This is a genomic window from Anaerocolumna sp. MB42-C2 (assembly GCF_030913705.1).
GTDB lineage: Bacteria > Bacillota > Clostridia > Lachnospirales > Lachnospiraceae > Anaerocolumna.
Window position 1 is genome coordinate 2364528 of sequence record NZ_CP133190.1, and the last position, 57671, is coordinate 2422198.

Here is a 57671-nt window from a genome sequence, read left to right on the forward strand (position 1 = left end):
TCAGCATTACCTTTTCATGCCGTACATACCGGTTAACCTTTTACGGAACCTATCATGACACCTTTTACATAATACTTCTGCAAAAACGGATATACTATGACAATAGGCATTGTAAGTATCATTACAAAGGCCATCTGCAGGGACTGGCTTGTATAACTGGTCATGGTACTAAGACTTGTTTCCTGACCCAACTTAATAGTGGAGGCGGTAGAGGCCTCACTTAAAAGCCTTTGCAGCAGGGTTGCAGCAGGGTACAAAGCAGTCTTGCTCTGGTAATAAGCACCGGTAAACCAATCATTCCAATGGCCGACACCGATAAATAATGCCAGTGTAGCCAAAACCGGTTTTGCCAGCGGGACATAAATTCCAAACAGAATCCTGGTTTCTCCTGCGCCATCTATCTGGGCGGATTCCCTCAAATCATAGGGAATCGTATCAAAATAGGTTCTAAGGAGCAGGAAATTAAAAAAATTGTAAACCACCGGAATTACATAAAGCATAAAACTTTTTGTCAGCCCCAGGTCACGCAGCAGCATATAGTAGGGAATCATTCCGCCGCCGAATATAGTTGTAAAGTAAAAGAAAAAGGTTAAGAATGTCTTACCCGGCAAAGTTTTAATACTTAATCCATAAGCAAGCAGAGCAGTAAAAAAAAGGCCGATCAGAACACCGATCAAAGTCCTGGATACCGATATGGTTAAGGAATCAAAAATACGGGAATCCTTGAAAGCATGGGTAAAATTTTCTAATGTAAACTCCCTGGGCCAGAAATAAACGCCTCCTCTGACAAAATCCCTTCCGGTATTCAGAGACGCCACCAGTACATACCAGAATGGATATAGGGTTATAAATCCAAACAATGCTAAAAATATGTAATTAAAAAATACAAATAATTTTCGTGATCTTGACTCTTTTATTTTCATGTTAAATACCTCCATGCCGCACGCAGCAGCTTAATTTATGAGAACAAATACTCTCATACCTTAGCAACTAATATTTACCAAATACCTACGTCCATAAACTTTTTGGATACTGTATTGGTAAGAGCCATCAGAGCAAAAGCAAAAACTGATTTAAACAAACCGATTGCTGTCGCGTATTCAAATCGCCCGTAATTCAAACCTGTTTTTAAAACAAAGGTATCCAGAATTTCTGAAATCTGGTTATTAGCCGGCTGCTGTAATAACAGGATCTGATCAAAATTGGCATTTAAAATACCCCCTACGGCAAAAATAAGCATGATACCAATCGTTCCCTTTATGGAGGGAAGTGTGATATGCCAGGTACATTTTAAATGTCCGGCCCCGTCAACGGTAGCCGCCTCATAAAGCTCCTGGCTTACACCGGAAAGTGCCGACAGATAGATAATAGATCCCCATCCGGCGTTTTTCCAGATATCCGAAAGAATTACCATAGGATAGAAATAAGCTTTCTCCCCCATGAAAAAAACAGAACCAAGTCCCATGTTTTGTCTGAAATTATTTATAATACCTCCGTACGGAGTAAAAATAACGGTCATCAGACTGACAACAACTACCCATGATACGAAATTAGGAAGATAGCTCATGGTCTGCACAACTCTTTTGAACTTTTTTGACTTTACTTCATTTAATAATAAGGCAAGTATTATCGGTGCGGGAAAACCGAAAATAATTTTCAAACCGCTGATGATAACGGTATTTTTCATAACAATCCAGAAATCAGGCGATTTCATAAATTCTTCGAAGTTTTTAAAACCCACCCAGGGACTTCCTAAAATCCCCAGATTATAATTATAAGATTTAAAAGCCAAAAGAGCCCCATACATGGGATAATAGCTGAATACCAACAGCCAGATTACACATGGTAAGATAAACAGATATATTATTTTGTGCCTTTTTATCTGTAACCACAATTTCTGAAGTCTGGTCTGTTTGGCTGTCATAACTGTCATGGTATTTTTCACAAGAATTTCTCTCCTTTCATACTGCAAAAAATCAGGTAATAACGAAACTCACATATTATCTCTATATGCCATGCGAATCATACAATTTTAGAGCTGAATCTTGCCCCAAAGCCAAGTGAAACTATAAATTTGTTTGAATTGTATAGAATATTTAAATAGCAATCTTGTTACGTAATCACCTAAGTAAGACATTAAAACCATATTTTTGTTCCTTAACTGTATTAAGTTTACTACTCTTATGTTTTCATTGATATCAACTATTTTCAGATTTTCTATGCACTATTTTAATTTTTATAGTTACAATGCATAAAAAAACCTCAAATGATATACCATTTGAGGTTTTTCTCTACAATGTTTTAAGAATTTATCAAAAATCATTCGTCATTTTCACGAAACTCATTAGGAGTACTCCCTGTATACTTTTTAAAGGTCCGCATGAAATAACTTAAATTATTAAATCCGCAGTTTTCCGATATATCAAGAATGTTCAGCTTTGTTTCCTTTAAAAGTTTCTTCGCGTAATCCATTCTCAGGTTAATAATCTGCTTTGAAATGGTTACACCGAACTCTTTCTTATAGGAAGTCGAGAGATACCCTAAGGATATACAGAATTGCTTGGATAAAAAATTGGTGCATATTTCACTATTGGTGAAATTATTTTCCACATAACTTTTTACTACCAGCAAGACCGAACTTGCATCGGCTGTTACGGCCATCCATTGACCGAGAGCAGTAGTAATGGTTCTGCAAAGATTCTCAATCATCTCTTCACGGCTGGCAAACTTATCAATAATACTGCCTGATAAAGTTTCGGTGCCAAGCATAGATACCACACTCCCGCCCGCTTTTTTTATAGAAGTACGTGCCAGGATGCACATTAACTCAACATACAGCATTCGGACATGGAGGGCTGCACCGGGCTGCTCTGATGAAAAAATGCGGCGTACTGCATCCAGTGTTTGATTTAAATCTCCCGCCGCCAAAAAGTTCTGATACAGCTTTATTTGTTCCTCAGGCAGCTGTACCGCGACATATTTTTTCCATACTTCCCAAAAATAGATATCTCCCTTAGGATTACTCCCGGGTGATAACCTAAGATCCAATGCTTGTCTGGTCTGGTTTATCAGGCTCCCTGATATTGTCTCATCCAAGCCGGATATTCCCATATGTACGGTTCCATCTTTTACCTTACATTGTATTTTACGATAAATTTCGCCGAATTTTCCGGCAAGTTTATTTGAAGCTTTCTTAATATCGGAATCAGCGGATGCGGCAAGTAACGTAATCTGATGCTTATGCATAATATGACTAAATATAAGAAATTCTTCTCCCCCAATTTCCCTGACAACATCCTGAACCATTTGACGAAACCGGTCAATATTTCGATTATCCATTTCCGAACACTCCATATCGCTTTGGTTTTGGTTTAACTGCAGAATGCCAATCTGATAATAAGCTGTTTTTTGCGGAAATAATAATGCCGCCGGGAAATTAAGTTTCGTTTCCATCCCGTTTAAAAACGCAAAAAGCTGCTCTTTCTGTATAACATCCAATTTTTCATCAATAGTTTTATCGAATTGCATGGGAAGTAAAAGTATATTCCGCTGATTGATTACTTTTGAAACAGCAGTGGAAAGTGCCGCATTCAACTCCTCCTGCCTTACCGGCTTTAACAGATAATCCACCACATTAAGAGCAATGGCTTCTTTTGCCAGAGAAAATTCAGAATATCCGGATATCAGTATTGATACTATATTAAGAGAGCTGGTTCTGGCTGCCCTCACCAAATCGATACCGCTCATTTCTCCCATCATAATATCTGTTAGAAGAATGTCCGGTTTGTATTCCTTTATCATATTCAGAGCATCTTCGGCCGAGGCAGCCTCCATTACCCATTTATAATTAAATCCACTGCGGCTGACTTTATATAAAATGTCCCCCCTGGCAAGTTTTTCATCATCTGCAATTAAAATACTAATCAATCCATCCTACCTCCTGATTAATTTATCTCTAAAGATTAAGGTGTCAAAAGGTCAAGTTTGTATTATGAATGATTACCAGCATATATATTCATAAAATGCAGGTTGAGGGACCTTATGACACTCGAATCCTATTAAGTAATTTGAAAAAGATATAATATCTTTCTACCGTAGGGCTATATTTAAGCCTTAAATAGTTTCCAATTACCAAACCTCATCCTTTTATGCCAGGTAAATGCACCAGTACACTTACCCCCATACCTTCTCCTTTACTGATAACCTCAAGACCATATTCTTTCCCGTAGCGCAATCTGATACGGCGGTGTACATTAAGAATTCCAATACTGCCGTTTGCCCATACGGAAGCTGTCATCTGGGATTCCGATTCCATTATTTGTTCTTTAATTTCCATTAATTTGTCCATAGTGATACCTTTTCCATTATCATTGATATCAATTGTAATATCATCTTCCGATTTTTGGGCCGATACATGAAGCCGCCTGTCTCCTTTTCCTTCCGTCATTTGATTTTTAAAACCATGTTTAAAAGCATTTTCAATTAATGGCTGCAAAATAAGTTTAGGCACCTGATAGTCAAGCAGACTTTCATCGATATCTATACTATAGGTAAAAGCATTTTGGTACCTTATACTCTGGATATATAGATAGTCCGATATGTTTTTAAGTTCATCACGCAAGGTCACATGCTGCCTGGATACATCCGACGAATAACGAAACATTGCGGAAAGTGATGATATCATCTCTGCCGTACTATCTGCCCCCTCGATTCCCGCCATTGCTGAAATAGTATTTAAGGTGTTATATAAAAAATGCGGATTGATGCAGGCCATTAAAGCCTCCTGATGTGCGGCCATCACCTGCATTTTAGCTGTATACTCGTCCTGTATCAAGCTTTGAATCCGTCCTTGCATCCGCAAAAGATGGTTATCTATCTTCGCAATTTCATCCTTTCCACCGATAGGCTCAGGCAGCTGTATGTTTTTTTCATCGAACATGTCCATTCTGACAAGTAAGGTTTTTAATCTTCTGTTATAAATAAAATTGGATAAAATAAGCAGCAGCATCATGCCTAAGGTAAGTACGGAAGTGGCATAGATAAAACTGATTCCACCATTTCCTTTCATTTGTTTCGGATTAAACAAGATTACAGCCGTTACATCAATCATATCAACCTGTCTGGTTAAAGCTGTAAACTCCATGGATTCTCCTTTGCTGTTAATAAGAGAAACTTTTTCCGGCAGGGTCATTCCATTTCGTGTGTTTCCGTAAGCATCTTGGATTTGCCTGTAATAGTTATCCTTTTCATCTACCTCTGTTAAATAATCATAAATAATATTTCCTGTTTTGTTATCAAACATATAAACCCCGGTTTCCGCTCCATCTGACGGCAGAAAGAGGTTTGCCGTATCTACGGTAATGGTCTGGCAGCAGTACCCCTGCCCCCCTGCACCAGTATTGGAATTAAAATTATTAATGATTCCGGCCAGCGTCAGATGATTGGAACGGGTTACATTAGAATAACTGAACCACCATTGCGGACTGCTCTGCATCAGTTTATTAAACCAGGATTCATATTGTACTTTTTTAATATTCCAGAAATAATAACCGTCGGCCGGTAAATAGGTATATAATCTATGACTGAGTACATCCTTAGACTGATAGAGAAAAAATGTCATCTCACTGATACTTTGACCCAATTTATTGCTAAGAGTTACCATCTCCGTACGGCTTACATTATTTCTGAAAATATTATCCCTGAGATCGTTGCTCATGGAAACCACACCCATAGCCGTGATATAATTGGATAATTTATCACTTATGGAAGAAACATAAACATCCGCAGACTGATGGTACATTTCATTAAACTCCTGATTGACCTTGATGACATAATTATGTACGATATAACCCAAACTTAGCGTAGCACTGAAAACAATCATCACGGTAAGCAAAAGCATAGAACGCATAAATGTAAATAAAAAAATTTTTTGCACCAAGTGTTTTCCGATTTTTTTCAAATAATTTCTACATTTTTTTATCATAGCTTATCCTTCCCACTAAACTAATTGAATAGTATATTTTATAAATAAAAGATTCCTACATAAAAGTAAAGTGACTGATTGAATGATGTCTCAGGCTTTATTAAAACAAGCTTTATTCGAAAATATCTGCCGAAGAAGTTGAATTAATTATTTAAACTGTTATTATTTTGTATTTAATCGTTTATTCACCTCAGTATAAATAATAACATTTTATAACATATGTTTCCATAGGTTTTATTCCAAATCAGCCGTAAAATATTAAAGCTAAATTTTATTAAGGTTTTATACATTAAAATAGGCTGTGCAAATTTGCAACAGCCTATTTCAATATTTTGGGAGTTTATAATAAAACTATTAATTATCTTGTTTTCATAGTTTTCCTTAGTTCAGTTAACCATTCTGCTGACATGGAAAAATTTATATGATTTGTTTGTTCCAGTGTTTCAACCAATTCAGCCGGAAAATTCTGTCCTCCGAAACCAGCCCCGCATATCCCGCATCCCATAGCGCCAAGGGTATCGGTATCTCCTCCTATGTTTGCACAGTACCGGGCACATTTTATAGGATCACCTTTCGCCAGATAAACCAATGTCAAAGCTGCAGGAACGCTTTCTGTTATAGGAAGTCCGGTTCCAATTACATCATATATTTCATCCAGAATCTTATCTGAAGATTGCTTTTCCCGTTCCATGGAATCGACAATTCTTTTGCCCATTAGAATCCTCTTCCTAATTGAAGCACTTGCCACATCATATCCGTACTTTATACCAATTTCAGCTGCCTCACATGCTGTTTCTAACAGTTTTTCCATAGAACTGCCACCTGAAACCATATAGGAACCGGCAGCTGCTATTGCACTGGCACCACTTATAGCTGCCGATGTATTATGGGTCGGCAGGCATAGTTTATAAACTTCCTTAACCATTTCTTCCATATTCTTAACGGAATACACAAAGCCAATGGGTAGGATTTTCATGGCAGCTCCGTTAGTTATGCCGGTTTTCCCTGTTTCTTCAATCGGAGTACCCTCTTCCAACAGCTTAATTGCTTTTGAAGTACTGGGCCCTATTACAGCAATACTTTTATCAGAGGTTTTTGACCAGTGCTTTAACTTCTTAATATATAAATATGGATCTGCCTTACCTCTGTTTTCATATAACATCTCAGTTACAAAAATAGTATTCATGGTATCATCGGTTACTTCGCCGGCCTTAAGCCCTTTTGATATAGCATTCTCATCCGGACCGGGTTTAAAAGAATGAATTTCACCAAAGTAATCTTTAATCCTTTTTCTGGACCACATTTCAGAGGGCATGCCAAACGCATCACCCAATGCAATTCCAATCATTCCTCCAAGAATTCTATCATAGATCATATCCATATTGTGCTGTACTCCTTAATTTTAATTACTTTGATCTGAGATCAGTCAATCTAGCTTTACAAAATTTTTTATCTGTTCAACAGTCGGGCTATATCTGGCGCCTATTCCGGTACAGGTATAAGCCGCGCAATCCGTTGCTAATTTCATGGAGTTTTCTACGGAATCTTTCTTTAGAAAGTAACTATATAAAAAAGATCCCAGATAGGAATCTCCTGCACCGGTTGTATCTACGCAATTAATTTTTCTGCAGGGAATCTCATATCTATTATCTTCTTTATCATATGCAACCGAACCTTTACTTCCTAAAGTAAATAATAATACACCACTGCAATATTTCCTTAATCTCTTTCTGCACTCTTCTAAATCCGTAGTATCCGTTAATGCATATAACCCCTCCTGACATGGAGCAAATACATCTGTATATGGTAATACATTGAAAATATCTTCTTTTGATATACCAAAACCTTTCATTGTATCCAGTCCAGTCTGCATGTTAAAAGCCGTTTTTCTCCCCGATTCTTTAGCAGTTTTCAGTCCTTTTACTGCCGGTTCAAAAGGAAGTAAATCCGTATAAAATACTGCTGCAGTTTGAATGGCCTCCGTATTTACTTCATCCACGCCTAAGGTATGGAATACATCCCCTAAGTTAAGTAAAATAAATTTCTTTCCGGCACGGTCAATTACTATTTCCGTATGCAAAGTTGTGCCGCCTTTTTTGATAACCATGAAACTGGTATCAACACCCTCCTGCTTCAGGTTCACAATAATTTCTTCTCCTATTTTGTCATCCGATACTTTGCCGACATATCCGCATTTTGCCCCGAGTCTGGCCATTTGAACGATTACATTGGTTCCACTTCCGCCCGGCGCATAGGCAGTATTTTCAACAACGCAGAAAGAATCTTCTCCCGGCAGTTTATCTACTTTCCGAAGTATATCCATAGCTAACGTTCCCAAACCAATAACATCCATACTTTACTCCTTTCAGGGACTGTTTCATAAGCCCCATAATCAATGTATCCTAATAACTTACTAAAATCTTTGAACAGCCTTACGATACTTGAAATTTATGAATACACCTTAATTTTCTGATAACTGCAATGGCTTCCATTCATTACGGAAACTCCAATGAAACCTTCCAGATAAGGATAATCTTTATCCGTATATTCCAAGGTTAAGGTGTCATTTATCACAGCTTTTATATGATTGCCGGAAACACTTACTAAAACCTTGTACTCCTCTCCTAAGTTCCAATAAAAATTGCTTTCAGTCAACGTTATATAGCCATTATCATTTTTTAATAAGGCTGCTTTATGGTCCGGTAATAACGCAATAGCGTAAGAACGAATTGCACCCTGTACACGGAAGTTCATGCCATGATGTTCTCCCAGCAGCGGCGTAAAGTAATATTCAGCCTGGTAATCTTTCCAGTTATAACCTCCGGTATAAGCTTCTGCAAAATCGGAACAGGTAAGGTGCAGACTTTTGTTCTGCAAGTACATCAGTCCTTTTAATCTGGTCATCTGACTGATTTCACGATGCAAACCGTTCCACTTTTCTTCCTCTTCTTTTGAGAAATCCAAAATATAGTCAGCTGCGCCGTCAGCATAGAGGTCATCAATAAACACTGCCAATTCTGTTCTTTCTCCATTGCAGCCGCAAAGGCTAAACTCAAAACCTATTTCATCAATCAGTCCGCCGTGGCTTTTTGGAATTTGAAACACTAATTCTTCCCATTCACCTTTTTTCAGTGAAACCGGCTCACCGGTTAATATCTCATTGCTTCTTTTTTCTCTGGCATATAAACGAACCTTACATTCATTTCCATAAGCAGGCAGATACGCACTTCCATGAATGGTCTGTCCCGGATAAACTAAGGGTGAAAAGCATGGGTCATACCGGCTGTCATGAAAATCTTCCGGCACATAATATACTTTTTTGTAAACATAGATTTTATCACCGGGAACTGCCGGTTTCGCCATGATTTTTAAAGAATGATTTCCGGTATACGCAGTTTCCATACTGTTTTTTAATTCATATTCTAAAGTCTGGTTATCATTTTTACTATCCTTAACCGTGCGGACCCTTATGGCATGGGTAGAACCGGGATACTCAAAATGACAGGAATCCAGACGTTTTTCAAATAACGTTTTAAAAGGTTCCGGAATTTCCTCACCGGTAATTTCATATGCAAGTTTTGCTATATAAGAAGCTCCGAAAGGTATATCCATAATATTTAAGGAACCAACAACACTGGAACATGCCACAAAATCATTAATAGGTTTTCTCCAGTTTTCATAATCAATCCCTGTAAGGCCGCATCTGACACCCATTATAGTTGCTACATTTCCTACATTACAGTCCGTATCCCAGCCGCACATATTGGTAATTGTAATTGTTTTAGAAAAATCTCCCTCTCCATATAATAAACCAAGAATCATAACTGCTATATTGGGGATTATGTGACAGTTACCCGGGTATTTATCGTAGCCAAAATGATCAAAAATGTATCTAAAACAAATCCTCCAGTTTTCAGGGTTATTTTCATGATATTGAATCACCGCTTTCACAACTCTTGTATATTCACAATCTTCCGGTATATAAGTTAACCCTTTTTCTATTATTTTTCTGATATCCTGTTCCACAAAAGCATAACTGATGCAGGCAGCTATAAAAATCCCTCCGTACACACCATTACCGTCGTGGGTAACACTGGCTGCTTCTTTCGCATATTTTGCCGCCAGATCCGGATTACCGGCAGTAACCAGACCCCAGGTATCTATAAATATCTGTCCGCCGATTTGTTCCGCTATGGCAGCTCCATTTTGTTCTATACTTCCGCTTCTTGGTGCTTTTATTCCACTCCTGAGATTTAAATATGCCGTATGTTCCGTTGATACGCCATAACCGCCCCACCAGAAAAAGCCATGTTCGTAAGGTGCGTAATTTAAAAGTGCCTCCGCTACGTCCTGTGCTTTTAATTCCGATTTATCTTTTCTGTTTTCCATTGCTTTTAAGAAAAACAAAGGTCCGTTGCTGTCATCATCTGCCGCAAATTCATGGTAATCAACAGGATAATGAACTAATTCTTCATAGATGTTTTTAATTTTTTCGTAAGTCCATCCCTCAATTGGTGCACCTAAACGGATTCCAATTATTTTAGCAAGCCATCCGGCGTAAATTTTCTCAATATATGCTTCTTTCATGTCAGTTCTCCTTTACACTAAATATAATCTCTTTCCGGTCATACCTTAATTTAAATATCGGTTCTTTCCTTTTATCCTTTTACACTTCCGCTCGTCATTCCCTCAATAAATTTATTACTGAATATAAAGTAAAGTAATATAACCGGCATTATTGAAATCACACTCGCAGTATAAATTCTGGCCATATTGGAAGAATATTCTCCGGTAAACTTAATAAATCTTGTAGCCACGGTTTTTAATTCATCCGTTATAATAAAGGTATTTGACCATAGATACTCATTCCAGGTATTTACGAATACCAGCAATGCTACCGTTAAAAACATAGGTTTGGCAATCGGGAATGTGATTTTAAGCAAACTGCTTAATTCACTGCATCCGTCAATTTTAGCCGCTTCTTCCAGTTCTCTCGGGATTCCGCCAAGAAAAGTGCGAAGTAAAAGCATATTAAACGGAATCTGCATCGCAGTATATACAATAACCAGACTAAATCTAGTATCTAATAGTCCCAGCTTATTCATACAGAAATAATCAGGAACTATGTATAAAAAACCAGGCAGGGAAATTGCTACAAAGAAATATGCCGTGAAAAAACCTCTTAGTTTAAAATGCAGTTTACTTAAAGAATAAGCACCCAGGCCAACTACAGTCAAAACAATAATAATAGTACATCCCCCTATCAGGAAACTATTAAAATAAGCCCTTGCATATCCACCGATTTCCCATGCATCCTTATAGTTATTAAACACCCATTTTGGCGGTAAACCAATCGGCATGGTTTTTACATCAGCATCCGTTTTAAAGGAGTTAATCAGAACCTGAAGCAAAGGATATGCGGAAAAGACAAGCATCAGTGTGAGAAAAATATACTTGAGACCCTCCATTATATTCTGTTTAATTTTCTTCTTACTCTTCATCTTCCATGCCCCCTTTTTTGCTTATATACCTCTGAACAAAATAGAAAATAAGACAAATACCGCTTTGTACAACACACAGAGCATTTGCATATCCTGCCCTATATTTGGTAAATGCATTCTTATAAATCCAGGTGGCTAAAATCTCTGTGGAATTAGCCGGTCCGCCATTGGTCATAACATATACATAATCAAAGGTTAAAAATGACCACATAACAGTCATAATTAAAACAAACGCTATGGTTGCCTTAATTCCGGGAATGGATACATGCAGTAATTCCTGGAAGCGGTTTGCTCCGTCAACTCTGGCAGCTTCATACAACACAGGATCCACCTGCTGTAATGCCCCCAGGAAAAGAACCATAACAAATCCCCACCAGTGCCAGTTGTCTACAAAAGCTACGGAGTATAGTGCTATTTTGGGATTGCCCAGCCATAAGGTATCGGCTAATGAAGTTAACCCTGCTTTATCCAAAAATAAATTGATGCCGTAATAGGGATTCATATATGCTGTGAATATTTTACCGGCAACCGCTGCGGAAATAACATATGGGATAAAATATACCACCCGATAAAACATCTGTCCTTTTTTGATTCTGCTCACTATAATAGAAACAATAAAACCGATTATGATAGGGACTGTTATAAATATTACCAGCCACTTTAAATTATTTATAATAGCTATCTTAACAACAGTATCCTCTGTAAAAATTTCAGTGAAATTATCCAGTCCAATAAAAGTAGCATTGCCGATACCGTTCCAATCAAATAATGACATGGCTAAAGTACTTAAAGATGGCAGTGATACAATACAAAAATGTATAATAAAAGCCGGTAAGATAAATAAATAAGGTACATAACTCTTCTTTCTCATAGTTCTTTATCACTTTCCCCTTCTAAAGTAGTAATACAAAAATCTGCTCCGGGTTGTCATCTAACGTTAACAAACGAGACTGCTGTAAAATTTTCTGAATATAGACCTACAAGACATATTCCTTATACAGGTTTAATATCATAAAGATTTTGCAACAGTCCCATTCGTTTGTAATTATTTAATTACTTCACAGCATTAGGGCACCGTCGGTGCAGTTCCATCTGCTACTGCTGCATCTACAAATTCCTGCACTTTAGTCATATAATCTTCTACTGACAGGCTTCCAAGGAAGAGTGCATCTGTATTTTCATTCATATATGCCCGCGCATCTGCAGGGAAAAATGTCCAGGAACAATAACCAACATTACCAGCTGCCATTGCTTCTTCCATGGTTACATAAATATTATATAATCTTTCATCCATGCCCTTGCCTTCACATTGCTTAATAGAAAATTCCTTTACGGGATAAGGACAATAACTTGCTTCAACAACCCCTTTTTCCATACGATCCATATCAGTAAATAAATAATTAAGTATTTCCGCACATACGTCCGGGTTCTTAGAATTTGTATTAATTGCATATCCGCCTGAGCTGGCGATTGGTAATACCGGTCCCACTCCCTCTTTCATCTCAAAAGGTGTTGCACAGCTCCAATTACAATCAGGATAAGAAGAAATTAAGCTGGAAGCTGCCCATGTTCCATTAATCATCATAGCAGCTTTTCCCTGGGCAAATAATGCTATCATATCATCACCTGTAATAGATTGGGATGCTTTATCTCCTATGTAACCTTTCTGCCACCAGTCTGCCATTAACTGAATACCTCCCGCAACTGATTCATCCGTCATTGGCGTTTTACCCTCCAGTGCACTCTTTAATACTTCAGGTCCCGAAAATCCGCTCATAAACGTGGAATACAGCCAGTCAACAGCACCTACATAATTGGAATTACCAAAAGAAAACGGGATAACATCATTTTTTACCATATCTTCCATAAGTGGTTCCGCTTCTGATATAGTAGTAGGAATTTTCCATCCATGTTCATTAAATACATCATTGTTATAATAAATTACCATACTCTCATACCCTGTTGGTAATGAATACAGCTTTTTATCATAGAAACTGCTGTTATATGCCCAGTCATAGAACATATTGTTCCAACCGTATTTCGATGCATAATCATCCAAAGCTACAATTCTGTCTGCTCTTGCAAATTCAACAACGTCTGATAATCCATCCAGATCCAGAATGTCAGGACCACCACCGCCGGCTACCTGTACCTGTAAGCTTTGTCTGTCATTAAATACTTCAACAGATATGTCATAGTCTGGAAATGCAGCCTGGATCGGTTTCGTATAATATTCATCACGAAGCTGCGTACCAGCCTCATCAGCTGGATAACATGATATTACAATTTTAGGCTTTTCACCTGATTTTGCATTATCTGACTTAGCCTCACCTGAAGCTTTTTCCCCACCGTTATTTCCAGTTTGTGCTGTTTCCGATTTACCTCCTCCGCAGCCAACTAATGACAAAACCAGCGCTGCTGATAATAATACAGAAAACCATTTTTTCATCTTTTTCATTTCTTAATTCTCCTTTTTATTTTTTATGAAGATTATGAACTAAAATAAATTGGCACAATTTAGTTCATAATCGATGGAACAAAATAATTATACTTTATAAGGTTTTAATAATCTCATTCACTTCAGCTCTGTCCGGCAGGGAACTTTGCGCACCCTTTCTGGTTACCACTATAGAAGAAGATATATTTGCAAAAATAATTGCTTCTTCCTCACTTTTGTTTTCTGACAGCCCAACTGTGAGTGCGGCATTAAAGCAATCTCCGGCAGCAGTTGTATCCACACTTTCTACTTTTCTTGCAGGATAAATTTTTTCCGTTTTTTCATTTACCAGTAAAACTCCCTGCTCGCCTAATGTTACCAGAACATTTTTAACACCTCTTTTTAGAAGTTTTCGTGAAGCTTTTATGTAGTCATCCAGGTTCCTGCATTCATAATTTGCTAATTTCATTAGTTCTGATTCATTTGGTGTAATATATTCCAGCATTTTTAATATATCATCCGGTAGTTCTTCCGGAGCCGGTGCAGGATTTAAAATTATTTTTTTATTCAACCGGTTCGCTCTTTTAATACTGTACAGTACAGATTCATATGGTATCTCCATTTGGAGGATTACAAAATCACACCAATGAAATAAATCATCATTCTCTTTTAAATAATCTATATCACATTCACCGTTAGCACCGGAAATTATAACAATGCTGTTATCACCCATCTCATTGACATAAATAATTGCTGTTCCTGTAGGATTTTTTTTTGATACTTTTAACTTTGATACATTTACGCCTGCTTCTTCTAAATTGGATATTTGTATCTTACCGAATTCATCATTACCGACACATCCCAGCATAGATACATCTCCTAATAGTTTCCCCGCTGCACATGCCTGATTGGCACCTTTACCGCCCGGAATATAAGTAAGGGAGTATCCCGAAACCGTTTCCCCAATCCCCGGCATAGTTTTCAATGAAACCATTATATCCATATTAAGGCTTCCAATTACTAGTATTTTCTCTTTCATCCTTAACCTCTCGCCGTTTGTTTTATACATTATGTATATGAAATCATTTTCGTAAACTATTTTCATATACATATTAACTCACTCCTTTGATTTTGTCAATCTGATTTAAAATTTTTTTTGCATTTCTGATTTGCTTAGCTTACTCTTTTTCACTATTGACTTTTAAAGGGCGATATATGATAATGTTTATGATTCTATGGGAGTATTGGAGGGTTGATATGACGATCAAAGAAATAGCGAAATTAGCCGGTGTTTCCGTTTCCACCGTTTCTAAAATCGTAAACGGAAAAGATGAAAATATTAATATTGATACAAGAAACCGGGTATTAAAGATAGTAAAAGAATATAATTATTCACCCTATTCCTTTGTAAAAAATATCAGTCTTGCTAAAACATTTAATATTGCAGTGGTATTAAAAGCGTCTTCAGCTAATTTCCCATTGATTAACGGCATTTTAGACACAGCAAAATCTTTAAATTATCAGGTAACACTTGTTTATAATAACTCCTCAGAAGATGAACTGATGTCCATTACCGCACTTTGTAAAAACAGAGCTGACGGATTAATCTGGGAACAATTTGATAGTAACTCAGAAATGAGCCGGAAACAGTTAGACGATAACAATACTCCTTATATTTGTATTAACAGCGAAACAGATTCTTCAATTACCAACATCAATTTTACAAAGTTAGGTGAATTAGCTACCGGTAGTCTAATCCAGAAAAAACATCAGAAAATAGCTTACATTACCAATAATAAATTCAAACAAGATAATGAATTTTTTGAAGGCTTTAAACAGTGTTTATTTCAGAATACGATTTCTTATTCAGACTCCATGTATATAAATCATCTGGATTCTCAATTAATAGACACTTTACTGATAAATGATTTTACTGCAGCCATTTGTTCAAGCCGTGAAGTTGCCCTTACAATTTATGAGCAATTAGACCGATTACACCGAAAGATACCTCGTGATTTTTCTTTGGTTTGTTTGCAGGGAGATCTTACAGCGGAGTATGCTTATCCCAAAATATCTCATTTAGAAATACCTTATTACACCTATGGACAGTTCCTTTGTAATTATTTAATCGAGGATTTGGAAAAACTGTCTCATAAGGAAGTTTCTTTTGATTTACCTGATACTGTAATTAATGATTTGAGTATTGATATCCCAAGAACGATACGTTCCAAGCATATTGTTGTTGTAGGCAGTATTCATATGGATATAAATTTAAATGTAAAGGAGGCCCCTCAGGCAGGTAAGAGTATTGAGGCAGTTCACTGTGCATTTAATCCCGGCGGAAAAGGTGCTAATCAAGCCGTAGGTGTATCTAAGTTGGGAAAAGATGTATTTTTAATCGGAAAAGTTGGGAATGACTACGAAGGTACAATTATTTTAGATTTTCTAAATAAAAATGATGTTAATATTCATGGAATAACCCGGGATAAATACGTGGATACCGGCAAAGCATTTATTCACATACTGGAAGATGGTGAAAGCAGCATTACCTTTTACCCTGCGGCAAATAACCAACTGACACCGGAAGATATTGACAGAAATTTATGCTCATTTAAAAATGCCCGTTTTTGCCTTCTGCAGACAGAAATACCACTAAAAACTTTCGAACGTGCGGCTGAAATTGCTAAAGCAAATAATGTACAGATAATCTTAAAACCATCCGCTGTTCCCAATATAAGCGACCGTTTATTAGCAATGCTGGATTATTTTATACCAAATGAGAAAGAAATTAATTATCTATGCCCAAAATTATCTACACCCGAAGAGCAAACTGCTTATTTTATTGAAAAAGGGGTTAAAAATGTTATATTGACCGCCGGCCATAATGGCTGTTATTTAAGAACCAGAGATATCTTCAGGCATTTTCCCGCTCTTGCCTTTACTCCCGTTGATACGACCGGAGCTGCCGATGCATTTATTGCTGCGCTTTCCGTTTATTTATCGGAAGATCATCCTATAACAGAAGCGATTCAATATGCTACCTGTGCAGCCGGTTTCTGTATAACAAGGGAAGGGGTTACATCTGCTATGATTGACCGGATTTCACTTGAGACGTATATGAGTAAACAACGAAGCTTAATGTAGGGAAATACTTATATTTTTACAAAATGATTTATATAAATATTGCAAACCATTAAAACCTTTATCGATTATAGTAAAATATATTCTATAAAGGTTTTATTATGTATATAGATTAAATTACTCCATTCTAATACCGCACAAAAAAGGGACCTAATGCAATAATCTTTGTGTTAAAAACAGATTTTGCATCAGCCCCCTGCATTCAATTATAAATAGATTCCATTTTTATTTTGTTGCTTTCAGTGTTTGCTCAATTACATTTTTCATCATATCTTTTGTCATCATTCCCGGCACATAACCATATATATTTCCCTCTTTATCAATCATATATGTTGTGGGAAATGCTGAAATATAGTAATCTTGCAGGATTTCCCCCGTTTCATCATATAACGACGGAAATGTATAGCCGTTTTTCTCCATAAAATCGGCAATCTTATCTTTTTCTTCATCCTGATTATTAGGATATTGATCATTTTTAGGATTGGTAACCCCTAAAAAAATCACATCCCCTTCATTGTTACCATACTCTTTATAAAGTTCTTCTATATGAGGTATTTCTTCCTTACAGGGCGGACACCAGGTGGCCCAGAAATTTAAAAATACAACTTTGCCCTTATAATCGGATAACGTATGATCTTTCCCATATTGGTCTGTTAAAGTAAAATCAAAGGCCGGAATCGTAGTATCATTTTCCTTATTCTCCTTTTCCGAATCTGAATTATCACCGGATTCCGTAGTGCCGGTATTATCCTCTGTACTGTTGGTAAGATCTGATTTATCTTCATCCGTTGTGTTATCTGCAGTCTCCGGTTTTCCTGCCTTGTCTGGTATGCTGTCGGAAGATTCTGATTCATCTTGTGCAGCCTCTTTTAATCTGCTCTGCTGGCTGCTGCTGATGGAATTCAAGTAGCCGGAGATTCCATTCATCCATCCGGTAAAAGTCATAATACCCATAATAAGTAACAGCACTCCGCCTGCTTTAATTGTGTATCTTAAGAATTTTTGTTTTGACTTTAAAAATTCCAATACCTGAGTTGTAAATAAACCAAGCAGCAAAAACGGTAATACAAACCCTATTGCATAAATAAGTACCAGGAGGTTCCCGGCAACTGCTGTTTTAGCCCCGGATGCCATAATTAATACGGAAGACAGAATCGGCCCAATACAAGGCGTCCAGGCAAAGCTGAATGTAAAACCTAATAAAAGAGCAACCACTGGATTCACTTTTTTATCCGTTAAATTCAGATTGATTTTTTTCTCTTTCTGCATGAAAGAAAATTCTAATATTCCGAGCTGATATAAACCTAATGCTATAATAAGAATCCCGCCGAGTCTTGTAAATAACAGTTTATTATTATTAAAAAATCTTCCTAATGCGGTAAATGACAAACCCAGGATGAAAAAAGCAAAAGATATCCCAAGAATAAAAAATAAAGTATGAAGAAATACTTTTTTTCTCTCGTACTGTATGACTCCCTCCTCTGTTACTTTTTTCGCATTACCTGCCAGAAAACTCATATAAACAGGTATTAACGGAATAACACAGGGAGAGAAGAAAGAAAGCAGTCCTTCCAAAAATACCAACGCAAAGCTGATATGTTCTGTTGTTATAATTCCAGTAATCATTAATTTCCTCCTTATTGGTTCTTTTATCACACTATTGATAAATGGACAGCAAGCTTAAAACTGTAATCTATTACAACATATTCTTATTATAACAGGAATATCACATAACTAAAAACTGATTTTATCATAACCAATTGCTTTTTTAGGACAGACATTGCTACATTTGCCGCATTGTATACAGTCCGGATGACTTAGAATATTACCTTTGTAATCATAAGGAACGATACCTAATGGGCATTTCTTTTCACACAATTTACAGGAAACGCAGTCAGATGTAACCTGCAGAACTTTTTTACTTTTTCTGAATCCGGCAACTAAGGAAGCAAGCGTACCCATAGGGCAAAAATGGCACCAGGTACGGTGGTTATATAACAGGGAAAGCATTACACCTGCTATCGTGGTAATTACGATTAACCGGTAGAAGACCATTCCGATACCATAAGGATTCCCCCAGTTATTTTTAATTCCCAATACAAACATTGTCATCATAAATACAACCATAAAAGCCCTGAAAAAGACAGATTTAAGAAACTCCGGCACTTTTTTGTTCCTGCTGATTTTTATCACCACATTATCATAGAAATTTCCTCTGGGACATAGATTTCCGCACCAGAACCTTCCTTTGAAAAAGGAAACCGCAATTGGTGCAGCCATACAGATTACCGCCGCTAAAGCAAATCTTAGATCAAATAAGCTTAAAAAGATAAAAGCTAACAGTAGTAAAAAAGAATACTTTTTCCAAATGATTAATAAATTTTTCAATATAAACTCTCCTAACTGATTTTTAACCCTTCCTGTTAACTTGAAAGGTTACTTATTATACGTTTTATTATACTGATTTATTTATTATAAACTGTGACTTCATCACAGGAAAAAGAGGCACTTTTTATAGTATTTCACTTAAAAGTGCCCCTTAAACCGTTATGATCTTCTCTAAAATTAAGAATAGGTATCTCCATAAGAATTAGTATATATATAAAAATATATAAGTGAAACAATATAATTACATTAAGTAATACTTTTGATATTTTATCCATCAAATATACATCTTTTGGATTAGGAACTAAATATCTGATCTCAAGTAACCGGCTTTTCATCAGCTGAGACTGTTCTGTCCAATAATCAAAATCCGACCATTTAGAGGGAATCAGTTTATCCGGTATGAAAAAGGGATTACCGGTAATCCGATAAAGAATAAAACCAAAACCAATCAGTATAATCAGCAGAATCCCGATGTAAAGAAAGAATAAACCTGCTTTTTGTTTCTTACTAATCTGATAAATAACATTATAAATCTTGCAGCAGATACAAAAGAAAAAAATCCAAAGAGGTAAATTTATTAAGGAATAAATGATTCTCCCATAAAAATATCCGTCTATAATGGTAGCATTATCCGCCATTTGGTTTGCTAATAAAAATTCTTCCGCAAATGTCTCTCCCATTTGTTTATCCTTATAACCTAACTCCAGATTGGGGTATTCTTTTATATTACCTGATCCCTGTATCAGAAGAACCGGATACTCTGCTCTGACTACACCTCGTACTATATAATCCTTTTTATTGTATGTTACCGTATTGCCGACTGCGAACTCTGTACCGAATAAAAGATAAGATGTTTTTGTATCTATAAGACATCCCTTCTTATCCTGCCTGTATACGTAATTACCGCTTGCTAATGTCATGGGAACCGTGAAAGCCATATTACCGGATGTCATAACAACCGATACCTTCTGAGTCCGATATAAATCTTTGTTTTTAATTTCTGCTTCCTTTATAAAAAGCCAGGCGGTTACCTCTGGAATGTCAGAGTTACCCTTAAGTTTTTCATTTTTAAGTGCCTTATTTATTGTCCGATCACTGACTCCCCCTGTACTGAACCTGATACTTACTGCAGAGTATTCTTTTCTTATAAAGGAAGCTTCTTTCATTTTTGAGGCTGTAAACCAAACTGTTATTACACATAAAATAATAAGCAGTACACTGTATTTATTCCATTTCATAAACCCTTACCCGATCTCCTTCTGAAATGTTTTTATTACTGCCTGTAATAATCTGATCCTCTTCTGTAAGAGAAGCCTCAATGGCCGCGGTTTTGGCATCCTGTGATGTCACGGTCACTTCTAATCGAAACGCCGTATCTTCTTTACCAAGCACCCCGTCTTTTTCTTTCACAAGAAGAATATAAGTGCCTTTAGAATCCTCACGGAGTCCCTGAATCGGAATACATCTCGGATAAGTTTCAGATTCCTTATTTATCTCGTAATCCAGGCTTCCTCCCACACTATAATCCCCGTCCGGTAAAAGCGCCGAAAATTTAACCATTCCGTCTTGATCCGGTAACCCGATATTCTCTATCTGGGAAGTTATCTTATCATTTTCCATACCGGTATCTATTTCCAGTTCATCTCCCACAGTGAACCGCTTCATATCCTCCTTGTCGGCATTCATAGAAAGCTCATAACCACCGGTTGCCAGAATAAGTTTTTCCTGGCCTGTTAAGACACTTCCCTGTTCCAAATCATTTTTCGTTACCACACCTGAGCTCGGTGCTCTCACTTTTCCTTTATTTGATATAATCGCCTGCAGTTCTTCTATTTCATTTTGTTTTTCCTTCAAATCTAATTGCAGCATTTTTTGATCTACCTCAACGGACTTTTGCTGAATCAGTTTATTTTCCTCTGCCAACTGCTCATTTTCTTTTGCCTCTGTTAATGAAAGTTTCGCAGTAACAAGCGCCCTTTTCCCGTCGGTTACTGCCTTTTTTCCATCTTTTAATTCTTCTTTATAATCATAGGTTCCGTTATCTATTTCCGTTAAAATATCATTTAGTTCTTCTTTTTTCTGAAAAGCATCCATTAATTTTGTATCCCATTGTTCCCTTATCCGGGATTCATCTTCTTTCGCCCTGTCCAGATTTGTTTCGGCTGCACTGATTTTCTCCTCGTCAGCTTCCAGTGAATCATAAATAAATTGATATAATACAGCATAGGTTTTACCCACATTATTTCTGTTATCTTCCTCTAAATCTTCTCTGTAGTTATTGATAGCATCACCCAGTTCATTATCTTTCTCTGATAATCGATTCAGTGAAGCTTTTGCATCTTCGATTACTCTGTTTGCATTTTTTATTTCTTCTTTTTTGGATATTAACTGCTCTTCATAAGCCTTTTTAACCGCTTCTTCCTCAGAATCCTTGTCGTCTTCATTGATGGCTTTATTCCATTTCTTTTTAATATCTTTCAGATCTTCCTTGGCTCTCTCTAATTTTTTATCTGCATCACTTTTTTCTGCCAGATGCTCTTGATATTTTCCTTTGTAATAATAATCATAGATTTCATCCGAGACAGTTTCTATATTGTTTTCGTTCTTATTAAGTACGGCTTCTTTATATTCCTCCAGCTTTTCCATTAATATTTGCTGCGGTTTCTGTAATTCCGACAGTTCCCTTCTGGCATCTAAGGTCGCTCTCCCGGCTTTCTTTTCGTCTTCTTCCTTTGATGAGATTAGTTCTTCCAAAGCTCTGGAAGCTTCTTTTAATTCCTTTTCTTTTTCTTTCTTAACATTCTTTTTCAAATCAGTTACGGCACTTTTAGCTGCCTCTAGATCCTCTTTGGCATTTTTGTATGCCAGTTCCGCTTTCTGTACCTCATCCGGATTCTCCTCAGTCCCACCGGTTAGGTCTGTTTTGTCATATTGCAGCTGCAGTTTTTTCAATTCCTTTTCCAATGCAGCCTTTTTCTTTAACAAACTCTTTAAATCATATTGGAAGAGTAAATCTCCCTTTTCCACCTGCTTCCCTTTCTCTATGGAAACCTTGCCGATTTTTAACCCGTCAGATAATGAGATATATTTTTGCGCATTTTCTTTTATTGTTCCAGTTCCTGAAATTTCAAATGTCAACTCGCCTTCTTTCGCCGCAGCTACTTCAACTTTAGCAACCATCACGGAGGCTGCTGCTCTGGATACAACGGTAAAAAAAGCCATTAGTATAAAAAAACCAAGTAATAGTCTCCTTAATTTATTTTCCATGATAATCCTTTTACCTTTCTTATTCTTTTAAACCGGAGGCTGCTATCCCCTGTTCCAAATACTTCTGTCCGTACAAGAATAATAACAATGCCGGAAACATCATAAAAACTGATGCAACAAACGCTGCCCCTGCATTCTCCGAAGAAATCTCTGGTAAATAAAGCGGTAAGGGCCAAAGTTCCTTTCTTCTGATCAGGAATGTAAGGGGCTGCTCAATCGCATTCCAATATTCCAAAAAACCTAATGTTATAATGGAGAGAATACCGGGGGAACCAATGGGAACCCCTATCCGCGTAAATATAATAAATTCACTGGCACCGTCAAGCTTTGCTGCTTCAATGAGCGACATAGGTATTTCTTTAAAAAACTTCACCAAAATAAAAACCGGAAACGTAGAAAAGATATTAGGAAGAATTAAGGCCAGATGAGTGTCCACAAGCCCCAACCGGTATAACACCAGATAGCTGGATACCATTGTAACCTGAAAGGGCAGAACCATAAGAATAATATAAATTAAAAATATAAGCTTTTTACCCTTAAACTCAAATCTGGCAAAAGCCCAGGCAGCAGGCACTGCAATTCCCAATTGCCCCAGGAGTACCGGTATCACCTGAATACAGGAGTTCCAGAACATAACAAAAAATTTAGGTGAATCCAGTAATAATTCCACGTAATGCTTAAGCGTGGGATACCTGGGAAACAATGTCCAGGAAGCGAAACCCTCTCTTTGACTTAATACGGATCCTATATCGCTATATAATTCATCCCCTCCCATAAAGGACCCGGTAATTAACATCCACAAGGGTATCCATATAAACAGAGTAAGAATAAATAACAGGCCGGTTTTAACAATCAATTTAATTTTTATATTCATAATCATGCCTTTTTTTCTTGTATTTTCTTTCGACTTATTCATCTCACTCCTCATTCCTATCCAGCTTCTTAAATACTAAAATAATTGCAATAAATAAAATTACACACATCACTGCTGCAGCGCTCATTTTCTGAATATCCAGGGAAACAAACCAATTGCCGAACAAATGCTGCAGCATATAGATGCTTTCCTGGGGATAATCTCCCGAAATCAAATACGCCTCCCGGAATACCTTAAAGGAATTGACAAAGGAAAGAATACCAATTACATATACAGACGCCCGTAGCTTTGGTAATGTAATATAACGAAATTTATCCCAATACCCTGCACCATCCACACCGGCAGCTTCATATAAAACATTTGGAATTCCGTTTAAACCGGTCAGCCACAAAATCATATTGTATCCTGTATTTTTCCACAGATAAGTAAATATCAGTACCCAAAAGGCCTTATCCGTATTCATAAAATCCATCTTATCATTTCCCACATGTATAAGTAATACATTAAGCAGACCATTTTCGTGAAAATACAACCTCCAGAGTAATACCACGGAAGCCACCGGTATTGCCATAGGAAATAAAAACGCAGTCTTAAAGAAGCTTTCAAATTTTCTCTGATTATATAGAAGCAGAGATAAAATCAAAGAGATCAGCATCAGTAACGGAATGCAGGTAATTAAAAAGCGTCCCGTATTTCTTACTGCCTGTAAAAAGGCTGCATTATGGATAACCAGCTTATAGTTATCCATTCCTACAAACCTGCCGCTCATAGCTTCATAAAAGGATCGTCTTATAACATCTGCAAAGGGAAGTAATACGAATACGGTTACCCCTATTAAACTTGGAAGCAGGAAGAGCCAGGCCTTTCCTGCTTCTCTTTGTTTATGATATGTCTTTTTTCTTCTTTTTTTATTTAGGTTTACTGTTTTTCGCGTACATCTATGTTTAAATGAGATACTTTTTATAATCCTGCCCATATTTTACCTATTCTGCCAGGTAAGTATTTACCTTTGCTTTTACCGCTGCCGTTGCCTGATTTTCATCTATATCTCCCTTAAGAAAAGGTAAAACCTCATCTATAATCATAGTGATCAGTATCTGATTGGTCTCAATAGGTTCTTTAACACTCTGCGCTATCTTTTTAATGCTTTCTCTTTCTTCTTTGGTTGGCCAATCAGCACTCAGCATATTGCCATCCTTATCACTAACAGCTATACTAATACCATCATTTTCTTTTTCAATCCATCCATTCATGGATTTAGCATTTACCGGAAATCCGTCATAAACATCTGCATCCTGTACCTCTTTATTAAATAAAAAGCTGATGAATTTCTTAGCTATGTCACTTTCTTTACTTCCATTGTTAAGCCCCACCATACCACTTGGTATAAACATCTGATTAATAGATTGGTACTCCCAATTATTATTTTTTATGGCAGCAAATAAAAGCATGGAGTCGGTAATGTTTTTAACCCGCAATATGGATGCACTATATTTCTTATTATAAGTTGACATATCACCGGGAAATAAATTATCACTGCCTAACAGCTGGTCATATAACTTATTTGATTTCATTTCTTCTTTATTAACTTCCGTTGCGCCGATATTCTCGGATATTGTTTTTATATTCTGTAAGTAACTCTTAAATTTAGTTTCATCCAATGTTCCATTTTGGAATAAATCCCTGGAATATAACGCTAAGTAATCAGCGAGCAGCCACTTATAAATGGTAGACTTATAATAAGGTTTTTTATTCAATTTCTTTATATAATCCGCGGTATCAGCTGTACTCGCAGCTGCTTTTATTGCCTCTTGTTCTCCCTCGATTAACGGTAAAGAAAATCGAACCGGCATTTGATATATTTTGCTGTCTTTCTCATATGCATCGGTTATATTCGTAAGTAAATCTCCCGATTTTTCCATTGGTTCGATCAAAGCTTTAATATCAGCCAAAACACCTTTTTCTATATAGGAATTCACCGGCAGCCCATCCAAAACCAATACATCTGCTCCGTTACCGGCTAATAATTCCGTATTGAGCGAACGAATATAATCTGCAATATTACCGCTTTCCTCACCCATCGCTACTACATAGTTGACTTTAATATCCGAATTTTCGGCCTGGAACAGAGATATTGCCTGTCTGATCGTACTATTTTCCCAAAGGGAATATACCGTAATCTCTTTTGACGGGACGGAGGATACCTCCTTATTAAATACATAATGCATCAATTCATATCCGCCATCGGTCACAACGTATACCGCATAATATTCCTCCGGATCCTCTTCATTTACAAATAAAGAAGAAATCGACAGAGTGGGCATACTCATGGAATTAAGGGATCCATCCACAATGGTTTCCCATAAGGTACCATCCTTCTGCATTCGGTGAATTCCGTCTTTATCGCCCAGTAACAGCGTGCCGTCTTTTTTAAGGGCATAGGCACTTGCTTCGGAGGAAACAGTAAAATCTACCGTTTTTACTGTTTCTTTCTGAACCGGGTTATAAAAGAAAACACCTGTTTTATCTTCATTTACCGTAATTATATTTTCACCCGATGTTATGTAATTCTGGATATATTCATTCTGTCCAACCCGTACTTTATCAATCTGGGCTCCGTCTTTTGAAAATACATATAGGGATTTCCAATCCCACTGGTCTGCCAGAACCATACTGCCATCCTCTAATACCTGGATACTTATAATATTCGGATAATGTTTATAATCATTCTTGGTGAATTCTTTCTCAAGATATGGTATCTTTACCGGTTTTGACGTAGTTCCATCCTCGGATTTTAAAATAATAGATTTCATGCTGTTGCTGCTGTAGTCTGTACATACTGCATAATAATTTCCGTCATTTCCAAGACACAAATCATTAATCACTATGTTTTCTTTCAATATCAATTTATTATTTAACCAGCCTGCATTAATATTCTCCCAGGTTTTATCTTTCTTTAACCGGTAACAAATATATTTGTCATTGGTATGGGTATAAACCTCAATTTGCTTTTCTGAATTTTCGATAATTTTAATTATCGTTTCATTCGCCGATAATTCCGGTAATTTCACTTTTTCTTCCATGTATCTTCCCATTGTAGGTTCTTTCGTTTTATCCCCTTTGGATTCTCGCTCAGCCTGGCTGTTCTCTGCTGTATTGGTTATTTGCCCGGTTTCCTGATTCTTTTCTGCCCTGCTGCACCCTGTTAAACTGGTTATTACAAGCATTAGGGCTATAAATAATGCCGTTTTTTTTCTACACATTTAAAAACCTCCGTTTTTTTTCTTTCTCTAACAATAACAGGTAAATCTCTAAAAAATCTTTAAATGAAATAGAGTAGAGAAATAATTGCTAAGAATTATTCCCATAGGGAAGTTTGGATAACTTTTCTATGAATGAAAAAAGTCAAATAAAATACAGAACAAGGCTGTATCTTATTTGACGTAAGTTTCTACTACTAATACCGAATCGGATTGCTGCTGTATTCTAACCATTCCATTCATTCTTTTTTATAAATCGGCAAAGAAACAAGAAACGTTGCTCCACCACCCTTCGTATCTTTCACCTCTATATTGCCCCCGTGGAGGATGGTCAGCTCTTTGGCTATACTAAGTCCCAGTCCGTAGTGGGTTTTATCCTTTCTGGATTTATCTTCTCTGTAGAACCTTTCAAAAATTTCTTTCTTATTATTCTCTGAGATACCGGCACCATGATCTTCCACCTCAAGAAACAAACGATTTTTCTTGCTGTAACCAGACAACAGGATACTATCTTTCTCCACGGTATAAGTTACCGCATTATCAATAAGAACAGCCAGTATCTGCTTGATCCGTTCTCCATCCCCCTCCACTTTAGGCAGTATATCATCCGGTACTTTAAGTTCAAGTTCTTTTCCCTGTTCCTTGCAGTATGGATAAAAAAGATCATAAACTTCAAGTAATAAAGTATCCATATCCAATATTTCTTTCTTGATTCTCCAGCTTCTTGCGTCCGCGGAAGCTAATAACAGCATGTCCTCAATCAAAGCGGCTAAACGTTTACATTCCTTATCAATGCCTTTGGTAAAATGCTCTGTTCTCTCAGGCTCCAGTATTAATGCAGATGCATTTGCCCGAATTACTGCCAGTGGAGATTTTAATTCATGGGAAGCTGCCGCAATAAATTCGGTCTGTCGTCTTCTGCTTTCTTCCACCGGCTTTAAAGACTTGCTTACCATGAATCTGCTTACGAAAAAAAATGCTGTGATTCCTAATAAATCAAGCAATATTAATAAGAACCTTTGTTTTAACACAGATGCCTTATTTCCTGAAATATACTGGAGCGCCACAACACTTCGAAAACCCTTTCCTATTGGCACTATAAAAACTTCCCCCAGATATTTTTCATTCTTATTACCTTTTATTTCATATACCTTACTTTGAATTTCATTCCGGCTAACTGGCCGGATATTGGTATTAATATTATCTTTGCCTGCAAGTTCTTTTATTTTATTAACCAGCACTTCCCGCTTTGTAGGTGCCTGCCAGGAACCCCGAAACTGAAAAGGTATTCCATTATCTTCAATATGAATAATTATATAATTACTTGTTTCCATCTCTGCCATCCATAAATTACTGATATCCTGACTTCCACGGACGTTTTGGTTTATGGTTATAAAATTATTACGAAAGGAATCGATCTGGCTTCTTAGCAGCTGTTCATTGGTGATTACTGCCACAAAAATAATTACTGCCGTTAAAATCAGCCCTGTAGAGCAGGTATATAATAAAATCAACCTATTTCTAATTGATTTAAGCATTTTCGTTTTTCTCCATTCGATATCCGATTCCATGTATGGTTTTGATATTTACTTTTGCATCAAGGGCCTTTAGTCTTCTTCTTATAAAAAATATGTAGTTATCTATATTACCGTCTTCTACAAAGGAATCCATTCCCCATACTCTGCCAAGTATCTGTTCCCTTGTTAGAATCTGCTCTTTATTTAGCAAAAAGAACTCCAGTAATGCCCCTTCCCTTTTTGATAATGATACATTTTTCCCATCGCAAGCTGCCGTATAGGTATTGGTATTTAATTCAACATTCATATACTTAAGCACTGTTAAGTCTTCCATTTTTCTGGGTCTTCTTAAAAGCGCACGGATTCTTGCCATTAATTCCTGAACTTCAAACGGTTTTACCAGATAATCGTCTGCTCCTCCGTCCAGTCCGTCTATTCTGTCATTGATACCGTTCATGGCGGTTACCATTATGACCGGTGTTGTATTCCCTCTATTCCGAATATCCTCTAAGATAGATAGTCCGTCGACCCCCGGCAGCATTCGGTCCAGAATAATAACATCGTAAGCAGAACCGTCCAGATAATAGGCTGCCTCATCCCCGGTATAACACTTATCAAACTCATAGCCTTCTTTTTTTATATGTACGGCTACTGCCTCACATAATTCTTCGTCATCCTCAATCATTAATAACTTCATAAAATGCCCTTTCAATTGATTGTTTTTAACTATTATAACTACAAAACCTAAAAGTTTTATTATTATTTTCTTAATTTTACCATCACAAATAGTTAAAAACAATATCAAAGTGGGTAAACCCCGCTTCAACCACTCGTTCCTCTCATTCATAAGAGTTTTAGGTGATTGCGAAACAACATAGTTATCTAAATATTCCATACAATTCATACGAATTTATAGCTTCAGTTGCCTTTAGGGGCAAGATTCAGCTCTAAAATTGTATGAATCGCATGTCATATTAATGCAAATTTTGAGTTTCGCAATTATCTTATAAGAGTTTAAAAAAGCTAACGAATAAATCAGTAGCTTTATCATTCTGCTGATTTATTCGTTAGCCTAATATATAAATTAATTTTACCTTAGTAAGTCAGATAATCGTATGTCTGCTTACACTTTGTTCGCTAATGACTTCTATACTGCTATAAAATAAATTATTGCCAGGGACCGATAATGTATTTACCCATTGCCCGTAACTCCGGTTTACTTAAAATATCCTTTAATTCTCCGAGAGAAGCTACTTTATGTACCATAGAGGTTACATCAATCTTTTTGGTATCAATCAGATTGATTGCTCTGGTTTGGGTATATGGATTAATAAAGGAAGCTTTAATTTCAATTTCTTTTTGGAAGATTTCAAACGGTTTAATAGAAACAGTATCATCCGGTTTGGTAAGTCCAAACATCATAACAATCGATTTCTTACCTGCAAGTTCAATTGCCTGTGCAATTGTTACCGGTAACCCAACACATTCAATAACCACATCAAAACGGCTGATTCCATTATCTTTTAGTATGGATTTTACATCATCGGACGGATTGATACATAGGTCGGCACCTAATTTTCTTCCCATTTCTCTCTTCTGTTCAACCGGCTCCATAAGTACAACGGTAGACGCTCCGTTTAGTTTTGCCAATTGTAACATAATAAGACCAATCATACCGCCTCCGATTACTAAAACAGTACTGCCCGGTTTAATATTACACATATCAATTCCATGGAGACAGCAGGCAACCGGTTCCGTCATTGCCGCTTCTTCAAAAGTTGTTGTATCTGCTATTTTATATACCTGGGATTGGGGTACCACACAATATTCGGAAAATCCGCCGTTACAGGTGGTACCGATTCCTATCATATGATCGCAAAAATGTCCGATACCGTTTCTGCAGTAATAACATTCCCCGCATAAGGCATTGGGATCAATACAAACCCTGTCCCCCGGTTTATAATTGGTTACTAAAGTACCGACTGCTTCCACGATACCGGAAAATTCATGACCCAATACAGTTCCTGACGGACAATCAGCCGCACCTTTATCCCCTTCATAAATATGTACGTCCGTTCCGCATACCCCGCAGGCCATAACCTTAATTAAAACCTCTCGGTCTTTTGGTTCCGGTTTTTGTAAATCCTCAATTCGTAAATTATGTTTTCCATAAAATACTGCACTCTTCATAAGCTGTACCTCACCTTAATGTATTATTTTTGCAATATATATTTTTATCAGGATCCAGACTGGATTCAATCTTTATCCTAATATTATCAATTTATGATTAACTTAAGTAAACTGTTTTATATAACTATTTTATATAGTACACTTTTTTTTACTAATTTTCAAGAAATATAAGAAAACTCTGCCTTAAAAATCAGCAGAGTTTTTAGTAATTAAAGCATTTATTTTGTTATAATCTCTATCTGCCCACAGCCAAATGGTACAAAGGAATAATCATCCGTCCACGTATCCTCCATTGTCAAATCATAATTTACTATGGCATCTTCATAACCTTTTATTCCTTTGAATGTATTACATCCAACATAATTATTTTCGCCTTTTATATGGTGATGAGGGCCAAAAATATTGCGGTTTGTTCCATGTAAAATTATACTGAGGGTATTTTCACCTTTTATAAGGAAATCGGTGATTTTTATGTCATAAGGAGACATGTAAAGGATTGCTGATTTCCCATTGCATATTATTTCTGCACACACAGCTTTGGGATTTTTAATACTAAGGTATTTTTCTTCCTCTCCATCCCAGCTGATTTTAAGTTCAGCTTTGATGTTTCCTCGATAAAACCAGAGTCCCCTGGTTGTCATATCATTTATTTCATAAACTTCATCCCTGTCTTTTAGGAAAAAATCAGGATTTTTAACTCTTATATGAGTTCTATTCTTAAATACCTCTCCTTTCTGTCCTACACTAAACGAACCTAATATGTAGATTGCCTCCGGTTCCACAGGATAAAAAAACCGGTTTACTTCCGTTTCAAACAGTCCGTCAACCTCCTGAATATTTTGTTTCTGCAGCTGGTATATTAAAACGATACTGTTTTTCCCTCTTCTGGCTTTTCCAAGACAATATTTATGAATACCTCTGTCAATATACCATTCACCTGCTGTCCCATATATGGATTTTCCGTTAAAAATAACGTCAATGCAATCTTTATCTTCAATTGCGGCATACAGCACTTTTGAATCCGTCATTTCACTGGTAAATTCATATTTTGTATAGATAAGATTTCGGGCTGTTTTTGCAAGGTCTTTATATATAAGAGGATGCATTTTTACTATAGGTAATAATTTCGAATATTCATGACCGTCCAGCGAATAGGATGCATAATCAATTGTCAAAACATTTTCATCACAACATGTTATATCCATTGGCGGTATTTCTGATTTACCATATACCTTTTTTAGTTCTGCCCTATCTGAGCCGTCTTCTGCCTCAAGTAACAGTGATTGGTAATTAGTAATTTCTATCGGGACAATCGTTTCATTTTCACCCAGATAGGAATCTATTCTTTTTCTTTCCAGCGTTTCCGGATCTACTATATAAACATTCTTTTGTCCCGGAATACTAACCATTAATTCCCTTCTGCTATCCGTCATATAGTTCCATATGTAAGCTCTTACCACATTATTGTCAAGCTTAGCGGATACATTTAAACCATGGGCAATATCGAAACCACTTTTATCGTAAACCGTTAATAATCTGTTAAAATGTATATAAGAAAAATATTTATACCAAAATCTTCTGCTGTTTTGAATAACCGGACACTTCTTTATCCAATCCATATCTTCGGTATTTATTTTTTCAGGTGTTCGGTCTGCAAATATTACAGTACCACCATTTTGACTAAATTCTTTCAGTAAGGACCAGGTCGTATCGGATAAACAAATTGATTTTGAAACGATTACATAGCGGTATCTGCATTTTCCAACCTGGAGTTTCTTTTCATTAACGAATCCATCCTCTTTTAAAACCGCTTCATCTCCGATGTCGAATCCGACTTGTATATCCATTAAATTATCACAGAGATTTCGGTAAGAAGACATCAATTCCTTTTCCTGCTCTGATAAAGGTTTCGTATGGCAGCAATATATACTCTGCATTGGACTGATAACCAAAATATCTTCCATCCACCTGCCAAGGGCCATTTTATAATTGATACCGCTCATCCATCTGCCGATATGGTGAAACTTCTCCCACCAGGGTTCCTGATAGGAATAAAAGGCAGGATAATCTCTTTTCCGAATTCCTCTTATAGAATGTGTCCCAATATGCAGACATGGAACATTGATTCCGGCAGCAGCCTGCCAGCCCCATATATAACATTGCTCTTCAAAGGAAATATTCCAGCCTGCGCATCCAAAAGTCTCCGAGATGATTTTTTTACGCCCCGTCTGTTTTGCAATACTGGTTACCTGCTTTGTTAATAGTACAGATGTAATTCTTCTGCCCAGATGATCAATACCTGGCATCTGCATATGTTTATATTTAGGCATTACCCCCGCAGTAGAACCTACTTGTTGGATTAAGCTGTCTTCACCCGGACAATGTCCTGTAAATATAACATGATTTATTTCGCACCACTCATAAATCTGTTTAAAGTAGTTTTCATTCATCATTTCCTGTATTGTATTCCAATAATCCATACGGTAACCATAAGTTTCCTCTCCTGAAAATTCATCCAGAAGATAATACAATTTATCTTTATAAGAATAACCATTACGTTTTTTAAAATATTCTTCAAACTCCAGGCTATATGGATAACCCTCTCCGGAATATTGGGGCTCATCAGTAAAAAATCCCGGAACAGAATCTCCCAGGCGATTGCCTAATTCTTTTTTATAACGTTCATGGGTACATTCTATAAAAGCTTTTGTTACTTTATGGGATAAAAGATCGACATAATTCGGTTCAATACTATAATACGCCCAAAGGCTTGCATCTTCCGGTCTGCAGGGTACATAATTATCTCCTACCCTGCGAAAGGAAGCTATTAAATTCTCCGGTCTTTTTTCGTATGTAAATTTCATGTATTTTGAACGGTATTCATCCCCAAGACCATTTACTAATCCGCCTGCAAAACCACTGGGCCAGCCGTCTTCATCATAAATCCATGCTTGCATATTATACTTTTTCGCAGTATCCGCCGCTAATCTGCAGGCATGAAACCATTCATCCGAGAGGTACGGTGTCAGCAATCCCCCTCTTGAATGCATAAAAAAACCTTGTAACCCCTGATCATGAAACTCTTTAATTCTTTCACGTATACTTGTATCATCCATATTTTCATTCCATGCCCAAAAGTTTAACGGAGCAAAATCTTCTCTCGTCAATTGTCTGTTTTCATCTAAAAATTCCATATTATAACCTCCTTAAATTTTATCACTCTTTTACCGCACCGCCCGTAAGCCCTTCCACAATCTGATTGGAAAATAAGAAATAAATTATGATTATAGGAATCAAAGTAATAATAACTGCTGCAAAAGACACATTCATCTGTTTTAAAAACTCATTCAGGTAATTATAAATAGCAAGTGTTAATGTTCTGCATGATTTCTTCCCAAGAAAAACCATAGGCATATAAAAATCATTCCATTCGCCTACTGAAATAATTAATGCAACTGTAAAGATAACCGGCTTACAAAGAGGTAATACGATTTTAGAATATATCGCAAACTCCTTTGCTCCATCCATTCTGGCTGATTCATCCAAAGATTTTGGTACTGTTCGGAAAAACTTTTGAAATATGTAAACGGGAAGCGACATTCCTGCGGCATAAATCAGAATCATTCCTTCCATTGTGTTTATTAATGACAATTTTTTTAAAATAATAAACAAAGGAAGAACACTAATTTGAATAGGGAACATCATCCCAAACAGGAAATAAGAAGATAATAATTCTTTTCCTTTGAAATCATAACGTGCTATACCGTATGCAACCATAGATGCTAAAAAGATACAGCAGAAAGTTCCGCAAAAAGTAAGGAATATACTGTTTCTAAAATACAAACCAAATCTGTCTTCCGTAAACACCGTAATATAGCTATCAAATAAAAACTTTTTAGGCCATCCGAATACATTATTAATTAGATCCGATTTACTTTTTAAAGAATTAATTACTGTGGAGAGCAAAATAAAAATAGTTATACTTGTATATACTAATAAACAGATTGAAAAAATCCACCGGATAATTTTTGATTTTAGTGATAAAATTTCTTTCTTTTTCCTAACCATTTAATCTCTCCTTAATTATCATATTCAAATTTAGATAAGACCTTATTTTGAACCACCGTAACTATAAAAATAGCTATAAACATAGCAGCACTGATTGCGGCACCAAATCCCAACTCTGATTTTCCATTCAGAACATTGCCAAAAGTATACCGGTAAAATACCATTGTTACAAAATCTAAACAGTTGCTTACACCACCTGAGGAACCGCCTAAAATAAACGGTATATCAAAAATCCCCAAGGCCCAAATTGAACTCATAACTATAATAGATGCGCAGGACGGAAGAGATAACGGCAATAATATATTCCAAAAACGCTGTGCTTCCGAACAGCCGTCGATTCTGCTTGCCTCTATGATATCTACCGGGATATCCATCATATTTGCATAAAAAATCATCATTCCGGAGCCGGAACCCTGCCATATAATAACGATAATCATAATCTTAAAAGCCAGATTCGGATCTCCAAGCCAGGAACTTGTTAAATTTATTAAACCAATTTTAGTCAAGATTTCATTTAGAAATCCGATATTGGGATTAAAAATCATTGTAGCAAAGAAACTTACGATAGTTGAACTGATTACATAAGGCATAAATATCATTAATTTATAATATTTGTAAAAAGGAATTTTTAAATAGAATAAATAAGCCATCAGGAATTGAACCGGTGTAATAATAAACCATACGCAGAGCAGATATTTCAGATTATTTCCCAATGCGTTCCAAAAAGTCGGTGCAATACGCGGATTGGTAAACAGTGTTTTAAAATTATCAAGTCCTATAAAAGTCATAGAGCCTAATCCTGACCAGTCAAAAAAGCAAAGATACAGAACAAAAATTATCGGGAATACAATAAAAACGGTATATACAAGCAATCCCGGTGTAATAAACATTATATAAGGTTTTTTCTTTTTTTGTTTTTTTCCCATTATTATAACCATTCCTATCGCCGATTTGCTTGCGATATTACCACAGAATCTGTTTGTGGCATCCTTTCGACTATATTTGAAAAGGATGCCTTTTTGCAGACGCAGTACAGGCATCCTATCTATAATAAATTATATGGCTTTAAACTTTGTATTACTGCATAATCTTCGCTATCTCATTCAATAATTCCTCTACAGTAAAATCCCCGGAAAATAATTTTGGAGATACATCTTCCCAAAGGGTCGTTGCGGATTCACCCTCCTTTACATAATGTGCAAGTACTGACTGCCAGCTTGTATAAGTATTATCACAATCAGCAATTTCGTTTGCTATTTCATTAGTAGATTTAATATCCGGTGATCCCGAAACACCGCCCTGTGTCTGTACCCAAAGTGTCTGTGCCTCTATTGACGCACAATATTGAATAAATGCTTTTGCTGCTTCGGCATTTTGGGTATCCTTATACACTGAGAAACCATTAGCATATGAACCAACCATACCCGTCGTTCCATCCTCAGCCGGAATCTGAAATGCACCGAATTTTAAATCCGGATTATTTGCTTCAAAGGTTGACATTTCCCAGGAACCTGCCACTTCCATTACTGCTTTGCCTGTAGTAAATGCCAGGCTTTGGGCATCACTATCTGTAACTCCCAGATATTTATCTCCAAAATATCCTGCCCTCGCCCATTCCAGCATCTTATTCAATGCATCTGCAACCGGTTTATCCGTTGCTTTAACGGAATAATCAACAAGTCCTTTAGAATAATTTGGATCCATAGCGGCAAGTAAAGGTTCAAAGAAAAATAAAATGCTCCATGTATCATTAGGGCAAAGAGAAATCGGTATATAACCGGCCTCTTTTTCTGCTTTTAGTAAATTCTCGAACTCACTGAATGTTGCAGGAACTGTCCAACCGTTTTTTTCAAAGATATCTTTATTATAATAACAAGCTCTGGTATCAAATGTCATCCATGGAACAGAGTACATTGAATTATTGACTTTTGCTAAATCTAATGATTTATCAACAAGTGCACTATAATCGACAATATCCGTTAAATCCAATAATGCGTCATTGTTTACCAGATCCGCCATATTTGTTGTAGCAGTACCATTCGTCCAAAAGAGATCCGGAGCTTCTCCTGCCTGTATAGAAGTAGTCAATAAGCTATAATAGTTATCCGCTTTGATTTCATATTCAATTTCTACATTTGGGTATAGTTTGTTAAATCCGTCAATCACTGCTTTTAAAGAATCCTCAAAGGAGGTTCCATGTTCCCAAATAGTTAAGGTTCCGCTAATATCTTTACTTACCTCACCTGTTTCTTCTGTGTTTTCTTTCGCATTTGTTGTACTTTCACTTGTATTTCCGTTTGCCGCCGTTTCATTTGTTGACTTAGCATTGCCGCACCCTCCAAGCACGGAAGCTGCCATTGCAACTGTTAACCCAATTGCCAATATTTTTTTTAGCTTCATAAAATAATTCCTCCCTGATTATTTTGATATACCTTCTTCAGATATTAATAACATTATATTAGAACATGATTTAGCCTACAATGAACATTCCTGTCAGATATATTCACTAAATTATTTCACACTGCAGCTAATTAAATTTACTGGTTACCTATTTTCTAATAAATTCACAATATTATCATTTTATTTTGCATCCCGCTCGGAGAGTTTTTTATTTTATAGGGAAGTTCGGAGTACTTTCCTGTGAGATAAAAAAACCGAATGAAAGATACCTCCATGTCATTCGGCTTTTTTTCCATTAATCTTCTATTTTTGTATACCCAATACTGTTTTTACGAAATTCCCGGATTGTCATACCGGTAACTTTTTTAAACAGGCGAACCATATAATTTACATTCTGAAAACCGACAAACTCCGCAATCTGTTCAAGAGAATACTGTTCAGTTTTCAAATAATATTTAATTTGCTCCACTTTCTTCTGATTTACGTAACCAATCAATGTCAGACCTGTTCTCTCCTTGAATTTCTTACAGAAATGGGCAATACTCATGCAGTTCAGATTAGCTACTTCCGTAAGTGAAATTTCCTCCTGTATATGCTCATTAATAAACTGTAATACTTCATTAAAATTATCCTTACGAATCTGGTACAGAAGATCACTTTGGAATTGTTTCATTATCCTAAAAATTCGTTCAATCATAATCTGATGATCCTGACTCTGCATAACTTCATTATTTTGAAATTTCTCATCCCATTTTTTCATTAATTCATCAGAAAAGATATACTCATGGATTACCTGATATACAAGAATATTTAATTTTATGATCAGCGTTCTCTTTAGCCATTCCACATCAACTTGGTATTCCCTGCAATTAGCTATAAACCATTCTAATTCTTTTTTAAATACATCAATCCCGCCTTCATCCAGAAACTTATCTGATGAAAACTGTAATTCCGGAAATTTCCCGACACTATTGTTATTAGGAGAAAAAAGATACCGATCAGTAAAATAAAAATCCCTTTTGAGTGCGTTGGAAGCTTCTTCATACTTCTCCCGTACTTTTTGCAATTCCACAAAATAGTTACTATAACCAACTAATAATTTACCATTAATAAAAATTTGAATATTTTGAACCAGGTCATCGCAATAACTTTTTAAGAGTTTTTCTCTTTCTTGTTCCTCTATTATCTTTGGAAATTGAAACAGAATAAACATATCTTTTTTATAAGGTGTGAATAAAGTTCCCATATTATCCTTTTTGACAATATTATCGATTAAATTAATTACCATGGACTCATCCACATTAACGGGTAATAAATTACCATTTATATCATATTGACCTTTTAGCTTTAATACACCAATGATATACCCTAATTCCTGTTGAATAACCTGGTTCTGCACTTTATCCAAATCAAAAGAATATGGTATTTCCTGTATAGAGGCAATCTTCTCTTCGTAAGCTTTTTCAATGGTTTGAATTAACTTTTCTTCATTAATCTCTTGTTTTAATATATAATAATCAGCACCCAGTTCCATAGCCTGCCTTGCATAATTAAAATTATCATGACAGCTGACTATAATTATTTCATTCGCCAGTTTTTGCTCCCGTATCTCTCTTATAAAATCCAGTCCATTCATCTCTGACATTTCAATATCTGTTATAACAATATCAATTGCCCGGTTGTTCTTCAAATATTCCAGTGCATCCCCCGCCAGTGAAAAGGTATTTTCAACGCTGATATTTTCATGTTTTTCTAGAAAAGTCTGTATACCTATCCTGGCAAGCACTTCATCATCCACTATAATTGTTTTTATCATTTTTTAGTCCTCAGTTTCCATAATAGGTAATAAGTACTCTACAACGGTTCCTTCATTTGGCATACTCTTTATAGTAATCATATACTCTTCCCCATACTCTAATTGAATTATTTGAAAGATGTTCTGTATTCCAATATTAGTATGGTCATTATCTGTAACATTCTCTTTTTTCAGCCATTCTTCAACATCAAAACCTTTTCCGTTATCTTCAATAATAATATGTAGCTTATCATCACGGAAAATCTTTATCTTAATATGTCCATCACTTTTATTTCCCCTGCTAAATCCATGAATAATTGAATTCTCTATGATAGGCTGAATCAGGAATTTCTTTATCTTCAAGTTTTTAACAGCTTCCTCTGCCTGGATATCTATATCAAAATTCATAAATCTTGCCTTTTGAAGTACAGCATAATGTTGGATCAACCCTATTTCATCACATATTCGATTATTATTTCCTCTCTTAGATACATTCATTAAAATTTGAATGAGTGCTTCTGTAAGGTTTCTGATATTATCCTGTTTATTTATGACAGCCATCCACTTAATTGTGTTTAACGAATTATAGATGAAATGCGGACTCATCTGAGCAGCAAGTGCCTGAAGCTTAAATTCATTTTTCTCCTGTTCTTCGGCCTTAAAGTTTTCCATCAGTTCTTTAACTCTGCCTATCGTGAAATTAAAATGATGGGTTAATTTTTTTATTTCGCCAACCGCAACCACATTCTTTACCCGGATATCAAAATTCCCCTCTGCAAAAGAATCCATAGCTTCCATAAGGCCCCTCACCGGATTAATAATATTTCTCTCCAATATCCATATCAAGACGAAAAGACACAAAAAATAGATACCTGAAATAACAATAATACATATCTCAATGGGCTTAAAATCTTTCAAAACTACGTTCATTGGTATTACGATAAATTCAGTCCAATTAGTTTTATAAGACTTGCAATAAGCAACCAGGCTGTTTACTCCATTGATTTTACTTGTATAATATCCCGATGTATCAGGCACATCCATGCCGGTTATTACATATTTCTGTCCGATCTGCTTTCTATTTGATGAGTACATGATATTAGCAGAATTATCAACTAAATATGTGGTTGCACCGCTTATCTCAATTTTATCAAAGGATTCCATCATATCTTCCGCATCCACAACAATATAGAGTTTTCCGACATCTTTTTCAGTGGAGGAATTAAGATCACTTGCCATAATAAACTTATATCCTCCTGCTGAATAAGGTAAAAAATATTTTACCGGCAGCCAGACTTTTCTGCCTCCTGCTTTCACTATTTGATTTTTATATTTTGATACGTAATCCAAAAATCCCTGATAATTCTTTCCGGCATGAATAATTCCTCCATTAATTTCAAGGAACATGGCAGAAATTCCATTATAAGAATTTAACGTACTCTCTAACTGTGTTTTAAGTTTAATATCCGTATCTTCTGACCAAACATCTTTGCCCATTAATTCAACCGTTCCATTATAATAATATGTCATGGCACTTTCCACATAATTAGTACACATACTGTTAATCTGATCCTTTGAAGAATTTAACAGGGTTACCATATATGTTCCCGACTCTTTACAGGCATAATTATAAAAAGTTTTAAATGAAAATGCTATTAATGCTAAAAATGGGATTATAACTAAAAGAATAAAACTTAGGATAATGCATTCACGAATACCAATACCTGTAATATGAGAACATTTTTGATAAAAATTCTTGATTTTCAGCAGATATTTATTTTGCATATTGGTTTCCTTCTTTAGGCTAATTGACAGTATCTAAAAGCAGTTTCACGAATATTATAGCATTTCCGCCGATATATGACAATCTTGTGTGATTTACTTTATTAAATACTAACAAAATAATGGCTGCCGCAAAATTAATTTTACCTGGGATTGGAACCAATCCCATAAATTTATTATGCAACAGCCATTCTATTTAAAAATAAATATTACCTTTTTCAAACTAATTTAATTACTTTGAGTTTTATTACTATCTGATTTTTCTTTATTTGTTTCACTATTCTTTGTCTTATCGTTACCCTTGGAATCCTTATCTTTATCGTAAGTCTCCGTACCAGGAAGTTCATATACGACAACCGCTACCCCTCTTTTAATATTTTCAAACATTTTCTTTGCGGCAGCCGGAGGCATGTTGATACAACCATGGGATCCACTTGTCAAATAAATTTTTTTACCGAATTCACTCCTCCAGGGTGCATCATGGAAGCCGATATTACCGTTAAAAGGCATCCAGTATTTTACCGGAGTGGAATAGTCTTCCCCATTCAGGGTAGCGTCATTTTCTTTATATTGAACCGGATAAGTGCCTACGGGTGTTCCCCAGTCTTTCGAGAGATTACCGGATACAAAATCGGTTTCCAGAACAAGATTGCCCTCTTTATAAAAGAACAAATGCTGTGCCGTCAAGTTAACTTCCACATAGGTATTTCCTATATCGTCGACACCATACTGCTGTGCTGTCTGATAATAAGCAGGTTCTCTGACCAACTGTTCTCCATTCTTAATCAGTTCCGTAAGATCCGTTACTTCCTGGCCTCTGTTTAACCACCAGCCGTAATCTCCGCCTCTGATTTGCAATACATCACCGTAAGAAGATTTAAAATTACGTACTCTTCCGAATGAATTATAGTTCTTACCTATGTAATCCACATATTCTTTAATACCATTAGTATCAAGTTTAACATTATATTTTTTATCTACAGACAGCCATTTACTGATCTGTCTGCCATCTAAAACTTCTGTAACATCGCCGAATTGATAAGTAATTTTCGCTCCCGCTATTTTATTCATCTTCTCCAACGCTTTCAGTAACTTAGGATTCTCAGAAGTTATCTTGGGTTCCACATAACAGCCCGCTTCCTCTATAGATAAAGTCGGCTGTAAGGAAGTAACTGCTGTTTTAACTGCTTCATATAATTTATCTTTATTCACTTTTGCACCGGAATCTTCTTTTACTATCTCGAAACCATTATCTCCATATTCGGAAATATGTGCATTCACAGGTTCTTTTACATTTGCCTCCTTAAAAAAATTAAGTTTATCAATCATCTTATCGAAAGAAAATTCATCAAACTCAAGGATTGTATTAATCTCCAATTCATAAGTTTTAAAAAAAGATACCGGCCAGGCAAACCCATTTTGCTCTTTTAATAATTCTTCCATACTTCCGTCATATACGGTATGTAATCCGATATTTTCTCCTTTAAAGGAATCCTTCAAATCATTTCTTCCCTCCAAAGTTAACACATAAGAATTAACCTGAGAATTAACCGAATCTTCCACCTGCTTCACCGTCTTGTTGGAAGCATTCACTCCGTTAATAAGAGTATTCTTATAGAAATGTGTACTATAATAAAACGAAAGGAAAAAATATAATATAACAAAAGGGATCAATAAACCTAAAGCAATATACGGCAGGACTTTTGCGTTACTGCTTTTACTTCTGCTTCTGCTATTACTCCTGTTGTTAGCATTTTTATTTCTGGTCATTGTTGTATTATTTTCCATATTACACCTTCTTAAATTTCTTTATTCTGTAAAGAATATGTTTCATGTATCCATTGTAACATAAAAAGGTGTTATTTTTTAGGCATTTTAATTAAGATTTCTTTAAATCATTATTACAGATAGCAATAAAATAATAATATTTTCGATTTATTTCCCTATTTTGTAAATCTATACCATTTTTTTACTTGATCTATTCTCATACATCTTGCATATTCCTCTTTCAATCTAAAGAAAGGGAGCTTAATAAGTCAGCTCCCTTAAAAATTACTTTCCAATGGTGAATCTATATTTTCTTCCATTCTCTATTGCTTTACCCGATTTATATAATACATTTTCTGTTATAAATAGGGTATATGTTTCACCGGATTTATACTTATTAACAGGTTCTATTGTTATCGTATTTCCATTACATTTTAAGGTTTCCTCTACTTTATTGCCTCTCGAATCCAATACATATACCGTATCTTCCGTAATTGACTTTGGAGCTATCTCACTGCTCAGTTTCACTTTAAGCACTTTATCCGGCTTCTGCTTATTTTTTAGTACCTTTTCTGTTCCTGTAAATGATGTCTGAACTAAAGTAAAGGTATTGAACTTATCCACCCATATAGATACTCCCATTGGATGACCGGCTTCATCATATTCTATCGTCCCCTTTTGAAGTCTGGTTTCTCCGTCACTGTGTTCAACTAAAACTGCCAGGGAACTTATGAATTCCTCCAGTTGTGATTTATCAGTTGGAAGATCGGTAATTTTAATAGGTATGGTGATTTTTGTTCTTTTTGAATAATTTGTTACGATACTAATTGGATTACTTAACAATCTGGAGCCTGCTGACAACTGTGACAACAATCCATTGGATTTTGCAACCAGCTGTTTATCCTTAATTTCAGATATTGTAATACTTATCTCTGTCTGATTTAAATCAAGCATTGTTTCTAACGGTAATTCCATTACTGCCGGAACTGATTTTACTATCAGACCGATATTGCTCTGACTAAGGACTGCAGCAGCAGTTTTCGCTATCCGCATCTCAACTATGTCGGCACTTTCTACATTAACTCCAGCCGAATCCCTTAAATCTATGATTGCCATATTGTTTGAGATTAGGGACGTATTTGCAGCAACTGCTGCCGCCTGGCCTTCACTCAACTCGATAAAATCTTTTACAGTTCCATCGCTGCCGGTCGTTCTTATAATCGGAATATGTGTTTCAGACAGCTTATCTCCTCCGGTACCTATTTTAATAAGTACTTCTCTTACCTGTGCAGTATCCCTGTTTCCGCCTGAACCGGAAGAACGGTCGGCACTTGAGGAGGGTTTTAAGGGTTTTGTATTTGTAATCGTTAGTACCAGGTTTTTCTCCACTCCCGAACTGAATAGTAAGGTTATGGTTATGATTCCCGTGGTCTGATGTGCCAAATAAGATTTATTTATAGTTATAGCACTTCCTGATACTGTATAATCCCGATTTTCTGATAATACCTTATTTCCGTTCTTAATTCCAGAGAACGTAACTCCGTTTAGTGCCAGATTAACTGTAATGTCTTCATAACCGGTTGATTTCGTATACTTATCAAAGGTGTTGGATGAGATTGAGGTAAAATCTACGCCGTTTTCTTCATCCTCTGATGTTGTATCCATAGTTAAAACAGATAAAGTTTTATCAATCCCTGAACCGAAATGAAAGATCAACGTACTGGTTCCTGTCTCCAAGGTATCCAGATATGTTTTATAAATTGTAACAGCACTGCCACTCACCGCATAATCTGCATCCAGATTAAGTTCTTGTGTTCCGTTTTTAATATTTTCCAGACTCAAACCGCCGGTTATAAAAACTTTTTTATCCGAATTATTTGCAGAGCCGGTATATTTATCAAAAGTAATCAAACTTGGTGTTATAGATGTATCTGTTCCGGGTGTTGTTCCGGGTTCGCTTACATCAGCAGTCGTAACCGTAATCGTATTAGATGGTACTGGCTGAAATCCATACAATGCAACTAATTGAAATTGATACGTTGTGTTCGGGCTTAAACCGGATACAAAAGCAGAATCTGCATCCGCCGGAATGGTTCCGGTCTCTGCAGGAACCCAGGATATCCCCCCGTCAGATGACTGCATAATAGCTGCATTCGTTGCCCCGCCTTTGGCAGTCCATAAAAAGGTAATCGAATCCGGCATAACTGATACAGCTCTGAAATCAGTAACAGGCTGAACCGGTGTTACCGGAAGAACACTCGACCCTCCTGAGTTTAAGCCGGCAGTAACTGCTATCTTAAAAAAATACGTGTTGCCGGTAGTCAGACCGGTAACTTTGGCTGTGGCAGATGTCAGATCGACATGCTCGGTCTGGGCAGCTGCCCAATGAATTCCGTCAACGGATTGATATATTGTTGCGGCTGTCGTATCCATAACCGGTATCCACCTTAAGTCAGCCGTAGTCGGGGTAACCCTATCGATCATAAGCACTGTAGCAGGTAATCTTCCGTTTCCTTTTATTGAAAACGTAAACGGCCCCTCATTAGTATCATTACTCGTTACAGACACCGCTGCGTTTCTCTCTCCTGCCGCACCGGGACTAAATAATATGGAAAAGGTACCTGTCTCACCGGGTGAAAGAAATAGGTCACTATAATTTTCAAAAAGAATAAAATCACTACTATTTGCTCCGCTGATCTGAGGTATACCGCCTAAAATCAAATCTTCAAATCCGGTATTTTTAACAGTAAATGTTTTCAATAAAGGTACATTTACAACTTCTGATCCAAATTCGGTATTGTCAGACTCATCCGGAGTAGTATCTCCGTTGGCAATACTAATATTATTTCCGTATACTTCTATGCCCGGTCCGGGAGTAGTAGTTACTGTTACAGGTTCTGAATCTCCCGACTGTTCTCCTCCAATTATCAATAGCTTGAAATTATATGTCGTATTCGGACTTAATCCTGTAATCGTAACTGACGTGGCATCTCCTGGAATATCAGTCACTAATGTCCATAATGTATCGATTAATTTATTTATATAAATCCGGGAAGCCCCAACAGGTTGAGACCACTCTAAGGTAGCTGTTGTTGAAGTTTTTGACTTAATCCTTAGATCTGAAACTGGCATTGTTGTAGTTACCGTTATCGGGTCTGAATAACCGGCATTATCACCTCCTATAACTTCTATCTTAAATGTATAACTTGTATTTGCATTTAAACCATATACCGTAGTAGTTGTTATTGCCTCTCCGGATTCAATTTTTAAACAATTCCACCCTCCATCTATTTGTTTATATACTCCTATTCCGGTTGCTCCAACCGCAGGAGACCAGGTAAATGTTACAGAATCCGGCGTCCTCTCGCTAACAGCAAGATTTTGTATAGGTGTACAGGTAGCTACATCAATTATATTAGAATCACCTGCGTTATTACCTCCGGTAACCACTAATTTAAATTTATAGTCCTCACTGGGAGTCAAATTCCATACAGATACTATAGTAGCAGCAGTATTGAGGTATCCGCCTGTAGACTTTGTCCAACTGATTCCTCCATCCGCAGATTGATAGATTGCCATACCAGATGCACCTGTGACTGCTGTCCAGCTAAAATCTGCCGTAGTAGTTGTTCTTCCGGTTAATTTAAAATCGGTAACCGGTGATGAGGTTACATTTGCCTTTATATGAAAAATAAATGGGTTATCATTAGCCGTATTATTACCTATTGTTACTGCTGCATTAACTTCTCCAATAGAACTCCCGGTAAACGTTACAGTCAGTAATGCTGTGCCGCCGGCAGTTAAAGTGCCGCCGGACGAAATAGTAAAGTTAAACTCTGGTTTATCTGCCATAATAGCGGATAAATTCAGATCGGCTGTCCCTGTATTAATAACTACAAACGTTTTTGTTAGCGTTTCGCCGACTTTACATGTTCCGAGATCAGTATAGTCTGCTGTGTCAGGTGTTGTGTCCCCATTGGCAATATTAACACCGTTTCCGCTAACTAGTATGTCCGGTACATTTACTTTGCTTAGGATGAGTGTAATATTATCAAAAGCGATATAATCCGAATAAGGAATCACCTGATTTGATATATTTGCATACAACGTTACCCTTAATGCTCTGGTTCCTTTCGCAACCGTTACCGCATTTGTTGTTTTGAGCTGCCAAACCGGTGATAAATCGCCTGAGTGATCAATGTCATCATTGACTAAAACACAATTACCTTTCACGGAACCGTCTGAGGCTAACATATCTAATCTGACCTCCGCAGATGAATCACCGCACAATTTCTGCAGATAACCGGATAAATTCAGATTTACGCTGCCAATATCTACATCAGAACTGATATCTGAGATATCCATTGTTTGTGTTAGTGTCTCCGCTTCCGATACACGGTCTGTCGCAAACTGAATGATATCTCCCCCCTGAGGACTTGCCTCCTCAGTCACTGTCTTATAAATCTCAAAATCAGACTCTCCCCCTGTACCGGATACCCAAGGGGCCAGTGTGCTTCCGAATACCGGATCCCCGTTCATAATCAAATTATGATTGTATTCTGTCTGGGCATTAACCTTAACTGTATTAATATTAAATACAGCCTCAAATACCAGACATAACAGAATCAGTTTTGCTGTTACTTTTTTTATGACTTTTTGCATTATAATCTCCTTTCCAAAAGATAATAATTGTTTAATTGCAGAGCAACATAATCTACTCCTTAAAATGGTATACCCGCCTCTTTAAGTGTAGCATTAAAGTCTAACAAGATTCTAACAGAAAACCATTCCTATAATTTTCTTATAGTTTAAAAAATTCCTATCTATTAGTCTAATTAATTAGAGCTAACAGATAGGAATACTTATTGAATCGAATGAAACTACAAAGAAGAAATCAACTTATTTGATGATTTTTAAAGCTTTTAAAACTGGATTTAAGTAAAATTGCGGCAATTAGCCCGTAGATAGTGGGCACAGCCTGATATACGGTAAAACACTTACCAAAAAAAATGAAAAAATAATCAGAAAAGGTCCCCTCTGCTTTCATTAGGTTCATTGGAAGTGCATTCACCAATTGATAAAGGATCCGATACTGCTGCGGCACATGAAGAAACAGGCATAATATAATGAATGAACCTAAGATTACAACAACACCGAAAGAATTCTTTAATTTTGCCGATAAATACAGGCTTATACAGGAGATCAGTATGGATGCAGTCACAGTCATACCACATAGGATTAACACACTTTGTAAAACATTAAAATGATAAGCTGTTGTTGCATTTATTATCTGTATCTGCGCATTCCATCCGTCGGTTCCATATATTAGTAAAGTAGGAACAATCTGAGTCAATAATATAACAAAACATATTCCGATACCAAAACTGATTCCTGCACTTAACTTTGCCAGGATACCTTTATTTTTGCCATAACGTGTCGTAAGCAGCAGTTGATCCGTTCTCTCGTAATACTCATTTGCAAATACAGGAGCCAGGCAGATGATAATTGTAAAAAATAATATGATTCCTATGGTATACATACGGGTCATTATACTATGATATCCATCCGTATAATAAAATGTAAACGGATTTTTTACCTTTTCATTCATCTTAAGAAGTTTTTTAATTTCCAAGCCGGTCAGATTTTCTTTATTTAATATATTATGTACCGCTATATCCCGCTGCTTATAGTAATCTGTAGCATCAAACTTAAGAATGTGGCCAGGTGTTACCGTTTCATCAACTGTGTATTTTAAAACACTTCTTACCAAGTGGTAGATTGGGCTATAAGGTCTTGCATAAGTCCGGTATTCTTCTGTTGCGCTATATAAAGGAACATCCGGAACATATCCGTATGCTTCCTGCATTTCGCCTATTAATGTATCGCCCACCTCCCGTCCTGCCAAAGCCCGTGCGTAAGCACGATCGGTTTTCATTTCCTGATAATGAGTATATACAGGTTTTCCCTCAATGTATACATTTCCCATTAGATCACCAAAACAGCTTAATAATGTAATACCTACGGCAAAAAGAAACGTTATCCAAGTAGATTTTCTAATAAATATTTTCTTATATTCATATCCGATTAAGGTTTTCAGATTATTCATTTATAGTCTCCTCACTAAAATAATAAAGATACAAATCCTCCAGTGTCGCTGCTGCTAAAATAGCACTCTCGCAAGGTGACTGATCACAAACCAGCCTTAAGAAAACATGGTCTCCCTCCTGCCTGAAATTACTTACAAGCAGGCTTTCAGTCAGTTTTTCCGCAAGGTTATTGTCCACCGTACATTCCCAGACTTTATTCTCTATGATTTTTATAATATCTTCCATACATCCTTTCTGAATTAACTGTCCGCTTTTCATTACCAGAATTTCTCCGGCAATATGCTCAACATCAGAAACTATATGAGTAGACAGCAAAACGATTCTATCTTTTCCTAAGCCGGAAATCATATTTCTAAACCGTATCCGTTCCTTAGGATCTAATCCTGCCGTCGGTTCATCCAAAATGAGAACCTGAGGGTTATTCAGTAAGGCCTGCGCGATTCCCAGGCGCTGTTTCATACCTCCGGATAGTGTTTTTATCTTATTATCAGATACCTGTGATAATGATACTTCTTCCAATAATTCTGCCGCTTTCTGTTTGGCTGTTCGCTTTGGCAAACCTTTTAGGGTTCCCATATAACACAGAAAATCCCTGGCGGTAAAACCGGGATAATAACCAAATTCCTGAGGCAGATAACCTAAAACATCCCGGAATCCCTCACTGGATACACCCATTCCATTAAACCTGACTTCTCCGCCGGTGGGTTTTAAGATACCGCATATCATCCTCATCAGGGTAGTTTTTCCTGCCCCATTAGCTCCCAGCAGACCATAAACCCCCGGCTTCAGAGTCATGGATAAACGGTCTACGGCGATTTTATTCTTATATTGTTTCGTTAAACGGTCAAGGACGAGTTCCATAGTAATTCCTCCGTATTTTTTATATATTTATGAAGCTCCTTACTAAAGGCAATTAGCAACAATGCCAAAATTGCCAGCCACAAAGAGATATATCTAGGTTCATAGATTGTTAGCCGGCTGTAATTTAACAGTAGTTCAAGACACCATACCAGAACTGCCGCTCCGGCGCAATAATATGTGATTTCATTTGAACGAAACCGATTTATTAATGCAAATGATATAAAACAGGTTAACAGATAAGGACCTAATAAATACACTCCGATCCACACACTTTCTATCTCTATCCTGATTGATAAAACCGGTATTGTTAAAAGTAATAATAACATATTTCCCATACCCAGAATCCCCATGCGGGCAAGTACCAGACTACGCAAGTTATACCTCGTCGTCATTTCCAGTTCATCCATGCCAAAAACTGAGGAACGGATTATTTCAGTGACCGTTACTGATGTCAATATGGGAATCATAGCTGAAACGGCCATAAGAATTCTTAGATCATCTTTTTTAAATGAATGACAAAAAACCAGAATCAAAATAAATAAAATGAATGAAGTAACCCATACTCTTTTGTGAATATATCCAACCTGGCTTCTTAAAAAATCCTGTCCTCTGGTCTTTGGATATGGTAAATTACTCAGAAATTCTTCTTTCCGTTTTGGTTTTGGTATCTCATAACTGCATTTTATAGCTTTCTTTAATTTGCTGTTCAATAAAAATCCTCCTCTCTCAATAAAGCTTTAAGTTTATGTAGTCCATTGTTGATTCTGCGGTATACTGCAAAACGGGAAATCTTAAGAAATTTACTTATTTCATTTATGGATAGTTCATTTACATAACGCAGCATCAGTACTTCTCTGGTATCTTCCGAAAGCAGCAATAATGCCTCTGTTAAAGCAATGGAGGTTACTAAGCTGTCCTCCATATTATCAGCTGCGGCCGTTTCATCAAGAAGTTCCGTAGATGTTTTGGCATAGTAGTCATAACATAGATTTTTAGCTATTGTATAAAGATATGCCAAAGACTTCCCCCGTTCCAGATAGGTAGTCTGATTAAAGTATCGAAGAAAGGTTTCCTGAGTGATATCTTCAGCAGCCTGTTGATTATATACTTTATAATAACAGTATCGGTATATCTTATCGTATTCTTCTTCTATATTCACCTGCACTCTTAAAACCTCCTTTCCCTATATAACGGTTTAACTGATTAAAATGTGCGGTCATACTAAAAAATTTCCTGATTTTCTCCAATTGTACCACATATTCTTATACCCATGGAACAAAATGTAAATAATCCAAACTTTCCTCGTAACTAAATAAGGCACCCGCAAAAAGCGGGTGCCCGTGTGGATTTATATCTCGAACTTTGTTAAAGACCGGTATCAATTTTAATGTATGATTCCTGATTTTTTTAAGTTTAGTGTAAATGCTTCAAATATTTCATTCAGACGTTTCTTAAACAGTATACCATATAAGGTAAAGATGATACCAAAAATACAAAGTCTAACTATATCTTTCGTTAAATTATCGTAATTTACTCCATAGATTGCCTCTCTCAGTCCATTGATTGCATAAGTAAATGGCATAAATTTATAGATAGTTCTGAAAAATACCGGTGTAACCTGAATCGGGAAAGTACCTCCCGAAGCTGTTACCTGTAGAAGCAGCAAAATGATACCAAGTGCCTTTCCCACATTATTTAAAGTTGTAACAAGGGAATAGATTATCATGGAAAAGATTAGACTGAAAAAGCAGCATAACAGAGTAAACAATACCGGACTATGTATTGGTACACGCAATATTATTAAATCTCCCAATGCAGTAACAAATCCCTGTGCTATCGCAACTGTTCCAAATAAGAGAAACTTTCCAAAATATACTTGTTTCGGTGTATACATAACTTCGCTCTGATTCACTTTCGTCTGAAGTAATGCTGCCAAAAACATACCGCCGACCCAAAGAGCAAGAACGGAATAAAACGGAGAGAGTCCTTTACCGTAGTTCTCCGATACATACACATCATGGGAGGATAATTCAACCGGGGAGGAAAAATAATCACTGTCTTCTTCCACATCCCGATGAACCAGGTTGACCAGATCATCGTAGGTTATATCACCGTTTAATTTATCTATCTTATCTGTAATCAGATTAAATCCCGATTGTATCTCAGGAATATCTTTTTTCACTTTTTCTAATTTATCAATGGTAGTTTCGCCCCTTTTTGCAACATCATCAGAAAAATCACTTAAGTCATTGATTGCATCTTTCGTATTAGCAAGAATCCCGTTAATATCCTGAAACAATACAGAACCGCTTGATAAATTGGCTTGAAGATTCTCAAGTGCTTCATCATTTATCCCATTTAATACGGTACCAACGGCTGTACTGGCATTAAAAGATACTTCTTTGATATCGTCAAGGAGAGTAACCATCCGGCTGCTGTTTTTAACTTTATCTTTTAGATCACTTAATCTTAAATTTACCGTATCAATCTGCTCATTCATATCCTGAGTAAAGGAATTTATTTTATCTCTGCCATCCCCGTGATATTGTGCTAATTCGGAATTCGTCTTCGATAGAATATCCTGTACATCTTTTAATGTAATACTGATACTTTCAGAATATTTGCTGATGTCAGAATTCAGATCGGATAATCCGTCCGCCAAATCATCGCTCAAATCGTCAACCTGACGCAGTAGCCTTTTAGCATCCTTTAACTCATCCTGTACATCCTCACTGCTGTTTTTTAATGTCTTTCTCATGGCACTTATCTGACCGTTTAGTTTTTTCATATCATTTTCCAGATCATTAAGCCCATTCGCATTCAGTGATTTGGATAAAACCTGTAAATCTTTAATGATAGCGTTATTTGTTGTTATAATCGCACCGAACATACCCGAAGAATTCTCTAAAACACTATTAATATTTTTTAGGCTGCTCTCCAGAGACAATATGATAGAAATGATGTTCTCACCGGCCTTACTGTTTTCCAGCTGGGATAAAAGGTTTTCCAGCTGGGTCAGCGTACCCTCAAGATTCTTTAACGCTGCTGCCGTCTGGCTGTCAATACCGCTTACCGGATTCTCAGTCATCTTATTAAGAGCGGAACTTAACTGTTTTATATCATTACTCAGGGAGGTTATGGAATCCTTTGTAACCAAACCTTTTAATATTGTATTTAAATCATCAATTATTTTATTATTTGTCGCAATAATGCCTGCAAACAGCTTCTGATTGTTACCCAGAATTCCATCGATTGTTTTTAGACTTGTTATCAATGTATTAATAGTACCGTTAATATTTTTCACATTATCTGCGTTATTGATGCTATCTACAAAAGCAGTCAGTTCCTTGCTGATATTTTCAAGACTTGCCAGCACGTCATCATTGGTATTATATAGATCATCCAGCTGATCCTCTAAATCACCAAGACTGTCTGCCAGATCATCACACAAGTTTCCTAATTTCCTTATAAGGTATTCTGCCTGATCCAAATCATCGGAGCCATCCTTTAAATCGTTCAAAACTTTCTGGATATTATCAATATCATTAGAAATATCATTGTTCAGACCCATAACATCCGTTACACCGTTTTCATTTATTCTAAGTAAATCTTCACTAATATCGTTAAGATCTTCTTTCAATGAGGTTAAATTACTGCTTAACTCATTGATATCACTAATAAATTTTGGTTTATTGGTTTTAACTTCACTGGAAAGATACTCGGCATCCTCTGATATATCCTTGAATAAAGATTGAACCGAGGTCAAATCCGATCTTAATTCGGGTGAGTACTTATCAATATCCTTATTGGTATCTGTAATCATCTCCGACATATTGTCATTAAATTCAACCAAATCAGTAATGGTATCCTGTATGGAAACAAAATCATCACTTGCGGAATCAATTTTAACAACCCCGTCTTCCATATTATTAGTCAGATTATTTAACCGATCCGGAAGTTCTTTTACATTCTCATCAATATGTTTTAGCAGGTTAACCGAATTCTCAAGGTCCGGATAATTATCTTTTATATCCGTACCGATGGTATTAATTTGTTCCAGAACTTTGGATACTGCGGTCTGAATTATATTAGTGCTGATTTCTGTTTTCAGAGTATTGGTGGCAGAATCAATAATCTTTGGAGCAATGGCATTCAGTTTTTGATTTTTATAATAATCGATACTTAGCTTTTTAGGGTGTTCATCTAAAATAGTAGAAAGGGAAAGGGAGAAATCTTCCGGTATAATGATAGCAGCATATACTTTACCGTCCTCCACCATCTTTAATGCATCATCTTTATTATCGCAAAAGATCCATCCTAATTTGTCGTTGGTTTTAAGCGTTGACATGATTTCAGTACCAATATTATAATCCATACCAAGCAGAGTTCCTCCGGCATCTTCATTAATTACTGCTACCTTAAGGCCTCCGGTATTGCCGTAGGGGTCCCAGGAAGCATAGATATTCAGCCATGCATAAACCGCCGGTAAAATTGTAAGTCCTATCAGTATTACCACAGTAACCCAGCTGGTCATAATCTTGCCCAGGTCAGAATGAAAGATTCTAAAAACCTGCCGGAAAGCATTAAAATTCTTATTTAGATGTATATGAACTTTTTTTGATTTTTTCACTTATACCACTCCTTAGCTTATTGTAATATTTTCAGAAAACAATCCTCTATGGCTGCTTTTTTCTTATTATAATAACTTCCCATACTTTGAAACGAATTAACATCTTTCAGATCATTTTCCTCCTCTTTAAAATTAATTTCAGTCTGATAATCCACGAATTTCAATTCCAATTTTGAATTTGTGTGAATATCCCATCCGCCGCTCGTATCCAGATTTCCGACTGTATTCAGATTAATGGGTAAACTGAAAATATCACCTTTCATATCAAAACTGATATTATTCTTTTGCTTGTTTAAATCAATCTCTGTTGCCGCTTTTAATTGCAAAGTGGTGGCAGCTCCGGAAAGGATAAGAATATTCGTTTCATCTGTAAACAGTTCTCCGGAAAGGCTATGATCACCTTTGGATTTTATGGATACCGTTCTATCGGCATTCTTACCGAAAATACAGGTAATGGTTAAGTCATCCCAAACCTTAACTGCATTATTAAATATCACTTCCATATAAACTTTCTGAGTCTCATAGTTAAAGGATATATTTGCACTTCGTATTTTATGGGAATCGTCCACATAAATATGTAAAATAATATCGGAATCCAAACGTGTCAGGGAAGAATCTATATTATTTAATACCTTTTCGTCTGCTATGTAGTTCTTCAAATAATCCGGTAATATTTCTATTATATTTTTATCCAAAACCACTTCGTATTCATCGGTCTCACACATATTGTCCTTACCGCCCGTAACTGCAAAAGATTTTTGACCGCTTTTACTGACCTTGGCATATTTATTATATATTTCAATCAAGGAACGTATCTGGTCTTTTTTGTTCCTGACTTCTGCCTGGGATTTTCTACCGGTTTTATCAGTATTTTTCTCTTGACTGCTGTTCTTTTCTACGTAATTACCGCTATTACCATTGTCTATCTTGTTATTAATACTCTTGTTTTTTGCAAGTCCTATCGGTTCACCAAATAAATCTGATGAAGATAGAACTATTTTATTTTTGTCATTATAAGCTGTCAGGGAAAATACTTTTTTTTCTTCATCTGATGCAGTTACCGTCAGACTTAATGGAGTGTTGTATAAGTTTTTTACTTCTTTCCACCCATCTAACAGAGTATCCTCCATACAAAACAATACATAACTTTTAGGCAGATAAATCAGCCCGAAATCAAACTTTAAAATATGACCCACTGCGTAAGTGATCAACAAAACTGCTGTAATTATCATAATAACTAGTCTTTTTTTAATTTTCAAAGAATCACCTCACAGAAATAAACCTTGTTTTAAAAAACTTCCTACCGAATCGGCAATTTCCCGTTCATTTAATGGTTCATGTTTTTCTTCCCACTCAAAAGCCAGTGCCGTATATACCTTCAATACTAAAAAAGTAAGCAGTGTTGTATTACATGGCTTAATTAATCCTTTTTCCACCGCATTTTTCAATCGTTTCTCCAGATAAACACTAATGGTGTTATCTAACATATCAATAACCTTACAGGAAATCTGCGTTCGGAATTCTTTCGCTTCTTTTACGATCTTATATAAAAATTCCTGTTTTTTTCGATACATCAACAGATTGTAAATCACTTCATGTATTTCATCCACAAGAGATAATTTTTTATTCACGATACCCTCTACATAGGAATCAAATTCCTTTATAAATCCGTTTGCGAGATATAGGAATAAATCTTCTTTATCCTTAAAATATAAATAGAGTGTGCCTTTTGCTACATTGGCTTTTTGTGCTATCTGATCCATGCTGACCGATTTATAACCGTAATCGGTAAAAAGTTCCTTGGCAGCTATTGAAATTTCATTTCTTTTTATTTCTTTTGCATCCATTTTAATTCCTCCGAAATGACCGAATGACATTTTAAGTCATTAATTCATTATATATTTTCTAATGTAAAAGTCAATTGGTGAAATATAATAATTTTATAAATTATTTCTCAATTATTTATGTAAAATGTTTCACTTTATCTTTTCGCTGTTATATAACCAAAAAATCGATCAGGGATTTTAAAAGTACATTTTGCCTGCAGGTCTTTCTCGTTACATGAATCATTACAAAAGCCTTTATAACACTGTTTTTTTGCATAAAAAAAGATGGGACTGCTGCAACCTAAATTTATCGGGATTGAGCTTAGAATAATTCTCTCCCAAATCAGATAAATTTATATTTTGCAACAGCTCCACCTGTTTATTTAGTGGTTTTTATATAACTTTCTCCACTTTATTATCCTGCTTATATGCATTCCTGTACATGCCGGGTGTTATATTTTCATATTGGGTAAATACCCGTGAGAAGCTTCTCTCATGATTATAACCGCAAAGACCTGAAATCTCTTTTATGGTCAGGCGGGTATTCCTCAGCATACTTTTGGCATCGTTTAATCGAAGTTCATTTATGTAATCCACTAGACTTTTATCCGTTTTTTCTTTAAATATTTTTCTTAGGTAAGAGTAACTAATACCTGTGTTCTCAGCTACTATGTCTATGTTAATATCGTTTTTGTAGTTTTGTTTTATAAATTGAATCGCATTATTAAAGTATATTTCATCGTTACTTGCTACCCGGTTTCTGTAATCGATAACCGCGTTGTACTTTTCAATAAACCAGTTGCACGCATCCTCTAACGTTTCATTTGACCATAAGCTCTTATATAAATGCTCATTATCTTCAAATAGATCCGTTATACGTAAATTTAAATCAACGATTTTATTTAACAGATTGGTAACTAATTGGTTCAAAATCTGAATCACATTATTATAATCAATATGGTCATGCTGTGCTATATCTTTGAACATTTTATCCGTTGCCGCAGATAACTTTTCTTTATCACACAGCTCAAAATAAGTTTCAATTAAGTTAATTTCTTCTACCGGATAATAATAGACCGCTTCCGGATATACATCACTGTAAAAAATAATGCTGTTATGACCTTTTATAAACCGGTAACGTATAATCTCTCTTGCCTGTTCAAAGGATTTGTAAGCGGTATCTTTATTTTTCTGCAGGCTGCCTGACGTTATGGTTATAGGAAAATTAAACATGGCTGATAACTCTGACTGTATTTTGTTCAGTTTTTCCCGTAAAACCTCCATATAATTTTTAAGTTCTGACTCAATGCTAATAATGAGTGCTATACTCTCGTTCTGGTACCGGATTCCTGATGTATACATACCGTCACTTAACATTTCTTCACAGATACGTATTATAATTTTTGCGTATTGTTCCTGTTTTTCATTATTATCTGCGGACATTCTGTCTTTCGATTTACCAGGTAAAATTACTGCACAGACTGTAAGCGGATAGGGTAATATCTTTATAATGTCATCGTCAGTGGCATCATTGACAGAAGATATGATACGAAGCAGGGCAGCTTCATAGTTTTTATTCGAACGATTATCCGTGAAAAAGCGGTTTTCTTCCTTTAAAAGATCACCCAGTACCTTTGATATTGTCTGAATCTCATCGTTTCCATTTTTTAAATCTAATCTTTCATTTGCATAAATATCTTTCACCAAAAGAGCAATGGGATTATATAAACGTCTCGAAATATAATAAGCAGCAAATAAACCGGCCAGCGATATGATAAATGCAGCAAAAACAAGTCTTATCTGAACAAAACTTTGTTTTCGAAACAATACATCCATATCATTGGCTCCATAATAAATAAGGTTGCTGCCCGGTGATT

38 protein-coding genes (1 of these 38 only partly in view) are annotated in these 57671 nt (G+C 36.2%); 1 reads left to right on the forward strand and 37 read right to left on the reverse strand.

Annotated features, from left to right (window positions below):
* Positions 1–32: 32 nt before the first annotated feature.
* From RBU59_RS10480 to rbsK, 11 genes are all read right to left on the reverse strand, one after another.
* Positions 33–923: a carbohydrate ABC transporter permease gene (locus tag RBU59_RS10480; protein WP_308147815.1), complete on the reverse strand. Its 891-nt coding sequence runs from the start codon at positions 921–923 to the stop codon at positions 33–35.
* 74 nt (positions 924–997) lie between these two features.
* A complete protein-coding gene (locus RBU59_RS10485; protein WP_308147816.1) occupies positions 998–1945 on the reverse strand; it encodes an ABC transporter permease in 948 nt (315 codons plus the stop codon).
* Between the two features lie 374 nt (positions 1946–2319).
* Positions 2320–3927: a response regulator transcription factor gene (locus tag RBU59_RS10490; RefSeq protein ID WP_308147817.1), complete on the reverse strand. Its 1608-nt coding sequence runs from the start codon at positions 3925–3927 to the stop codon at positions 2320–2322.
* A gap of 211 nt (positions 3928–4138) precedes the next feature.
* A complete protein-coding gene (locus tag RBU59_RS10495; protein WP_308147818.1) occupies positions 4139–5983 on the reverse strand; it encodes a sensor histidine kinase in 1845 nt (614 codons plus the stop codon).
* 358 nt (positions 5984–6341) lie between these two features.
* Complete coding sequence (locus tag RBU59_RS10500) at positions 6342–7364, reverse strand: ADP-ribosylglycohydrolase family protein (RefSeq protein WP_308147819.1); 1023 nt, start codon at positions 7362–7364, stop codon at positions 6342–6344.
* Positions 7365–7409: 45 nt separating this feature from the next.
* Positions 7410–8336 (reverse strand): carbohydrate kinase family protein, encoded by a 927-nt coding sequence (locus tag RBU59_RS10505; RefSeq protein ID WP_308147820.1) that lies wholly within the window; start codon positions 8334–8336, stop codon positions 7410–7412.
* Between the two features lie 95 nt (positions 8337–8431).
* Positions 8432–10570, reverse strand: a complete 2139-nt coding sequence (locus RBU59_RS10510) for an ADP-ribosylglycohydrolase family protein (protein ID WP_308147821.1) — start codon at positions 10568–10570, stop codon at positions 8432–8434.
* Between the two features lie 71 nt (positions 10571–10641).
* A complete protein-coding gene (locus tag RBU59_RS10515; protein WP_161837748.1) occupies positions 10642–11484 on the reverse strand; it encodes a carbohydrate ABC transporter permease in 843 nt (280 codons plus the stop codon).
* Entirely contained in the window at positions 11474–12355 is an 882-nt protein-coding gene (locus tag RBU59_RS10520) for a carbohydrate ABC transporter permease (protein ID WP_308147822.1), read from the reverse strand. The genes RBU59_RS10515 and RBU59_RS10520 overlap by 11 nt, the downstream gene beginning before the upstream one ends.
* Before the next feature lie 195 nt (positions 12356–12550).
* A complete protein-coding gene (locus RBU59_RS10525; RefSeq protein WP_308147823.1) occupies positions 12551–13942 on the reverse strand; it encodes an ABC transporter substrate-binding protein in 1392 nt (463 codons plus the stop codon).
* 94 nt (positions 13943–14036) lie between these two features.
* Positions 14037–15032, reverse strand: coding sequence for a ribokinase (rbsK, locus tag RBU59_RS10530; protein WP_308147824.1), 996 nt, complete (start codon positions 15030–15032; stop codon positions 14037–14039).
* A 146-nt stretch (positions 15033–15178) separates the two neighbouring features.
* Here rbsK and RBU59_RS10535 point away from each other — a divergent pair, with 146 nt between their 5' ends.
* Entirely contained in the window at positions 15179–17065 is a 1887-nt protein-coding gene (locus RBU59_RS10535; protein ID WP_308147825.1) for a PfkB family carbohydrate kinase, read from the forward strand.
* 222 nt (positions 17066–17287) lie between these two features.
* Here RBU59_RS10535 and RBU59_RS10540 read toward each other — a convergent pair whose 3' ends face one another.
* From RBU59_RS10540 to RBU59_RS10665, 26 genes are all read right to left on the reverse strand, one after another.
* Positions 17288–18688, reverse strand: coding sequence for a redoxin domain-containing protein (locus tag RBU59_RS10540; protein WP_308147826.1), 1401 nt, complete (start codon positions 18686–18688; stop codon positions 17288–17290).
* A gap of 108 nt (positions 18689–18796) precedes the next feature.
* The gene (locus RBU59_RS10545) at positions 18797–19450 is read right to left on the reverse strand and encodes a 4Fe-4S binding protein (RefSeq protein ID WP_308147827.1); all 654 of its coding nucleotides are present in this window, start codon (positions 19448–19450) and stop codon (positions 18797–18799) included.
* Between the two features lie 134 nt (positions 19451–19584).
* Positions 19585–20688: an ABC transporter permease gene (locus tag RBU59_RS10550; RefSeq protein WP_308147828.1), complete on the reverse strand. Its 1104-nt coding sequence runs from the start codon at positions 20686–20688 to the stop codon at positions 19585–19587.
* Positions 20675–22717, reverse strand: a complete 2043-nt coding sequence (locus tag RBU59_RS10555) for a biotin/lipoyl-binding protein (RefSeq protein ID WP_308147829.1) — start codon at positions 22715–22717, stop codon at positions 20675–20677. Before RBU59_RS10555 ends, RBU59_RS10550 begins: the two co-directional genes overlap by 14 nt.
* A gap of 19 nt (positions 22718–22736) precedes the next feature.
* The gene (locus RBU59_RS10560; RefSeq protein ID WP_308148575.1) at positions 22737–23591 is read right to left on the reverse strand and encodes a carbohydrate ABC transporter permease; all 855 of its coding nucleotides are present in this window, start codon (positions 23589–23591) and stop codon (positions 22737–22739) included.
* Between the two features lie 43 nt (positions 23592–23634).
* Positions 23635–24567: a carbohydrate ABC transporter permease gene (locus tag RBU59_RS10565; RefSeq protein ID WP_308147830.1), complete on the reverse strand. Its 933-nt coding sequence runs from the start codon at positions 24565–24567 to the stop codon at positions 23635–23637.
* Between the two features lie 7 nt (positions 24568–24574).
* Positions 24575–26854 (reverse strand): ABC transporter substrate-binding protein, encoded by a 2280-nt coding sequence (locus tag RBU59_RS10570; RefSeq protein ID WP_308147831.1) that lies wholly within the window; start codon positions 26852–26854, stop codon positions 24575–24577.
* 236 nt (positions 26855–27090) lie between these two features.
* Positions 27091–28389, reverse strand: coding sequence for a sensor histidine kinase (locus RBU59_RS10575; RefSeq protein WP_308147832.1), 1299 nt, complete (start codon positions 28387–28389; stop codon positions 27091–27093).
* Positions 28382–29065 carry a response regulator transcription factor gene (locus tag RBU59_RS10580; RefSeq protein WP_308147833.1) on the reverse strand — a complete coding sequence of 228 codons (684 nt, stop codon included), beginning with the start codon at positions 29063–29065 and terminating at the stop codon, positions 28382–28384. Before RBU59_RS10580 ends, RBU59_RS10575 begins: the two co-directional genes overlap by 8 nt.
* Positions 29066–29535: 470 nt before the next feature.
* On the reverse strand, positions 29536–30558 hold the full coding sequence (locus RBU59_RS10585; protein ID WP_308147834.1) for a zinc-dependent alcohol dehydrogenase family protein: 1023 nt from the start codon (positions 30556–30558) through the stop codon (positions 29536–29538).
* Positions 30559–30776: 218 nt separating this feature from the next.
* On the reverse strand, positions 30777–33752 hold the full coding sequence (locus RBU59_RS10590) for a hypothetical protein (protein WP_308147835.1): 2976 nt from the start codon (positions 33750–33752) through the stop codon (positions 30777–30779).
* Positions 33753–33774: 22 nt separating this feature from the next.
* Complete coding sequence (locus RBU59_RS10595; protein ID WP_308147836.1) at positions 33775–34626, reverse strand: carbohydrate ABC transporter permease; 852 nt, start codon at positions 34624–34626, stop codon at positions 33775–33777.
* An 11-nt stretch (positions 34627–34637) separates the two neighbouring features.
* Positions 34638–35552: a carbohydrate ABC transporter permease gene (locus RBU59_RS10600; protein ID WP_308147837.1), complete on the reverse strand. Its 915-nt coding sequence runs from the start codon at positions 35550–35552 to the stop codon at positions 34638–34640.
* 151 nt (positions 35553–35703) lie between these two features.
* The gene (locus RBU59_RS10605; protein ID WP_308147838.1) at positions 35704–37026 is read right to left on the reverse strand and encodes an ABC transporter substrate-binding protein; all 1323 of its coding nucleotides are present in this window, start codon (positions 37024–37026) and stop codon (positions 35704–35706) included.
* A gap of 295 nt (positions 37027–37321) precedes the next feature.
* Entirely contained in the window at positions 37322–38842 is a 1521-nt protein-coding gene (locus tag RBU59_RS10610; RefSeq protein ID WP_308147839.1) for a response regulator transcription factor, read from the reverse strand.
* 3 nt (positions 38843–38845) lie between these two features.
* Positions 38846–40606, reverse strand: coding sequence for a sensor histidine kinase (locus RBU59_RS10615; protein ID WP_308147840.1), 1761 nt, complete (start codon positions 40604–40606; stop codon positions 38846–38848).
* 225 nt (positions 40607–40831) lie between these two features.
* Positions 40832–42391, reverse strand: coding sequence for a L,D-transpeptidase (locus tag RBU59_RS10620; protein ID WP_308147841.1), 1560 nt, complete (start codon positions 42389–42391; stop codon positions 40832–40834).
* A gap of 264 nt (positions 42392–42655) precedes the next feature.
* Positions 42656–47032 (reverse strand): X2-like carbohydrate binding domain-containing protein, encoded by a 4377-nt coding sequence (locus tag RBU59_RS10625; RefSeq protein ID WP_308147842.1) that lies wholly within the window; start codon positions 47030–47032, stop codon positions 42656–42658.
* Between the two features lie 232 nt (positions 47033–47264).
* Positions 47265–48476 carry a hypothetical protein gene (locus RBU59_RS10630; protein WP_308147843.1) on the reverse strand — a complete coding sequence of 404 codons (1212 nt, stop codon included), beginning with the start codon at positions 48474–48476 and terminating at the stop codon, positions 47265–47267.
* Positions 48469–49338, reverse strand: a complete 870-nt coding sequence (locus tag RBU59_RS10635; protein WP_308147844.1) for an ABC transporter ATP-binding protein — start codon at positions 49336–49338, stop codon at positions 48469–48471. The genes RBU59_RS10630 and RBU59_RS10635 overlap by 8 nt, the downstream gene beginning before the upstream one ends.
* Complete coding sequence (locus RBU59_RS10640; RefSeq protein ID WP_308147845.1) at positions 49314–50048, reverse strand: hypothetical protein; 735 nt, start codon at positions 50046–50048, stop codon at positions 49314–49316. Before RBU59_RS10640 ends, RBU59_RS10635 begins: the two co-directional genes overlap by 25 nt.
* Positions 50045–50503 (reverse strand): RNA polymerase sigma factor, encoded by a 459-nt coding sequence (locus tag RBU59_RS10645; RefSeq protein WP_308147846.1) that lies wholly within the window; start codon positions 50501–50503, stop codon positions 50045–50047. The genes RBU59_RS10640 and RBU59_RS10645 overlap by 4 nt, the downstream gene beginning before the upstream one ends.
* A gap of 219 nt (positions 50504–50722) precedes the next feature.
* Positions 50723–53968: a YhgE/Pip family protein gene (locus RBU59_RS10650; RefSeq protein ID WP_308147847.1), complete on the reverse strand. Its 3246-nt coding sequence runs from the start codon at positions 53966–53968 to the stop codon at positions 50723–50725.
* 17 nt (positions 53969–53985) lie between these two features.
* Positions 53986–55227 carry a hypothetical protein gene (locus RBU59_RS10655; RefSeq protein WP_308147848.1) on the reverse strand — a complete coding sequence of 414 codons (1242 nt, stop codon included), beginning with the start codon at positions 55225–55227 and terminating at the stop codon, positions 53986–53988.
* Between the two features lie 9 nt (positions 55228–55236).
* On the reverse strand, positions 55237–55815 hold the full coding sequence (locus RBU59_RS10660) for a TetR/AcrR family transcriptional regulator (RefSeq protein ID WP_308147849.1): 579 nt from the start codon (positions 55813–55815) through the stop codon (positions 55237–55239).
* Between the two features lie 372 nt (positions 55816–56187).
* Positions 56188–57671, reverse strand: the 3' portion of a protein-coding gene (locus RBU59_RS10665) for an AraC family transcriptional regulator (RefSeq protein WP_308147850.1). It continues 841 nt past the right edge of the window; 1484 of the gene's 2325 nt are visible here — the last part of the coding sequence; its start codon lies beyond the right edge, outside the window — the gene reads right to left on this strand; the stop codon is at positions 56188–56190.

What these genes read in the sequence shown, in the direction of transcription:
- rbsK (WP_308147824.1), bottom strand. Translation starts at nt 15,032, where the DNA reads ATGTATATGAAAATAGTTTACGAAAATGATTTCATATACATAATGTAT.
- RBU59_RS10570 (WP_308147831.1), bottom strand. Translation starts at nt 26,854, where the DNA reads ATGTGTAGAAAAAAAACGGCATTATTTATAGCCCTAATGCTTGTAATA.
- RBU59_RS10525 (WP_308147823.1), bottom strand. Translation starts at nt 13,942, where the DNA reads ATGAAAAAGATGAAAAAATGGTTTTCTGTATTATTATCAGCAGCGCTG.
- RBU59_RS10555 (WP_308147829.1), bottom strand. Translation starts at nt 22,717, where the DNA reads ATGGAAAATAAATTAAGGAGACTATTACTTGGTTTTTTTATACTAATG.
- RBU59_RS10505 (WP_308147820.1), bottom strand. Translation starts at nt 8,336, where the DNA reads ATGGATGTTATTGGTTTGGGAACGTTAGCTATGGATATACTTCGGAAA.
- RBU59_RS10625 (WP_308147842.1), bottom strand. Translation starts at nt 47,032, where the DNA reads ATGCAAAAAGTCATAAAAAAAGTAACAGCAAAACTGATTCTGTTATGT.
- RBU59_RS10540 (WP_308147826.1), bottom strand. Translation starts at nt 18,688, where the DNA reads ATGATTACTGGAATTATAACAACAGAACATATCAGCTTTGCGTTGGTA.
- RBU59_RS10510 (WP_308147821.1), bottom strand. Translation starts at nt 10,570, where the DNA reads ATGAAAGAAGCATATATTGAGAAAATTTACGCCGGATGGCTTGCTAAA.
- RBU59_RS10520 (WP_308147822.1), bottom strand. Translation starts at nt 12,355, where the DNA reads ATGAGAAAGAAGAGTTATGTACCTTATTTATTTATCTTACCGGCTTTT.
- RBU59_RS10595 (WP_308147836.1), bottom strand. Translation starts at nt 34,626, where the DNA reads ATGGTTAGGAAAAAGAAAGAAATTTTATCACTAAAATCAAAAATTATC.
- RBU59_RS10495 (WP_308147818.1), bottom strand. Translation starts at nt 5,983, where the DNA reads ATGATAAAAAAATGTAGAAATTATTTGAAAAAAATCGGAAAACACTTG.
- RBU59_RS10600 (WP_308147837.1), bottom strand. Translation starts at nt 35,552, where the DNA reads ATGGGAAAAAAACAAAAAAAGAAAAAACCTTATATAATGTTTATTACA.
- RBU59_RS10610 (WP_308147839.1), bottom strand. Translation starts at nt 38,842, where the DNA reads ATGATAAAAACAATTATAGTGGATGATGAAGTGCTTGCCAGGATAGGT.
- RBU59_RS10580 (WP_308147833.1), bottom strand. Translation starts at nt 29,065, where the DNA reads ATGAAGTTATTAATGATTGAGGATGACGAAGAATTATGTGAGGCAGTA.
- RBU59_RS10575 (WP_308147832.1), bottom strand. Translation starts at nt 28,389, where the DNA reads ATGCTTAAATCAATTAGAAATAGGTTGATTTTATTATATACCTGCTCT.
- RBU59_RS10515 (WP_161837748.1), bottom strand. Translation starts at nt 11,484, where the DNA reads ATGAAGAGTAAGAAGAAAATTAAACAGAATATAATGGAGGGTCTCAAG.
- RBU59_RS10480 (WP_308147815.1), bottom strand. Translation starts at nt 923, where the DNA reads ATGAAAATAAAAGAGTCAAGATCACGAAAATTATTTGTATTTTTTAAT.
- RBU59_RS10635 (WP_308147844.1), bottom strand. Translation starts at nt 49,338, where the DNA reads ATGGAACTCGTCCTTGACCGTTTAACGAAACAATATAAGAATAAAATC.
- RBU59_RS10630 (WP_308147843.1), bottom strand. Translation starts at nt 48,476, where the DNA reads ATGAATAATCTGAAAACCTTAATCGGATATGAATATAAGAAAATATTT.
- RBU59_RS10620 (WP_308147841.1), bottom strand. Translation starts at nt 42,391, where the DNA reads ATGGAAAATAATACAACAATGACCAGAAATAAAAATGCTAACAACAGG.
- RBU59_RS10500 (WP_308147819.1), bottom strand. Translation starts at nt 7,364, where the DNA reads ATGGATATGATCTATGATAGAATTCTTGGAGGAATGATTGGAATTGCA.
- RBU59_RS10565 (WP_308147830.1), bottom strand. Translation starts at nt 24,567, where the DNA reads ATGGGCAGGATTATAAAAAGTATCTCATTTAAACATAGATGTACGCGA.
- RBU59_RS10535 (WP_308147825.1), top strand. Translation starts at nt 15,179, where the DNA reads ATGACGATCAAAGAAATAGCGAAATTAGCCGGTGTTTCCGTTTCCACC.
- RBU59_RS10660 (WP_308147849.1), bottom strand. Translation starts at nt 55,815, where the DNA reads ATGGATGCAAAAGAAATAAAAAGAAATGAAATTTCAATAGCTGCCAAG.
- RBU59_RS10550 (WP_308147828.1), bottom strand. Translation starts at nt 20,688, where the DNA reads ATGAAATGGAATAAATACAGTGTACTGCTTATTATTTTATGTGTAATA.
- RBU59_RS10605 (WP_308147838.1), bottom strand. Translation starts at nt 37,026, where the DNA reads ATGAAGCTAAAAAAAATATTGGCAATTGGGTTAACAGTTGCAATGGCA.
- RBU59_RS10585 (WP_308147834.1), bottom strand. Translation starts at nt 30,558, where the DNA reads ATGAAGAGTGCAGTATTTTATGGAAAACATAATTTACGAATTGAGGAT.
- RBU59_RS10615 (WP_308147840.1), bottom strand. Translation starts at nt 40,606, where the DNA reads ATGCAAAATAAATATCTGCTGAAAATCAAGAATTTTTATCAAAAATGT.
- RBU59_RS10560 (WP_308148575.1), bottom strand. Translation starts at nt 23,591, where the DNA reads ATGAATATAAAAATTAAATTGATTGTTAAAACCGGCCTGTTATTTATT.
- RBU59_RS10590 (WP_308147835.1), bottom strand. Translation starts at nt 33,752, where the DNA reads ATGGAATTTTTAGATGAAAACAGACAATTGACGAGAGAAGATTTTGCT.